At 67.5% G+C, this 56,001-nt stretch carries 48 protein-coding genes and 2 pseudogenes (1 of these 50 only partly in view); 29 read left to right on the forward strand and 21 right to left on the reverse strand.

Annotated features, from left to right (window positions below; genetic code table 11):
• Both Q9R31_RS16470 and Q9R31_RS16475 read left to right on the forward strand, forming a co-directional pair.
• Positions 1-182 (forward strand): annotated as a pseudogene (locus Q9R31_RS16470) (L-asparagine permease); the annotation flags it as partial.
• 39 nt (positions 183-221) lie between these two features.
• On the forward strand, positions 222-1,937 hold the full coding sequence (locus tag Q9R31_RS16475; RefSeq protein ID WP_311263790.1) for a thiamine pyrophosphate-dependent enzyme: 1,716 nt from the start codon (positions 222-224) through the stop codon (positions 1,935-1,937).
• 67 nt (positions 1,938-2,004) lie between these two features.
• Here Q9R31_RS16475 and Q9R31_RS16480 read toward each other — a convergent pair whose 3' ends face one another.
• Positions 2,005-2,355 (reverse strand): hypothetical protein, encoded by a 351-nt coding sequence (locus tag Q9R31_RS16480; RefSeq protein ID WP_311263791.1) that lies wholly within the window; start codon positions 2,353-2,355, stop codon positions 2,005-2,007.
• Between the two features lie 213 nt (positions 2,356-2,568).
• On the opposite strand from Q9R31_RS16480, the gene Q9R31_RS16485 reads away from it, so the two are divergent.
• A complete protein-coding gene (locus tag Q9R31_RS16485) occupies positions 2,569-2,778 on the forward strand; it encodes a hypothetical protein (protein ID WP_311263957.1) in 210 nt (69 codons plus the stop codon).
• 231 nt (positions 2,779-3,009) lie between these two features.
• Here the strand turns inward: Q9R31_RS16485 and Q9R31_RS16490 are convergent, their stop codons facing one another.
• Positions 3,010-3,267, reverse strand: a complete 258-nt coding sequence (locus tag Q9R31_RS16490; protein ID WP_311263958.1) for a hypothetical protein — start codon at positions 3,265-3,267, stop codon at positions 3,010-3,012.
• A 40-nt stretch (positions 3,268-3,307) separates the two neighbouring features.
• Here Q9R31_RS16490 and Q9R31_RS16495 point away from each other — a divergent pair.
• A pseudogene (locus Q9R31_RS16495) lies at positions 3,308-3,658 on the forward strand (DUF4232 domain-containing protein); the annotation flags it as partial.
• Positions 3,659-3,806: 148 nt separating this feature from the next.
• On the opposite strand, the gene Q9R31_RS16500 reads toward Q9R31_RS16495, so the two are convergent.
• Positions 3,807-4,280: a DUF4383 domain-containing protein gene (locus Q9R31_RS16500; protein ID WP_311263792.1), complete on the reverse strand. Its 474-nt coding sequence runs from the start codon at positions 4,278-4,280 to the stop codon at positions 3,807-3,809.
• Between the two features lie 189 nt (positions 4,281-4,469).
• Here Q9R31_RS16500 and Q9R31_RS16505 point away from each other — a divergent pair, with 189 nt between their 5' ends.
• Genes Q9R31_RS16505 through Q9R31_RS16515 form a run of 3 tightly spaced genes read left to right on the forward strand, consistent with a single transcriptional unit; the run spans position 4,470 to position 12,043 of the window.
• Positions 4,470-6,068 (forward strand): FAD-dependent oxidoreductase, encoded by a 1,599-nt coding sequence (locus Q9R31_RS16505; RefSeq protein ID WP_311263793.1) that lies wholly within the window; start codon positions 4,470-4,472, stop codon positions 6,066-6,068.
• Positions 6,069-6,117: 49 nt separating this feature from the next.
• Positions 6,118-11,220, forward strand: a complete 5,103-nt coding sequence (locus Q9R31_RS16510; RefSeq protein ID WP_311263794.1) for a DEAD/DEAH box helicase — start codon at positions 6,118-6,120, stop codon at positions 11,218-11,220.
• Positions 11,213-12,043, forward strand: a complete 831-nt coding sequence (locus Q9R31_RS16515) for a DNA-formamidopyrimidine glycosylase family protein (protein WP_311263795.1) — start codon at positions 11,213-11,215, stop codon at positions 12,041-12,043. Before Q9R31_RS16510 ends, Q9R31_RS16515 begins: the two co-directional genes overlap by 8 nt.
• 20 nt (positions 12,044-12,063) lie before the next feature.
• On the opposite strand, the gene Q9R31_RS16520 is transcribed toward Q9R31_RS16515, so the two are convergent.
• Positions 12,064-12,699, reverse strand: coding sequence for a hypothetical protein (locus Q9R31_RS16520; RefSeq protein ID WP_311263796.1), 636 nt, complete (start codon positions 12,697-12,699; stop codon positions 12,064-12,066).
• Between the two features lie 61 nt (positions 12,700-12,760).
• Between Q9R31_RS16520 and Q9R31_RS16525 the strand changes: the two genes are divergently transcribed.
• The gene (locus tag Q9R31_RS16525) at positions 12,761-14,362 is read left to right on the forward strand and encodes a PLP-dependent aminotransferase family protein (protein WP_311263797.1); all 1,602 of its coding nucleotides are present in this window, start codon (positions 12,761-12,763) and stop codon (positions 14,360-14,362) included.
• Here Q9R31_RS16525 and Q9R31_RS16530 read toward each other — a convergent pair.
• On the reverse strand, positions 14,352-14,858 hold the full coding sequence (locus tag Q9R31_RS16530; RefSeq protein WP_311263798.1) for a DUF4188 domain-containing protein: 507 nt from the start codon (positions 14,856-14,858) through the stop codon (positions 14,352-14,354). The two genes, Q9R31_RS16525 and Q9R31_RS16530, sit on opposite strands and share 11 nt — an antisense overlap.
• A gap of 74 nt (positions 14,859-14,932) precedes the next feature.
• Between Q9R31_RS16530 and Q9R31_RS16535 the strand changes: the two genes are divergently transcribed.
• Complete coding sequence (locus Q9R31_RS16535; protein WP_311263799.1) at positions 14,933-15,508, forward strand: TetR/AcrR family transcriptional regulator; 576 nt, start codon at positions 14,933-14,935, stop codon at positions 15,506-15,508.
• Positions 15,509-15,636: 128 nt separating this feature from the next.
• On the opposite strand, the gene Q9R31_RS16540 is transcribed toward Q9R31_RS16535, so the two are convergent.
• The gene (locus tag Q9R31_RS16540; protein WP_311263800.1) at positions 15,637-16,329 is read right to left on the reverse strand and encodes an SRPBCC domain-containing protein; all 693 of its coding nucleotides are present in this window, start codon (positions 16,327-16,329) and stop codon (positions 15,637-15,639) included.
• On the reverse strand, positions 16,326-16,982 hold the full coding sequence (locus tag Q9R31_RS16545; RefSeq protein ID WP_311263801.1) for a helix-turn-helix domain-containing protein: 657 nt from the start codon (positions 16,980-16,982) through the stop codon (positions 16,326-16,328). The genes Q9R31_RS16540 and Q9R31_RS16545 overlap by 4 nt, the downstream gene beginning before the upstream one ends.
• Before the next feature lie 110 nt (positions 16,983-17,092).
• Here Q9R31_RS16545 and Q9R31_RS16550 point away from each other — a divergent pair, with 110 nt between their 5' ends.
• The gene (locus tag Q9R31_RS16550) at positions 17,093-18,085 is read left to right on the forward strand and encodes an RluA family pseudouridine synthase (protein ID WP_311263959.1); all 993 of its coding nucleotides are present in this window, start codon (positions 17,093-17,095) and stop codon (positions 18,083-18,085) included.
• Here Q9R31_RS16550 and Q9R31_RS16555 read toward each other — a convergent pair.
• A complete protein-coding gene (locus tag Q9R31_RS16555; RefSeq protein ID WP_311263802.1) occupies positions 18,057-18,587 on the reverse strand; it encodes an O-acetyl-ADP-ribose deacetylase in 531 nt (176 codons plus the stop codon). The two genes, Q9R31_RS16550 and Q9R31_RS16555, sit on opposite strands and share 29 nt — an antisense overlap.
• A gap of 34 nt (positions 18,588-18,621) precedes the next feature.
• On the opposite strand from Q9R31_RS16555, the gene Q9R31_RS16560 reads away from it, so the two are divergent.
• Positions 18,622-19,251: a DedA family protein gene (locus Q9R31_RS16560; protein WP_311263803.1), complete on the forward strand. Its 630-nt coding sequence runs from the start codon at positions 18,622-18,624 to the stop codon at positions 19,249-19,251.
• Here Q9R31_RS16560 and Q9R31_RS16565 read toward each other — a convergent pair.
• From Q9R31_RS16565 to Q9R31_RS16580, 4 genes are all read right to left on the reverse strand, one after another.
• Positions 19,248-19,553 carry a hypothetical protein gene (locus tag Q9R31_RS16565; protein WP_311263804.1) on the reverse strand — a complete coding sequence of 102 codons (306 nt, stop codon included), beginning with the start codon at positions 19,551-19,553 and terminating at the stop codon, positions 19,248-19,250. The genes Q9R31_RS16560 and Q9R31_RS16565 overlap by 4 nt on opposite strands.
• Before the next feature lie 152 nt (positions 19,554-19,705).
• Entirely contained in the window at positions 19,706-22,513 is a 2,808-nt protein-coding gene (gene ppc / locus Q9R31_RS16570) for a phosphoenolpyruvate carboxylase (protein ID WP_311263805.1), read from the reverse strand.
• A 113-nt stretch (positions 22,514-22,626) separates the two neighbouring features.
• Positions 22,627-23,166, reverse strand: a complete 540-nt coding sequence (locus tag Q9R31_RS16575) for a hypothetical protein (RefSeq protein ID WP_311263806.1) — start codon at positions 23,164-23,166, stop codon at positions 22,627-22,629.
• Positions 23,167-23,174: 8 nt separating this feature from the next.
• Positions 23,175-23,861 carry an NAD(P)-binding domain-containing protein gene (locus Q9R31_RS16580; RefSeq protein ID WP_311263807.1) on the reverse strand — a complete coding sequence of 229 codons (687 nt, stop codon included), beginning with the start codon at positions 23,859-23,861 and terminating at the stop codon, positions 23,175-23,177.
• Positions 23,862-23,944: 83 nt separating this feature from the next.
• On the opposite strand from Q9R31_RS16580, the gene Q9R31_RS16585 reads away from it, so the two are divergent.
• Positions 23,945-24,817: a DUF1684 domain-containing protein gene (locus tag Q9R31_RS16585; protein WP_311263808.1), complete on the forward strand. Its 873-nt coding sequence runs from the start codon at positions 23,945-23,947 to the stop codon at positions 24,815-24,817.
• Here the strand turns inward: Q9R31_RS16585 and Q9R31_RS16590 are convergent.
• Both Q9R31_RS16590 and Q9R31_RS16595 read right to left on the reverse strand, forming a co-directional pair.
• Positions 24,814-26,019: an acyl-CoA dehydrogenase family protein gene (locus Q9R31_RS16590; RefSeq protein WP_311263809.1), complete on the reverse strand. Its 1,206-nt coding sequence runs from the start codon at positions 26,017-26,019 to the stop codon at positions 24,814-24,816. The genes Q9R31_RS16585 and Q9R31_RS16590 overlap by 4 nt on opposite strands.
• Entirely contained in the window at positions 26,016-26,810 is a 795-nt protein-coding gene (locus tag Q9R31_RS16595; RefSeq protein ID WP_311263810.1) for a 3-hydroxyacyl-CoA dehydrogenase, read from the reverse strand. Before Q9R31_RS16595 ends, Q9R31_RS16590 begins: the two co-directional genes overlap by 4 nt.
• Before the next feature lie 167 nt (positions 26,811-26,977).
• Between Q9R31_RS16595 and Q9R31_RS16600 the strand changes: the two genes are divergently transcribed.
• Positions 26,978-28,300 (forward strand): glycoside hydrolase family 76 protein, encoded by a 1,323-nt coding sequence (locus tag Q9R31_RS16600; RefSeq protein ID WP_311263811.1) that lies wholly within the window; start codon positions 26,978-26,980, stop codon positions 28,298-28,300.
• Here the strand turns inward: Q9R31_RS16600 and Q9R31_RS16605 are convergent.
• Together Q9R31_RS16605 and Q9R31_RS16610 are read right to left on the reverse strand one after the other, a co-directional pair.
• A complete protein-coding gene (locus tag Q9R31_RS16605; RefSeq protein ID WP_311263812.1) occupies positions 28,297-29,943 on the reverse strand; it encodes a glycoside hydrolase family 32 protein in 1,647 nt (548 codons plus the stop codon). The genes Q9R31_RS16600 and Q9R31_RS16605 overlap by 4 nt on opposite strands.
• Positions 29,944-30,073: 130 nt before the next feature.
• On the reverse strand, positions 30,074-30,676 hold the full coding sequence (locus Q9R31_RS16610) for a YdeI/OmpD-associated family protein (protein ID WP_311263813.1): 603 nt from the start codon (positions 30,674-30,676) through the stop codon (positions 30,074-30,076).
• 108 nt (positions 30,677-30,784) lie between these two features.
• On the opposite strand from Q9R31_RS16610, the gene Q9R31_RS16615 reads away from it, so the two are divergent.
• The 8 genes from Q9R31_RS16615 to Q9R31_RS16650 all read left to right on the forward strand — a co-directional run bounded on the left by Q9R31_RS16615 (position 30,785) and on the right by Q9R31_RS16650 (position 38,426).
• Positions 30,785-31,558 carry a VOC family protein gene (locus Q9R31_RS16615; protein WP_311263814.1) on the forward strand — a complete coding sequence of 258 codons (774 nt, stop codon included), beginning with the start codon at positions 30,785-30,787 and terminating at the stop codon, positions 31,556-31,558.
• A gap of 9 nt (positions 31,559-31,567) precedes the next feature.
• Complete coding sequence (locus Q9R31_RS16620; protein WP_255174360.1) at positions 31,568-32,107, forward strand: NUDIX hydrolase family protein; 540 nt, start codon at positions 31,568-31,570, stop codon at positions 32,105-32,107.
• A gap of 88 nt (positions 32,108-32,195) precedes the next feature.
• The gene (locus tag Q9R31_RS16625; protein ID WP_311263815.1) at positions 32,196-33,245 is read left to right on the forward strand and encodes a DUF6707 family protein; all 1,050 of its coding nucleotides are present in this window, start codon (positions 32,196-32,198) and stop codon (positions 33,243-33,245) included.
• Between the two features lie 71 nt (positions 33,246-33,316).
• Complete coding sequence (locus Q9R31_RS16630) at positions 33,317-34,045, forward strand: SRPBCC domain-containing protein (protein WP_311263816.1); 729 nt, start codon at positions 33,317-33,319, stop codon at positions 34,043-34,045.
• A 112-nt stretch (positions 34,046-34,157) separates the two neighbouring features.
• Positions 34,158-35,453 (forward strand): tRNA guanosine(34) transglycosylase Tgt, encoded by a 1,296-nt coding sequence (gene tgt, locus Q9R31_RS16635; protein ID WP_311263817.1) that lies wholly within the window; start codon positions 34,158-34,160, stop codon positions 35,451-35,453.
• 19 nt (positions 35,454-35,472) lie between these two features.
• Positions 35,473-36,222 (forward strand): dienelactone hydrolase family protein, encoded by a 750-nt coding sequence (locus Q9R31_RS16640; RefSeq protein WP_311263818.1) that lies wholly within the window; start codon positions 35,473-35,475, stop codon positions 36,220-36,222.
• A gap of 179 nt (positions 36,223-36,401) precedes the next feature.
• A complete protein-coding gene (locus Q9R31_RS16645; protein ID WP_311263819.1) occupies positions 36,402-37,340 on the forward strand; it encodes a type IV toxin-antitoxin system AbiEi family antitoxin domain-containing protein in 939 nt (312 codons plus the stop codon).
• Positions 37,341-37,568: 228 nt separating this feature from the next.
• A complete protein-coding gene (locus Q9R31_RS16650) occupies positions 37,569-38,426 on the forward strand; it encodes a hydroxymethylpyrimidine/phosphomethylpyrimidine kinase (RefSeq protein WP_311263820.1) in 858 nt (285 codons plus the stop codon).
• Between the two features lie 25 nt (positions 38,427-38,451).
• On the opposite strand, the gene Q9R31_RS16655 is transcribed toward Q9R31_RS16650, so the two are convergent.
• Both Q9R31_RS16655 and Q9R31_RS16660 read right to left on the reverse strand, forming a co-directional pair.
• Positions 38,452-40,200 (reverse strand): pyruvate dehydrogenase, encoded by a 1,749-nt coding sequence (locus Q9R31_RS16655; protein ID WP_311263821.1) that lies wholly within the window; start codon positions 40,198-40,200, stop codon positions 38,452-38,454.
• A gap of 191 nt (positions 40,201-40,391) precedes the next feature.
• A complete protein-coding gene (locus Q9R31_RS16660; protein ID WP_311263822.1) occupies positions 40,392-41,786 on the reverse strand; it encodes an MFS transporter in 1,395 nt (464 codons plus the stop codon).
• Positions 41,787-42,017: 231 nt separating this feature from the next.
• On the opposite strand from Q9R31_RS16660, the gene Q9R31_RS16665 reads away from it, so the two are divergent.
• The 4 genes from Q9R31_RS16665 to Q9R31_RS16680 all read left to right on the forward strand — a co-directional run bounded on the left by Q9R31_RS16665 (position 42,018) and on the right by Q9R31_RS16680 (position 45,949).
• On the forward strand, positions 42,018-42,689 hold the full coding sequence (locus Q9R31_RS16665) for a response regulator transcription factor (RefSeq protein WP_311263823.1): 672 nt from the start codon (positions 42,018-42,020) through the stop codon (positions 42,687-42,689).
• The gene (locus Q9R31_RS16670) at positions 42,686-44,137 is read left to right on the forward strand and encodes a HAMP domain-containing sensor histidine kinase (protein ID WP_311263824.1); all 1,452 of its coding nucleotides are present in this window, start codon (positions 42,686-42,688) and stop codon (positions 44,135-44,137) included. The genes Q9R31_RS16665 and Q9R31_RS16670 overlap by 4 nt, the downstream gene beginning before the upstream one ends.
• The gene (locus Q9R31_RS16675; protein ID WP_311263825.1) at positions 44,130-45,161 is read left to right on the forward strand and encodes a TAXI family TRAP transporter solute-binding subunit; all 1,032 of its coding nucleotides are present in this window, start codon (positions 44,130-44,132) and stop codon (positions 45,159-45,161) included. The genes Q9R31_RS16670 and Q9R31_RS16675 overlap by 8 nt, the downstream gene beginning before the upstream one ends.
• 368 nt (positions 45,162-45,529) lie before the next feature.
• Positions 45,530-45,949: a hypothetical protein gene (locus Q9R31_RS16680; protein ID WP_311263826.1), complete on the forward strand. Its 420-nt coding sequence runs from the start codon at positions 45,530-45,532 to the stop codon at positions 45,947-45,949.
• On the opposite strand, the gene Q9R31_RS16685 is transcribed toward Q9R31_RS16680, so the two are convergent.
• Positions 45,946-47,457 carry a helix-turn-helix domain-containing protein gene (locus tag Q9R31_RS16685; RefSeq protein WP_311263827.1) on the reverse strand — a complete coding sequence of 504 codons (1,512 nt, stop codon included), beginning with the start codon at positions 47,455-47,457 and terminating at the stop codon, positions 45,946-45,948. The genes Q9R31_RS16680 and Q9R31_RS16685 overlap by 4 nt on opposite strands.
• A gap of 148 nt (positions 47,458-47,605) precedes the next feature.
• Between Q9R31_RS16685 and aceA the strand changes: the two genes are divergently transcribed.
• Together aceA and aceB are read left to right on the forward strand one after the other, a co-directional pair.
• On the forward strand, positions 47,606-48,919 hold the full coding sequence (gene aceA / locus Q9R31_RS16690; protein WP_311263828.1) for an isocitrate lyase: 1,314 nt from the start codon (positions 47,606-47,608) through the stop codon (positions 48,917-48,919).
• 250 nt (positions 48,920-49,169) lie between these two features.
• Positions 49,170-50,822 carry a malate synthase A gene (gene aceB, locus Q9R31_RS16695; protein WP_311263829.1) on the forward strand — a complete coding sequence of 551 codons (1,653 nt, stop codon included), beginning with the start codon at positions 49,170-49,172 and terminating at the stop codon, positions 50,820-50,822.
• A 336-nt stretch (positions 50,823-51,158) separates the two neighbouring features.
• Here aceB and Q9R31_RS16700 read toward each other — a convergent pair whose 3' ends face one another.
• A complete protein-coding gene (locus Q9R31_RS16700; protein ID WP_311263830.1) occupies positions 51,159-52,355 on the reverse strand; it encodes an MFS transporter in 1,197 nt (398 codons plus the stop codon).
• Between the two features lie 130 nt (positions 52,356-52,485).
• Here Q9R31_RS16700 and Q9R31_RS16705 point away from each other — a divergent pair, with 130 nt between their 5' ends.
• Both Q9R31_RS16705 and Q9R31_RS16710 read left to right on the forward strand, forming a co-directional pair.
• A complete protein-coding gene (locus tag Q9R31_RS16705; protein WP_311263831.1) occupies positions 52,486-53,445 on the forward strand; it encodes a D-2-hydroxyacid dehydrogenase family protein in 960 nt (319 codons plus the stop codon).
• A gap of 15 nt (positions 53,446-53,460) precedes the next feature.
• Positions 53,461-53,994 carry a GNAT family N-acetyltransferase gene (locus Q9R31_RS16710; protein ID WP_311263832.1) on the forward strand — a complete coding sequence of 178 codons (534 nt, stop codon included), beginning with the start codon at positions 53,461-53,463 and terminating at the stop codon, positions 53,992-53,994.
• 54 nt (positions 53,995-54,048) lie between these two features.
• Here the strand turns inward: Q9R31_RS16710 and Q9R31_RS16715 are convergent, their stop codons facing one another.
• Positions 54,049-56,001: the 3' portion of a glycogen debranching N-terminal domain-containing protein gene (locus Q9R31_RS16715; RefSeq protein WP_311263833.1), read on the reverse strand. The gene runs 216 nt beyond the window's last position; 1,953 of the gene's 2,169 nt are visible here — the last part of the coding sequence; its start codon lies beyond the right edge, outside the window; the stop codon is at positions 54,049-54,051.

Raw genomic sequence — 56,001 nt, forward strand, 5'->3', positions numbered from 1 at the left:
CCGGCGTGCTCATCATGGTCTTCATCGACTCACCCCTGACCATGCTCGTCACCGCCATCGCCTCCATCCTCATGGTCATCGGCTGGTACGCCTGCCGCCAACGCATCCGCCAAATCGCCGAAACCCGCGACGGCTACACCGGCACATCCCCCGTCATCGCCAACCGCACGCCCATTTCCTGACCCCGGCATTTCCGCCGACCTTCGAGCTAAAGAAAGAACATGACACCAGAGCCGCAGCCCACCCTGACCTCCTCCCCTACCCGGCCCGCCGCCGTCGTCCATCACCAGGACCGCGTGGGGCCCGCACTGAAATCCGCCGGGCACGTGATCGTTGATTCATTGGTCGCCCACGGCGTGGAACGCAGCTACGTGGTTCCCGGCGAGAGTTTCCTGGATGTGCTGGACGGCCTGCACAACTCGACGATCGAAACCATCGTCTGCCGCCACGAAGGCGGTGCCGCCTACATGGCCGAAGCCGACGGGAAGCTGAACCAGCGCCCGGGGGTGGCCATGGTGACCCGGGGGCCCGGTGCCGCCAACGCGCATGTGGGACTGCACACCGCCTGGCAGGACTCCACCCCGATGCTGCTCTTCGTTGGCCTGATTCCGTTTGCCCACCGGGACCGCGAGGCCTTCCAGGAATTCGACATCAAGTCCTGGTTCGACACGGGGGCCAAGCGGGTGATGGTCCTTGACCACCCGGAACGGGCGTCCGAGATCGTGGCGGAAGCCATGTTCGCAGCCATGAGCGGCCGGCCGGGGCCGGTGGTGGTGGGCCTGCCCGAGGACGTCATCCGGCAGCAGGTGAGCCCGGCTCTGCACCCTGCGATCCCCGTGGCGGCAGGCGGGATGGCCAGCACGGATGCGGCAGCCCTGGAAGCGGCGCTGGCCGAATCCAGCAAGCCCCTCTTCGTCACCGGCGGCAACGACTGGACGCAGGAGGCCGCGGACCAGCTCACCGCATGGCTGGAACAGCACCACATCCCGGCCGCGGCGGAATGGCGGACGCAGGGAACGGTGCCCTTCCATTCGCCGTCCTACGTCGGCCCCATCGGCTATGGCCGTCCGCGCCCCACCTACGACCTGCTGGAGGAGACCGACCTGCTGGTCTTCGTGGGGACGGTGCCGGGGGACGTCATCACGGACGGTTTTGTCTGCCGGCAGGACTGGAACAAGGAGAACTTCCTGGTCACGGTGGACCCGTCGCTGCGCGGAAGGTCCGGTCCGGTGTCGCGGCAGATCCTGGCCAAGCCGGAGGCGTTCGTGCGCGGACTGGCGGACATCAGCCTGCCCGTGAAGGACGAGTGGAAGGCCTGGACGGGCCGGATGCGCGCTGAACAGGAGCGCTTTGCCGCGCTGCCTCCTGCTGCCCCGGGGGCAGGGCAGGCGCGGATGGACACACTGATGGCCAACCTCGTTCCCCGGCTGCCCGAGGATGCGCTGGTGACCTTCGGTGCAGGTGAACACACCAACTGGGCGCACCGGTATTTCCCCACCCGCCGTTACGCGTCCATGATCAGCGCGCGGAACGGTTCCATGGGCTACTCCGTCCCCTCCGCCGTCGCCGCATCCCTGGCCGAACCGCGACGGCGGGTGGTCACCATCGCCGGGGACGGGGAGTTCCTCATGAACGGGCAGGAGCTGGCAACGGCTGCCCAGTATGGCGCCACTCCGCTGGTGATCGTCATGGACAACCAGGAGTACGGCACCATCCGTACGCACCAGGAACGGCACTACCCCCAGCGCGTGTCCGGCACCCAGCTGAAGAACCCCGATTTTGCGCTGATGGCCAAGGCTTTCGGCGGGTTCGGGGTCACGGTGACCGAGGACCGGGATGTCCCGGCGGCATTGGATGCCGCCCTGGCAGCGATCGACCAGGACGGGGTGTTCGCCCTGATCCACCTCGTGGTGGAGCAGCGGGTCAAGGCGTACTAGCTCCCTGGCAGGCAAAGGGGAAGGCCGGCACTTTCGTACCGGCCTTCCCCTTTTGCTGTGATTCCGGTTAGAGCCGGTCCGTCCGCTCCTCGCCGCCGCCCTTGTGGCCCGCGCCGCGGAGGTTCTCCTGGACCTTTCCGAACAGGTCCTTGATGGTGGATTCGGCGTTGGAAATGACGTCCACGGGCACGTAGACCTCGTGGGATACCGGCAGGTCGTATTCGTCCTTCAGGTGCGTGCCGTTTCCCACCCCGGTCAGGGACAGGTAGACCATGGCCTCCGTCCGCGCGATGCCGGCGAGCTTGCCGAAGACGACGGTGAACTCGTTGGGCTGGAAGCTGATTGTCTGCCCGATGTGGCTGCGGCCCAGTTCACCGGCGGCAACCGCCTTTTCCGACTGGCTTCCGGTGTAGTCCATGAACTTCTCCTTCGATCGCCAACACGTACGCAGGCAGTCTAACCCTGCCCCTTCACGCGGGCACAGCGCCCATGCTGGAGGGCTGCACAATCCCCCACCCGGACTCGTAGCCATTCCTCCATTGAGCCGTACCCCGGCACCCCTGTTTGATGGCATCACCGGGCGGCAAAGGCTGCCCGGGCCCCACACCTCGAAGGAATAGCCGTGACTTCAATGACGAGCCGCGTAAAAAGCCCCGTCCGCTGGGACGACGTCGACATCGGCGACGCAGTGGAACTCCGAAGGAATGGACGCACCGCCTTCAGCGGTCTGGTGGACGACCGGACTGACGACGGCGACGTGGTGTGGGTGACAGCTCCCGCCGGAGGCCGGCGCTTGTTCCACATCGCCGACGGCTTCGACCTGGCAGGGGTGCCGGCATGACCGACTGCCCGGACGATTGCCCCTACTGCACTGGTCCGGAAACGGACTGAGGCTTCGCGCTGCCGCCAGGCGGAGCTTGCCAGACCGTCGCCACGGGCTCCGCACCCGGCGGGAACCGGCATGACATTGATTTGATGCCCGATCATCACGATCCGGGCATCAAATTGCCGCTACTGCCGGTGGCATCGTTGACGCGGGCAACGGGTACCGCGAAGGTGGTGCCATGAGGTCTCAGAAAATTTCCCAGGGGTTTGCCATGACGACGGCGGCCGCAGCGGCAGCGCTGCTGCTCACCGCGTGCGGTCCAAGCCAGCCGCAGTCCCAGACGACGACGTCGCCAGCCACCGGGCAGGCCAGCCAGTCCCCCTCGCCGACGGCGTCAACACCGCCTCCGGCGTCTTCGGCGCCGGCCACGTCGACGCCTGCTTCCCCCGCCCCCGGAACCACCCCCGCCGGCAGCCCCGGCTTATGCAAGACGGCGGGGCTCACGGCTGCCACCGATGCCTCCGGCGGCGGCGCAGCCGGAAGTGTCTACATGAAACTGAACCTCACCAACAAGGGCTCCGAGCCCTGCATCCTCAGGGGTTTCCCCGGCGTCTCCCTGGTGGCAGACGCCGTCGGCGCCCCCATTGGCGCCCCCGCCACGCGGGATACTTCGGCAGCTGTGGTTGATGTCCTGCTGGCCCCCGGCCAGACCGGCACTGCGGTGCTGCGCTACACGCAGGCAGGCAACTATATGGACTGCTCGCCCGTGGATGCGGCCGGATACCGGATCTACCCGCCCGAAGAGACCGAATCACTGTTCATCCCGCAGCCCACCCGTGCGTGCGGCAACGAAAACATCACGCTGCTCAGCATCGGAGCGTTCCAGCCCGCCTGACCGCAGGACCCGCCTGACCCCAGGAATGGGACCCCGGACAGGCTGAAGGCGGCCCGGCAATCACGCCGGGCCGCCTTCAGTACTGCCGGACCGCCGTCGAACGTTCCTGTTTCGCCGGCAGCCCTTTACGTTGTTACCGCTCTTGTTTTTAGCGCGTTGCGGTCGTGGTGCGGCCGGCGCCTGCCGTGCCGCGGGACAGGGCCAGGCCGAGGCCGATCATGCCGACACCGAGGATGAAGTGCAGCCAGTTGTCCGCAGTGTTGACCGGGACGAAGTTGGCAGCGCTGTCCTGGCCGATGAGCAGGCCGTAGAGCCAAAGCACCAGGTAGATGGCACCGCCAACCACCAGGTAGTTCTTTGAGCCGGGCACGCTGCGGGCCATGGCAATGCCTGCGGCGCCGAACAGCAGGTGGACGATGTTGTGCAGGATCGATACCTGGAAAAGACCCAGCAGCATTGCCCCGGATCCGTGCCCGGCGAACCCCAGGGAGTCGTAGTTGGAAGTGATGCCGGGGATGAACCCCAGGATCCCCACCAGGAGGAAGACCACGCCTACGGCAAGGGCGGCTTTTTGGATGTTGGTCCGGCCTACGGTGCGACCGCCGGAATTCATGGTTGTCATGATTTCTCCTGCTTGTGTCGTTAAACGATTCTGGCTGCCGGGCGATGCGTGACCGATAGTGCCTGACCATATACTTAATCGCCGACATCGTAAGTATACTTAGCAAATCCGCAGCGGATAGCAGGGTTCCATAACAGACCCATCACAAACTGGCCTGCGAGGGCCCGACCGGAGGCAGGTTGAACTGGCATGACGTCGATTTGGCTGGACCGCAGGGATCCCTTCACTTCTGATCCGTTCGAACCGGACACCAGGTACGACACCGTGGTGGCCGGCGCCGGCCTCACCGGCCTGGTCACCGCACTGCTGCTGGCCCGCTCCGGGCAAAGCGTGCTGGTGCTGGAAGCCCGCTTCCCCGGAGCCGTAACCACCGGCAACACCACCGCGAAAGTAACCCTGCTGCAGGGAACGTTCCTGTCCCGGCTCGCCCGCCAATATTCGCAAAAGCAGGTGCAGGCGTACGTGGACGGAAATCGGGAGGGCCAGGCGTGGCTGCTGCGCTACCTGGAGGAACACAGCGTGCCCTTCCAGCGCCGCGACGCCTATACCTACGCCGCTTCGGCACAGGGCACGGAGACGCTGCGGGAAGAGGTCAGCGCCGCCACCACCGCGGGACTGGACGTGGACTACGTGCGCGACGCCGGTTTGCCGTTCCCCGTCCACGGCGCCGTCCGACTGCCGGACCAGGCCCAGATCAACCCGATGGAGGTCCTCGACGCACTGGTGGCGGACATCCGCAGCCGCGGCGGCCGTATCGTCAGCGGCGTGCGCCTCCGGGACGTGACCGGCGATGCGCCCTCCGCCGTCAAGACCGACCGTGGCAGTGTCAGGGCCGACAAGGTAGTCCTTGCCACCGGGACTCCCGTCCTGGACCGGGGCCTGTATTTCGCCAAGCTGAAGCCAAGCCGTTCCTACGCCGCGGCCCTTGACCTGCAGGAGGACCAGGCGCCGCCGCCGGGCATGTACATCTCCGTTGAGCAGCCCACCCACTCCCTTCGCGACTACGAGGTGGACGGCAGGAACCTGCTGCTCGTGGGCGGGCACGGCCATCAGGTGGGCCGGACGGATTCGGAAAAGGCCCACCTCGCCGGCCTGCTCGACTGGGCGGGCGGACATTACCCCGGCGCTGTCACCACCCACACGTGGTCCGCGCAGGACTACATGCCCACCAACCTCATGCCGTTCTTCGGCAAACTCCCGCGCGGCAAGGGCCAGATCTATTTCGGCACCGGCTACAACAAGTGGGGCATGACCAACGCCGTCGCCGCCGCGCTGGGTATATCGGCGGACATCCTGGGCGGGCAGGTGCCCTGGGCGGACACCATCCACCATCGCATCACCTCACCGGCAGGTGCGTTGTCCGCCGTGGCGCTCAACGCCGGCGTGGCGGCCAGGCTCGCCTCCGACTGGGGCAAGGTGAGCACCGAAGGCCGGAAGATCAACGGCCTGAAACGGGGCACCGGCCAATCCACTGTTCCCGCCGCGCCTGCCACCGCGGCGCCAGATGCCGCGGGTGCTGCTGCTGCCGCCGTCCCGGATACGTCCGCCGTCCCGGCCGAAGGCCAGGGCAAGGTCTACCGCGAGGGCAACCGGCCGGTGGCTGTATCCACCGTCGATGGGACCACCTGCCGGCTCTCGGCGGTCTGTACCCACATGGGCGGCATCCTGCACTGGAACGACAACGAGCAGACCTGGGACTGCCCCCTGCACGGCTCGCGCTTCACGAACCAGGGCACGTTGCTCGAAGGTCCGGCCACCAGGGACCTGCCAGAGGCCGGGACTGCTTGAAAGAGCTCCCCGGGAGTTGGGTGTCAGTGCCTTGGGGCATGATGGAGGCATGAACCAGGAACAGCGTCCTGCCGGCAGCGGTGTTTCCGGCGTGGCCGCCCCCATGGGCCAATTCAGCCGGCCCACCAGGGACTGGTTCCTGGGCGCGTTTTCCGAACCCACCCCGGCGCAGGCCGGGGCCTGGAAGGCCATCTCCTCCGGATCCCATGCGCTGGTGGTGGCCCCTACCGGTTCCGGAAAAACCCTCGCGGCCTTCCTCTGGGCCCTGGACCGGCTCCTGGCCTCGGCATCCCAGGCCCCTGCTCCCGCCGCTGCTGAAGTGCCGCCAAAAGGCAAGCGGACCCGGGCGCCAAAGCGCAAGACCCGTGTCCTCTACATCTCACCCCTCAAGGCCTTGGGCGTTGACGTTGAACGGAACCTGCGCTCCCCGCTGATCGGCATTACCCAGACGGCCAAGCGGCTGGGACTTCCCGCACCGCTGATCACGGTGGGGGTCCGGTCCGGGGACACTCCCGCCGCGGAGCGCCGTGTGCTGTTGACCAACCCGCCGGACATCCTTATCACCACCCCGGAATCGTTGTTCCTCATGCTCACCTCGAAGGCACGCGAAACCCTTGCCGAAGTGGACACCATCATCATCGACGAGGTCCACGCCGTGGCCGGGACCAAGCGCGGGGCCCACCTTGCCGTGTCCCTGGAGCGCCTTGACGCGCTGCTGCCCAAACCTGCACAGCGCATCGGGCTTTCCGCCACCGTGGAGCCCCGGGAACTCGTGGCCCAGTTCCTGGCCGGCTCGGCCCCCGTGGATATCGTCGCTCCGCCGGCAAGAAAGAACTGGGACCTCACGGTTTCAGTGCCGGTAGAGGACATGTCGGACCTGCAGGGCGCGGCGGGAGCCTTCGATTCCGGCCCCGCTTCCGGATTGCAGCCGCAGGCTTCCATCTGGCCGCATGTGGAGGAGAAAATCGTGGACCTGGTGCTGGCCAACCAGTCCACCATCGTCTTCGCCAACTCCCGGCGGCTTGCCGAACGCCTCACTGCACGGCTCAACGAGATCTACGCCGAACGCCAACTGATTGCCGTGGGCGGCGGCTGGGACGAGCCCGGCCCGGAAGGGCACGCGGGCGCAGCCGGCACGCCGGGGAGACCGCCGTCGGGCATTCCCGCCTCAACCGCCACCCCTGCACACCTGACGGCCCAGGCCGGGAGCTCTGCCGGCGCCGATCCCGTACTGGCCCGCGCCCACCACGGCTCCGTTTCCAAGGACCAGCGCGCGCTCATCGAGGACGACCTCAAGTCCGGGCGGCTGCGGTGCGTGGTGGCCACGTCGTCCCTGGAACTGGGCATCGACATGGGCGCCGTGGACCTGGTGGTGCAGGTGGAGTCGCCGCCGTCCGTGGCCAGCGGTTTGCAGCGGGTGGGCCGCGCCGGGCACCAGGTGGGCGAGATTTCCCAGGGCGTCCTTTTCCCCAAGCACCGGGCAGACCTGGTCCACACGGCCATCACCGTGGAACGGATGCTGGGCGGCAAGATCGAGCGGCTCAGCATCCCGGCCAACCCGCTGGACATCCTGGCCCAGCAGACCGTTGCCGCAACCGCGCTGGGCAGCATCGACGTGGAGGAATGGTTCAGCACCGTCCGGCGCTCGGCACCTTTTGCCTCCCTCCCCCGGTCTGCGTTCGAGGCCACCCTGGACCTGCTGGCGGGACGTTACCCGTCCGACGAATTCGCCGAACTCCGGCCACGGATCATCTGGGACCGCAATGCCGGCACCATCGAGGGGCGGCCGGGGGCCCAACGCCTGGCCGTCACGTCCGGCGGTACCATCCCTGACCGCGGCCTGTTCGGCGTCTACATCATCGGCACCGAACAGGAGGGTTCAGCCTCCCCCGCTGAGGACGGCAAACCGGCGCGCACGCCAAAGGGCGGCCGGCGGGTGGGTGAGCTGGACGAAGAGATGGTCTACGAGTCCCGCGTGGGGGACGTCTTCGCCCTGGGTGCCACCAGCTGGAAGATCGAGGACATCACCCACGACCGCGTTCTGGTCTCCCCCGCCTTCGGGCAGCCCGGCAAGCTCCCGTTCTGGAAGGGCGATTCGTTGGGGCGGCCCGTGGACCTGGGCCGTGCCCTTGGCGCATTTGTCCGGGAGCTGTCAGCGTCCGACGTCGGCCCTGCCACCGAGCGCTGCAAGGCCAGCGGCCTGGACGAGTTCGCCGCCAACAACCTCATCCAGTACCTCAGCGAGCAAAGGCAGGCCACGGAAGTGGTGCCCAGCGACACCACGCTGGTAGTGGAGCGGTTCCATGACGAATTGGGCGACTGGCGGGTCATCCTGCACAGTCCATTCGGGATGCCGGTGCACGCGCCGTGGGCGCTCGCCGTCGGGCAACGGCTCCACCAGCGCTACGGGCTGGACGGTTCCGCCATGGCGGCCGACGACGGCATCGTGCTGCGGGTGCCCATGATGGAGGACGAGCCGCCCGGCGCTGAGCTGTTCCTCTTCGATCCGGAGGAACTCGAGCAGATCGTCACTGCCGAGGTGGGCGGCAGCGCCCTGTTCGCGTCACGGTTCCGGGAGTGCGCTGCCCGCGCGCTTCTGCTGCCCCGGCAGACCCCCGGCAAGCGCCAGCCGCTGTGGCAGCAGCGCCAGCGGTCGGCCCAGTTGCTGGACGTGGCCAGGAAGTACCCCACATTCCCCATCGTGCTGGAAACGGTGCGCGAATGCCTGCAGGACGTTTATGATCTGCCCGCGTTGAAGGAGATCGCCGCTTCCGTGGAGCGGCGCGAGCTGCGGATCCTGCAGACCACCACCCAGCAGCCCTCGCCGTTCGCCAAGTCCCTGCTCTTCGGCTACGTGGCCCAGTTCCTCTACGAGGGCGACTCCCCGCTCGCGGAACGCCGCGCGGCCGCCCTGGCCCTGGATTCCACCCTCTTGAACGAGCTGCTGGGCCGGGTGGAGCTGCGCGAACTCCTCGATGCCAAGGTCATCGAGGCCACCGAACGCGAGCTGCAGAGACTGGCCCCGGACCGGCGTGCACGGGGAATGGAAGGGGTTGCGGACCTCCTGCGGTTGCTGGGCCCGCTCGCACCCGAGGAAACGGCGGCCCGGCTCCAGGGTTCCGCCGTGGAGGGGCAGGAAGCAGCGGCGGGTGGGCAGGACGTCGGGGCGGGTGGGCAGGTGGCGGCCGGTCTCGCCGAAACCCCTCCGGCCGAGGCTGCCGCCACCGTGGAAGAAACGCTGGCCCACCTGGCCGCACTCCAGCGCGCCAACCGCGCCATCAAGGTCAACATCGGCGGAGTAGAACGCTTCGCCGCGGTGGAGGATGCAGCCCGTCTCCGCGACGCCATTGGTGTTCCGCTGCCCATGGGAGTTCCGCTTGCATTCATCGAGCCGGTGGCCGATCCTTTGGGCGATCTCGTCTCCCGGTATGCCCGGACACATGGCCCCTTCACCGCAGCCGAGGCCGCTTCCCGCCTCGGCCTCGGCGTGGCGGTGGTGGGTACGGCCCTGAAACGCTTGGCAGCGGATGGGCGCGTGGTGGAGGGCGAGTTCCGCCCCCATGCCACCACGCCCGAAGGCCCACCAGCCGAGGCCACCCTGCCGGATTCCGGCCGCCAGGAAACCTCCAGTGATGCCGGACAACCCGCCGGACCGGCTCCAACCGATGAACCGGCGGCCAGCGCTCCCACCCCCGACATTCAGCACTCTGTCTCCAGCGAATGGTGCGACGCCGAGGTGTTGCGCAAGCTCCGCCGTCGTTCCCTGGCCGCGCTGCGCGCCGAAGTGGAACCTGTGGACGCTGCCGCCTACGGACGCTTCCTGCCCGCGTGGCAGCATGTCAGGACTCCCGGCGGTGGCCGCGGCCAGCCCTCGCTGCGGGGCCTGGACGGCATCATCACCGCCATCGACCAGCTCTCGGGGGTGCCCGTCCCCGCTTCGGCCTGGGAACCCCTGGTGCTCGCCACGCGGGTATCCAATTACCAGCCGGCCATGCTGGATGAACTGATGGCTGCAGGTGAGGTCCTGTGGTCCGGGGCCGGAGCGCTTCCGGGAAACGACGGCTGGATCAGCCTTCACCTCGCGGATTCAGTGGAACTGACGCTGAACCCCGCGCCCGACTTTGACCCGGGCGACGCCGGCCGGCGGCTCCTGGACCATCTGCGGAACAACGGCGGCGGGTATTTCTTCCGCCAACTGACCGAGGTGGCGGGCGGCATGGACGCCGTCCTGAGCGACCAGGAGGTGGTGGCTGCCCTGTGGGACCTTGCGTGGGCCGGCAGGATCACCGGTGACACGTTCGCCCCGGTTCGGGCGTTGATCGCCGGCGGCCACACGGCCCACCGCCAGGTGGCCAGGGCACCACGTGCCAGGGCGCCACGGCTGAGCCGGCTGGGCCGGTCCCACGGCACCGGCCTGATGGGGTCCCCGGGGCTGGCCGGCGGCCGCTACGGATCCCAGGGTGCCGCCACCCCTCCGACTGCTGCCGGCCGCTGGTCCGCGCTTCCCGAGCCTGAGCTCGATCCCACCATCCACGCCCGTGCCACCGCTGAACTCCTACTGGACCGCTACGGCGTCGTCACCAGGGGCTCGGTCATGGCCGAACAGATCCTGGGCGGTTTCGGCCTCATGTACAAGGTTCTGGCCCGGCTGGAGGAGGCGGGCCGTTGCCGGCGCGGTTACTTCATCGAACACCTTGGTGCCGCGCAGTTCGCTGTTCCCGCCACCGTGGACCGGCTCCGCTCCTACTCGGAAGATACGCAGCTGGCCAAGGCGGAGCCGGTGGCCCTGGCACTCGCCGCCACCGATCCCGCCAACCCCTATGGCGCAGCCCTGCCCTGGCCCGCACTGCAGGATGACGCCGGCACCGGCCACCGGCCTGGCCGGAAGGCCGGTGCGCTGGTGGTCCTGGTGGACGGCGCATTGGTCCTTTACGTGGAGCGTGGCGGAAAGACCCTTCTGGCGTTCAGCGATGACCAGGCCGTCCTGGCGGTGGCGGGTGCCGCGCTGGTGGGGGTGGTGACCCGCGGTGCGGTGGACAAGCTGATCATGGAGAAAGTCAATGGGCACGGCATCCTGGATACCCCGGTCGCGGCTGCCCTGAGCTCCGCCGGCGCCTACTCCACTCCGAAGGGACTGCGGATCCGTGCCTGAAGGCGATTCCGTCTGGCGGGCCGCCCACCAGCTGCACGAGGCCCTGGCCGGACAGACGCTGCTGGCCTCGGACTTCCGCGTGCCCCGGTTCGCCACACTGAACCTCGCCGGGTGGACCGTTGCCGAAGTAATCCCCCGGGGCAAGCACCTGCTGATGCGGGTAGTCAGCCCGGAGGACAAAAGGCTGACCATCCACTCACATCTGAAGATGGAAGGCGCCTGGCAGGTCTATCCACCTGGCGGAAGATGGCGGAAGCCGGGTTTCACCGCCCGGTGCGTGCTGCGCACGGCCGTGGCTGACGCCGTCGGCTTCTCGCTGGGCGTTGTGGAAGTGGTGGCCACCGCCAACGAGGATTCCATCGTGGGGTTCCTCGGGCCGGACCTCCTGGGCCCGGACTGGGACCTGGACGAGGCGGAAGGCCGCATCCGCTCGCGCCCCGGGGTTCCGGTGGGAGTGGCCCTCCTGGACCAGCGGAACCTGGCGGGCATCGGAAACATTTACCGGTGCGAGGCGTGCTTCCTGTCCGGTGTGCATCCCGCGACGCCTGTTTCCGAGGTTCCGGACGTGCGGACCCTGATGACCGACGCCAAACAGCTCCTGGAGGTCAACCTGGGGCCAGGACGCCGCGTAACCGTCCTCAATGCCCGGGGCATGCCGGTGGGCAGGATGGCGGGCAGGCCCGGCTACTGGGTGTACGGCCGGGAACGCCAGCCGTGCCTCAAATGCGGCACGCCCATCCAACGCGGACTCCTGGGCAAGCCGAACGGCGAGGAGGAACGGGACATCTACTTCTGCCCGAAGTGCCAGCCGCCGCCGGCCTGACCCATGCCGGGTTGATCTGTTCAGGCGCAGCGCTCCGAAGCCTTGGCAGCCTGTGCGTCGCCGGCGGCCTTCGGCATGGGGGCAGGAACCATGAAAATTGGCAGCAGCACATGGACCAGAGGACCGATGGCCAACGCATACACCACGGTACCCAGGCCCACCGAACCGCCCAGCAGCCAGCCGATGGCCAGCACGGACACCTCGATGAGCGTGCGCGACAACCTGACCGACCACCCGGTGCGGCGTGCCAGTCCGGTCATCAGCCCGTCCCGCGCCCCGGGCCCAAAGCGTGCCCCGATGTAACAGGCGGACGCGATCCCGTTAAGCACTATGGCCCCGCCCAGGAGACCAAACTGACCTGCGGCCTGGGACATGGCCGGGATGAGTGCCAGTCCAACGTCCGCGAACACTCCCACGAGCACCGCGTTGCACAGCGTTCCGAAGCCCGGCCACTGCCGCAGCGGGATCCAGAGGAGCAAGACCAGGAAACTCACAACGATGACCACCACGCCGATGCTCAGGCCCGTCCGGTTCGCCAGGCCCTGGTGGAACACGTCCCAAGGGTCCAGGCCAAGCCCCGCACGGATGAACATGGCGAGGGATATGCCGTACATGGCAAGGCCTGTGAAGAGTTGGAGGAGTCTGCGGGTCATCATGCAAACAACGATTCCATGAAACTGGCCTTGGAATACATAGCCAGTTTGAGATACTGGCCTTATGTCTTCCCTTACCGCGTCCGCACTTGCGCGCCTCCTTGGCAGCTGGAATCCCGGCGCTTCGCCCGCCTACCGTGAGCTGGCCGACGTCGTCCGCCTCCTGGTGCTGGACGGCCGGGTAGCCCTGGACACGGCGCTGCCCAGCGAGCGCGCCCTTTCCGCAGCCCTGGGCGTCAGCCGGACCACGGTGACGGCAGCCTACGGCCACCTCCGCGAACAGGGCTTCCTGAGCAGCGGACAGGGCAGCAGGAGCCGCACCAGGATTCCCCGCACGACGACGGCAGGCACCACCATGCTTCGTGGCCCGCTGAGTGGTGGCCCGGTGACGTCCGGGCCGGGACATGCGGCAGCAGGAGCCGCCGCGGGGCCGGGCGCGCTGGGACTGGCAGCACCCGGGCTGGCAGCGCCCGGACTGGCAGCACCGGAGGGTTTGATCGACCTGGCTTATTCGTCCCTGCCCGCCAGCGGCGAATTGGTGCATCGGGCCTTCGCGGCGGCCCTGACCGAGCTTCCGGCGCTGCTGCCAGGGTTCGGTTATGACGCCATGGGCCTGCTCCCGCTGCGCGAAGCAGTCGCAGCACGCTACACGGCTGCGGGCGTACCCACCACGGCAAACCAGGTGCTGGTGACCTCCGGCGCCCAGCATGCCCTGAACATCATCCTTCGCGCCCTGACCGGCCGGCAGGACAAGGTACTGGTGGAACATCCGAGCTATCCGAACGCACTGGACGCCATCCGTGCCGCGGGGTGCCGTGCGGTGCCCGTGGCGTTCCAACCCCAGCAAGCCCACCGATCCGCAGGTTCCAGCAGGCCAGCCAACCTTGCCACCGTGGCCTGGGACATGGAGGGGCTTAAGGCGGCACTCGTGCAGCAGCGGCCCAGGATGGCCTACGTCGTGCCGGATTTCCACAACCCCACCGGCCAGCTCATGCCGGACTCCCAGCGCCGCCAGCTGGTGAAGGCGGCTGCGGCGGCTGGCACAACCGTTGTGGTGGACGAGACCCTCCGGGAATTGAACCTCGACGGCGCCCACGCAACTCCGGTGGCAGCGTTCAGTCCTGCGGTGGTGACCATCGGTACGCTCAGCAAGTCCCATTGGGGCGGCCTGCGGACTGGATGGATCCGCGCATCGGAGGACATGATCCAGCGGTTTGCGGCGGCCCGGACCTCCCTGGACCTGGGTGGGCCCGTGATGGAACAACTGGCCGCCGCCCACCTGGTCCGTGCCCTGGATGAACCGCTCCCGGCCCGGCTCGCCGGACTCCGGGAGAACCGTGCGGTGCTGTTGGAACTCCTCGCCGGCCACCTCCCGGAGTGGGGAACCCTTTACCCGTCCGGCGGCCTGTCCATGTGGTGCAGGCTGCCGGGCCCCATCAGCACCGCCTTGACGGTCATTGCCCCGGACTTCGGCATCCGGCTGGCGGCGGGGCCACGGTTTGGAATCGGTGGTGCATTCGAACGCTATCTCCGCGTGCCGTTCACCCTGCCACCGGAAAAGCTGGAAACCGCAGTCCTGGCACTGCGGTCAGCCCAGGACCGGCTCGACGCCGCCCCGCAGCTGCGTCGGAGCCTCAAGAAAGCCCCCGACCTGGCTATTGCCTGACCGGTCCCGGATGCCTGCCAAACCGGCCCATGCGTTGCTTGGCAGTATTAGTCCCGGCTCCCACCGGAACATGGGCCGTCGCTTTGGCCAGGCCAAAGAGCGGCATCCCGTTGTAAATGACTTCAATTCCGGCAACAGGCACCTGGTAGGTCTCGTGCCACACGCCGACATCTCCGCTTCCGGCAGTCTCCTTCATGAACCGGCGCCAGGGTTCAAGGTGCGGCGATTCCCGGTCGGCGGCGAATTTCCGCAGGTGTTCCGGGCTCTCCCAGTAGCTGAGCAGCATGGTGGTCCTGCCGAACCACTGCTGGTACCCCAGCATTCCCGACGCCGGGTCCCCGGCCAGGTGCTGGAGCATCCGGGGCATGGCGCTTGCCACCTTGCCGACCGTTCCCAGCTTCCACCACCTGTTGGCCCGCATTCCTATCAGGAAGACCGTCACTGAGTCGCGGCCGGGATCGGCGGTGTAGCGGCCCGGAAAGACACTTTGCGCCATGGGAAGCTCCTCGGGTTGCGGCAAAGAAGTTTTGTAACGCTGTTACGAAACAAGGTTATGAAACAATGGAGCGCATGGCAAGACCTGTGATCCATGACGATTCCCTGCGGCAGGAACTGCTCACGGTGACCGCAGAACTGGTGGACCGGGACGGACCGGCCAAGGTGACTTTGCGGGATGTGGCGTCGGCAGCGGGAACCTCCACCACCGCCGTCTACTCCCTCTTCGGCGGCAAGTCCCAGCTCCTCACCGCCGTGGTGGAGGATGGGTTCCGCTCCTTCCGGGACTCACAGGTGGCCGCGGCCCCGGATGGGCTGCAGGGACTTGGGGCTGCCTACCGGACCTGGGCATTGGAGCACAGGGCGCTCTACCGGCTGATGTTCGGCGGAGCCCTTGCCGCCTACGTGGATTGCGAGCCGAGCCCTGAAGTCACTGCGGGCGCGATGGATCCGCTGATGGAGGCCGTGGCTGCGGCCCAAGGCGCCGGCACACTGAGGAGTGAACCGGTGGAAAAGGTGGCCATCGCCATCTGGGGCCAGGTGCACGGCCTGGTGAGCCTCGAACTGGCGCAGGTAGGTCCGCCGGACGCCGACTGGTCCGGCGCCTACAACTCCGCCCTGGACGCAATAGCCCGCGGCTGGGCCGCCTGACGCCGGCGCTTTTCGAGGCGCCTGTTCATATGCGACGCGCAAGATACCTGGCGCGGCGGACATATCCACCGCGCCAGGTATTTCCCGAGTCGATCAGTATTTTGCGCGTCGCTGCGACCCAGGGCGCTCTACGCGTACACGCGCTCCAGGAAGCCGCCCCAGGCCTTGGCCGTGGTCCCGGAATCGCCGGCGCCGCTGAAGTCGTGCACGGTCATGCCCACGGGCGCACCAAAGGCGTTGCGGCCGAAGAACCGGTACAGCGCATCGGAAGTGCGGATCCCCAGGAAGTGTTCATTCGAGAAGTCCACCTCGCCCGCAAGCCGGCCCACGCCGTCGAGCTCCACATCCACCTGGGACCCCTGTCCGGTTGACTCCACGCCCAGCGCTTCGCGGAGCCGGAGGAAGCCGTCAGCAGCCTGGGACGCCGCCGGCGCCTGGATGTCGGTAAACACCACGGGCCGGCCGTCGAAGTACTGCAGGTATTGGCCCAGCGTGTGCAGGTAGAACGCTGTATGGCGGCTGGCGCCGTCGTACTGCTGGTCCCAGTTGTCCGCGAAGATGCCGCTGTGGACGTAGTGCAGCCGGGCTTTGCCCCCGTCGAGCGGTTCCAGCACATGTTCCAGCTGGTTGAACCAGCCGTCCGGCCCGTCCATCCGGGAGACCAGGTGGTGCGGGTACTCCTCCACGGTTTTGACGTCCGGCCACTGGTCCGTCGGGAACATCCACGCGGGCGTTCCGTTGGTTACCGCTTCCCACACCCGCTCGGGAGTGCCGGGGAGTTCCGTGTCGTAGACGATTTCGAAGTTGCACTTGTCGCTCATTTGTCCTGCTCCTTGCTTGGATGGGAATCGCTGCCTGGATGGGCTTCGTTGGCCGCCTTGGGGCCACCGTATTCTTTAAGTGCGGGGTGCAGCGCCACGACGAGCCGGTGCCGCCGCCCCCGTGGTGACGCCCCGCCGTCGTGATACTTGTCCACCAGCCGCATGACCTCGGTGCCGAGCTCCTCGGCAAAGGCCGCACGGTCGGCGGCGGTGTGGAAGGTGATCTCGCCGTCGATGGCGAACGTGGCCAACGTCTGCCGGGCGGCGGCGGCGCCGGCAATCAGCTTCCCCACCTCCTGGACCATCCGGCCCGCGAGCGCCAGCAGCCAGAAGGCGGAGAACCGGTCAGCGAACCGGCGCGGATCCGGGGACACCTCGTTCAGCGCCGAGGGTGAGATGAGATAGGAGGCTGCCGTAGCCTGCAGGACCCGCTCGGTCACGTTGCCCTTGCGGCGTTCCTCCACCAGCTCTACCAGGCCGTGGCGCTCCAGCGCCTTGAGGTGGTAGTTCACCTTCTGCCGGGGCAGTCCCACCCGGACCGCCAACTGCGTGGCGGAGGCCGGCTGGACCAGCTCGCGAAGGATCCTCGTGCGGATGGGGTCCAGGGAAACCTCGGCCGCGGCCGGGTCCTCGATGACTGCGATGTCCTGCATGCATCCAGTCTCGCAACCGACAACTTTTATTGTCAAGAACTTTTTTATCGTCGGCGGCGAGCCAATGCTCCGGAAGCCGGGCATATCAGCGCCGGTAGAATGGACCCGTGATGCAATCCCCCCTCCCCGTGCGCGACGGCGTCAACGCCACCCGCCTGCGCCTGCCGGAGGAGGGTCCGTGGGACACCGCGATGGACTACATGATGCACCGCTGGGGGCACATCGATCCGCAGGGCATCGAGGACAGGTTCGACGCCGGCGAAATCGTTGGCGAGGGCGGCATCCCCCTGGACCGCACCACGCCGCTGCAGGACCATACCTTCATCTGGTACTACCGGACGCTTCCGCCGGAGAAGCGGCTGCCGGTGGACATCAGCATCCTGCACCAGGACGGGCACCTGCTGGTGGTGGACAAGCCGCATTTCCTGCCCACCACGCCGGGTGGCACGTACATCCAGGAATCGGCCCTGGTGCGCCTGCGGAACCAGCTGGACCTGCCGGACCTGATCCCCATGCACCGGCTGGACCGGATGACCGCAGGCGTGCTGCTCTTCTCCACCAACCCGCAGACCCGCGGCAGGTACCAGGTGCTGTTCGAGAAGCGGCAGGTGCAGAAGGAATACGAGTGCGTCTCGGCCGCCGAGCCCGCCCCGGGGTATCCCGCCGTCGAATTTCCCATGGTGGTCCGGAACCGGATGACCAAGTCCCGCAGCTACCTGCTCGCAGAGGTCATCGACGGCGAGCCGAACGCGGAAACCAGGATTGAGCGGCTGGAAACGTTCGACGCCGGCCCTGCGGCGGGTGCCGACGGCAGCGGTGCGCCGGGCAGCGATGCCCGGAACAGGCAGGTGCGCCTCGCGCGCTACCGGCTGGAACCGCACACCGGAAAGACCCACCAGCTGCGGGTCCACATGGCTTCATTGGGGCTGGGGATCGTGAACGATGCCTTTTATCCGGACCTGTTGGACAAGGCCCCGGACGACTACGCCAAACCGCTGCAACTGCTGGCCCGCGGCATCCGATTCGTGGATCCGATCTCCGGCAGGCCGGTGGAGTACCGCAGCAGCCTGGATCTCAGTGAAGCGGTCCGAGCACGTCCCTGAACACCGCCTCCACCTCCGCGGTGTGCAGCACGAACTCCACCAGTTCCAGGCCGCTTGCCGGATGCGAGGCCCGGAAGCCCTCAACGGCGTCCCGCGCCGCTTGCGCCACGGCCGCAGCCGGCCAGCCGTAGGCTCCGGCGCCCACCGCCGGGAAGGCAAGCGTTCCGGCTTCCAGGGCGTCGGCCAGCCGCAGGCTTTCGGTGAAGCAGGACACCAGGAGCGCGCGGTTGGTCTGTCCGGCGTGGCGGTTGGGTCCCACCGTGTGGATCACCCAGCGGGCCGGCAGCCGGAAGGCCGGTGTTGCCACGGCGGCCCCGGTCTGGAGCCCGTGCGGCAGCCGCGTTGCCCGCAGTTCCCGGCAGGCAGCCAGCAGCTCCGGTCCTGCGGCGCGGTGCAGGGCCCCGTCCACTCCCCCGCCGCCAAGCAGCGAAGCATTCGCGGCGTTCACCACCGCGTCCACCCGCCGCTGCGTAATGTCACCCTGCAAAACCGAGACGCGCATGCCGCCAGTTTCCCAAGTGCGGTACCTTGTGGCAATGGACTTCGGCAGCGTTGACAGCTGGGGGGCGGCCCTTTATTTCTGGGTCATCCCGGTGGTGATCGGCGACGCCATTTTCCCGCCCATCCCGTCGGAAATGGTAGTGATTACCGGCGGCGCACTGTCAGCTGACGGACGCGCCAACGTATTCCTGGTGCTCGTCCTTGCCGCCCTGGCGTCATGGATCGGCGACATGGTGGTCTTCCACCTCTTCCGGCGGCGGCTGAGCCATGTGCTGGACCGCTGGAAATGGGGCCGCCGCGTCCATTCCGGCATCCATGCAGCGCTGGCCAAGGCAGGCCGTTCGTCCACCTACGGCACCATCATCGGGGCCCGGTTCATTCCCGGCGGCAGGCTGGCGACATCGGCGGCCGCCGGCATCGCCAATGTCTCGGTCCGGGGTTTCAGCCTGTGCGCCGGGCTGGGGGCGGTCCTGTGGGCGTGCTGGCTGGTGGGCCTGGGCTACTTCACCGGTTCGGCCACCAAGCTGCCGTTCTGGGCCAGCTCGCTGATCGGCGTGGCAGTGGGCCTGGTGATCGGCGCCGTCGTGGGCATCATCGTCACCCGCCGGCGCGGCGACCGGTCACCGGTCGTCGAAGAACCCGGATCGCTCCCCGACGCAGGCTAGACGGGCAGCCACTTGCCGCGGCTGCGCCGCAGGACACTGAGCGAGCCCGTCAGCGCAACGCGTTCGACGGCGTCGCGCATCATGGCTGCCGACTCCACCGCCTGGCGGTTCTCGCCGCTGTACTCGCTGGCTTCGACAAGGAAGCGAAGGTTCAGCTGGGGCACCCCGCCGGCGATCTGGAGCTGGTGGGCCTCCACATGGTGGCGGGTGCCCAGCGCCTCGACGGCCGCGTCCATGACCGCCTCCGGCGGATTGCCCGGCCGCAGCCCGGTGATCTTGAGGCGGGTCTGGAAGGAAGGCATGCCTCCAACCCTATCCAAACCCCCGCTCATTTCCTGCGCTTAAATCCGAAACGCCCGCTCACCCTGGAAGTCGGAGGTGAGCGGGCGTTTCATCAAAAGCCGCGAAAGGTGAGCGGGCGTTTCATCAAAAGCCGCGAGAGGTGAGCGGGCGCCTAGCCGGTGTTGCGGAGGCCGGCCGCCACGCCGTTGACGGTGATCAGCATCGCCCGCTGGAGGCGTTCGTCGATTTCCGCTCCGCTGATTTCGGCTTCGGTGCGGATGCGGCGCAGGAGTTCCACCTGCAGGTAGCTGATGGGGTCCAGGTACTGGTCGCGGATTTCCAGGGATCGCTTCAGCGTGGGCTGGGCGTCCAGGAGCAGGTTCTCGCCGGTCAGCTTCCGGACCTCGGCAACCGTGAGCTCGTACTCCTCCCGGATGGTCCGGAACAGGTGGTGCAGCTCCTCCGGGACCAGGGTGGACACGTAGTAGCCGGCTATGTCCATGTCTGTTTTGGCGAGCGTCATCTCCACGTTGGACAGCACGGAGCGGAAGAAGTGCCAGTGGTCCATCATCTCCACCAGCTGGGCGGAATGCCCGGCTTCACGGGCGGCCTTGAGCCCGGAGCCCACGCCGAACCAGCCGGGCACGATCTGCCGTGACTGGGTCCAGCCAAAGACCCACGGGATGGCGCGCAGGCCGCCCAGTCCGGCGCCGGAGTCGGGGCGCTTGGACGGTCGGGAGCCGATGTTGAGGGAGCCCAGCTGTTCCACGGGGGTGGAGGCCATGAAGTAGGCGGGCAGGTCCGGGTGGTCGATCAGGTTGCGGTACCGGTCGAAGGCTGCGTCCGAGATGGCTTCCATGACGTGCCCGTACCGCTCCCGCTGGTCCTCCGAGGTCCGGGGATCGCGGTGCAGGGCCGAACCCTGCAGCACCGCGGCCAGGGAGAGCTCCAGGTTTTCGCGGGCAAGCTCCGGCAGGGAGTACTTGTCCGAGATGACTTCGCCCTGCTCGGTGAACTTGATTTCGCCTTCCAGGACGCCGTTCGGCTGGGCGAGGATGGCGTCATAGGTGGGTCCGCCGCCCCGGCCCACGGAGCCACCGCGGCCGTGGAAGAGGCGGACGCGCACCCCGTGCTTGGCGGCCACGTCGCGCAGCTTGCGCTGGGTCTTGTGGATCTCCCACTGGCTGGTCATCACGCCGGATTCCTTGTTGGAGTCCGAGTAACCCAGCATTACTTCCTGGATGTCGCCGCGCAGGCGCACCAGTTCACGGTAGGAGGGGTCGGACAGCAGCTGGTCGACGATCTCGGCCGATGCCCGCAGCTCCTCCACCGTCTCCAGCAGCGGCGCGAAGCCGAGCTTGGCGTAGGGCTTGTCGCCGAACAGGTTCACCAGGCCGGCCTCGCGGGCCAGCACGGCGGCGGCCAGCACGTCGTCGGCGCCGCGGGTCATGGAGATGATGTAGGTCTCGATGACGTCCGGGCCGTACATGCGCAGGGCGCGGCGGATCTCGCGGAAGACGTCGTAGGTCCCGTCGGCGGTGCCCTCAAGTTTGATCGGGTGACCGGAGAGCGGGCGGCGGGAGGCCAGCTCGGAGCCCAGCACCTCGAAGCGCTCCTTCCGGCTCAGCTCGGCGTAGCGCAGTCCGGGTCCGCCGATGCGGTCCATCAGCTGCCCCACGGCGTCGTGGTGGTGGTCTGCGTGTTCGCGGATGTCCAGGGTGGCCAGGTGCAGGCCGAAGGAGGCGATGGCGCGGCGGACGCGGGCGAGGGAACCATCCGCGGCCAGGGCTGCGGAATGGTTGCGCAGCGACAGTTCCAGCAGCTGCAGGTCCGCCATGAGTTCATCGGTCCCGCTGTAGTCGCGGCCGTGCTCATGGTTGGAGTTCGCGGCCACCCGTTTGCCGGTGTTGATGAGCTTGGCCTTGATGCAGGTGAGCTTCAGCCGGTAGGGCTCCTGGGCGTTCAGCTCCAGGACCCGCTTGTCCAGGCCGGGCAGCTTCTTCAGGTCCTCGTCGATGGACTTGAGCAGAGCCTCGTCCGCGCCTGCCAGTGCCGTGGAGTTGGACAGGATGGAAATCAGCTCATCGATCATGCCGATGCTGATGCGGATGGCGCTTTGGTTCTGGATTTGCAGGATTTCGCGGGTCACGGCCGCCGTGACGTTCGGGTTGCCGTCGCGGTCGCCGCCGATCCAGGAGCCGAACCGGATGGGGGCATCCTTGGAGGCCAGGGTGACGCCGTGTTCGCCCAGGAGTTCGGAGAGTTCGGAGAGCATCTCCGGCATCGCGTCGGTGAGGATGCCGCCCAGGTAGTAGATGGCGTTCCTGGCTTCATCGACCGGGGTGGGCCGGACCTGGCGCAGTTCGTCGGTCTGCCACATCTGGTCAATGATCTCGGCCAGCTGCCGGTCCTGCCGGCGCCGGGCGGTGGATCCTTCGGTGGTGGGCTGGGACAGGACGTCGGAGAGCTTGCGGATCTTGTCCAGGACCGAGCGGCGGGAGGCTTCGGTGGGGTGGGCGGTGAAGATGGGGCGCACGTCCAGCCCGTTGACCACTTCCTGCAGCACCTCAGGCCCGGCCTGGGCGGCGATGTCCGCCACAGTCTTGGCCAGCCAGCCGTCCTTTTCGGCCCGGGTCCGCAGGCCGCGGACACGGTGGACCTGCTCGGCGGCGTTGGCCAGATGGAAGTAGAACGCGAAGGCCCGCACCAGGTCGGTTGCCTGCTCGATGGGCAGGGACCCCAGCAGTTCACGGACCTGGGCAACGACGTCGTGCGCGCTCCAGGGGCCGGTGGCATGCGCACCGCCGCGGGCCGCTTCCTTGGATTCCTTGGTCAGGAGCCGGACCTGCTCCACGAGGTCCAGGAGTTCGGGTCCGTGCTGGCGGACCAGCGACTCGCCCAGCAGGGTGGAAACGCGCCGGACGTCCGCGCGCAGTTCGGAGGCGAGATCTGTTTCGGGCGCTGTTGCAGTGTGTGCCATTGACGCAATCTTTCGAGGGTTTTGGACTTGGCTCGTACACTGCGCTGGATACTGTGAGCCACGTTACTAGCTAAAGATGCTACCCCCGCTCCTGTGCAGCAGTGGAATCCGTCTCAAAAGATGTCGCGGTATCCCACGTGGCGTTTCACGGCGTCGAGTTCGGCGCGGAGTTGCTCCACTTCGGTGCGCCATGCAGCTAATTCAGCACTCCGCCGGCGGGCCCTGCCCGCCTGGACGGCGGCAACTGCCAGCGCTACAGGCACCGAAAAGGCCAGGGCCCAGCCGGCGGCTGCGAAGAAGTCCAGCGCCACGGGCAGCGCGGCGCGGAAGTCGATGAAGTCGTTGACCCCGCCGGCCATGCCCGCCATGGCCCCGTCGAGCGGTTGCAGGAACTGGCCAACCACCGGGGCCCCGGAAAGCGACGGCGGGACGAGCTTGGCCTGCGGGTCCCCGCCCCAGCGCCCGTCCGCCAGGTGGTTCAGGACATAGATGCCGGCGCCGGCGTTCGCTGCCATGAACACGACGACGGCGGTCAGCGCCGCGAGGTCTGCCCGCCGTCGGCGCCATACCAGCACCAAGGCACCGGCGGCCAACGCCGCCAGCCAGGTAAGCCCAGCCAGCCACTCCCGATTAACTCCGGCAAGGATGTCCACCCATCCATTCAACCCCGGCGGACCACCTTGAAGTTGAAATCCGGAGTTCCCAGCGCGCCGAACAGCCGCAGCCACAGCGGCAACACCATTTCGGCGCCGCGGGCGGAGGTGATGTCGCCGAGGTCGATGATGTCCCGGTGGCCCAGCTCGGCCAACAGTCCGGTGACCACGTTCTTGGCTTCGGTGTCATCCCCGGAGACGAACACGGAGTGCTCGCCATCGGCGAGACCGCGAGGATCCACCATCAACCCGGCGTTCATGGTGTTGAGCGTCTTCACCACCCGTGCCGCGGGAAACGACCGCTGGATCCGCTCGCCCAGGCTTTCCGTATTCACCGGATTCAGTACCGGCGGCATGCCCTGCGAAAAGTCCAGCGGGTTTGACACGTCCACCAGGACCTTCCCCGCCAGCCGAGCCTCGCCGGCCGCTGCCAGGGCGCCCAGGGACGCCGCTCCGTTCGTTGCGTTGACCACCACTTCGCTGTCGCCCGCCGCTTCCGGGAACGTCGCCAACCGAATGCCGCGGTGCCCTGCCAGCCACTCATTGAAGGGCGGGCCACCCATGGCATCCGGCGTGGTGCGGGCGGCGGTTTCCCCGGGGTCGCGCGTACCGAGGACAACCTCGTGTCCCAGCCTGGTAAACGCTGCCGCCAGCGCCCGCCCTACGGTTCCTGTGCCAAAAACTGCGATCTTCATGGCAGAACGCTACTCCCCCGGCCGGCGGGAACAAGCAGCCAACGCCGGCGGTTGTAGCGTGGGCAACGCAACCGGAAGGAACCATGACCACCACCCCAGCCTCCACGACTCCAGCCGCCAGGGCGGAGCGCTGGCAGCGCTTCCGCACCAACCGTGACAGAGCCCTGGCAACGCCGCACGGCTGGCTCACCCTCACCTCCTTCCAGTGGCTCGAAGACTCCCCCGCCGCCGTCGACCTGGCGCCGGGCCTGTGGTCCACGGACGGCCCGGATTCATCAAAGACCTCCCCTTCAACAAAGGCCAGGACGGCGTTCCTCACCGCCGTTCCGTCGGACGGGCTCACGCTGGTGGAGACGGGGGAAAAGGTGGACGGCACCATATCCGCCGTCCTGGCCGACGAGGAGTCGCTGATGTGGGTGCAGTTCGGCGGCGCCAAGGGGGACCAGGTGGTGGTGGAACTGGCCATGCGCGGCGGGCGGTACGCCATCCGCACCCGCGACTCGGAATCATCGGCGTTCACCGGATTCGACGGCGTCCCCACCTATCGCTACAACCCGGAGTGGGAGGTGACCGGCCGGTTTGAGCCCTACCCGGCGCCGGTTGAGGTACCGATCGGCACCGCGAACCCGTTGGTGGACGGCGTGCACCGCACTGTGGGCGACGTGGTGTTTCGCCTCCCAGGCAGCATCCATGAATTCCGGCTCCAGGCTGAGGAAGAAAAGCTCGGGGCCCTGACCGTCACATTCCATGACGAGACCAACGGCGACACCACCGACGACTGGCGCAAGCTCTCGCTCCCCAGACCACGCCCGGACGGCTCCGTAGTGCTGGACTTCAACCGGGCCATCAACTACCCCAGCGCTTTCACCCCCTACGGCACGTGCCCCATGCCGGTGCGGAACAACAGCCTGGACATCCGGGTGGAGGCGGGCGAGAAGCAGCCGTACCCCGCCTAGGAGATGGCAGAGATCCCGGTAATGGCCCGTCCCACGATGAGGGTGTTCACCTCGAACGATCCCTCATAGGTGTAGATGGCCTCGGCGTCGGCGAAGATCTTGGCCATCCGGTAATCGGTGACGATGCCGTTCCCGCCCAGGATGGAACGGCCCAGCGCCACGGTTTCACGCATGCGGGCGCTGAGGTAGGACTTGGCCAGTGCCACCTGCGGCATGTCGGCGGCGCCCTGGTCCTGGAGCCTGGCGATCCCGGCCATCATGGCCATGCTGGCCACGGCGTTGCCCAGCATGGTCACCAGCTGCTGCTGGATCAGCTGGAAATGTGCCAGCGGCCGGCCGAACTGGTGGCGTTCGACGGCGTACTGCCGGGCGACGTCGAATGCCGCCAGCTGCTGGCCGACCGTCTGCCAGGCCACCATGATCCGCGAGCTGCGCAGCAGTTCCTTGGTGTCCTCGAAGCTGCTGATCCCGCCGAAACGGTCCGCCTCCGGTACCTGGACGTCCTGGAACACGATGTCCGCGTTCTGGACAGTCCGCAGGGCGATCTTGTTCTCGATCCTGCTCCTGCTGATGCCCGGCAGGGTGGCGTCCACGATGAAGCCCCGCACGGAGCCGTCCGCCTCATCCCGGGCCCAGACCAGCATGTAGTCGCAGAACGTCCCGTTGCCGATCCACCGCTTGGCGCCGTTGAGCACCCAGGTATCGCCGTCGTCGTCCGCTTCCCCGGTGCCGGACGATATCCGCCGGGCCCGCGTCTCCATCCCGCCCGCCACGTCCGAGCCGTGCAGGGGTTCGGTCAGGGCGAAGGCACCCGTGGTGCGCAGCTCCGAGGCGTCGGCCAGCAGCCGCCGCTTCTGGTCCTCGCTGCCGAAGGTGTGCAGGGACTCAACGAAGAGATCGTGGTGGACCAGGAAGAAGGTGGCGAGGGAGGTGTCCACGCGGGTGATCTCCGCGATGACCAGCCCCGCGAACAGGTGGCTGTAGCCGCGGTGGGCGGGCGTGCTGAGTTCCAGCGCGGCCAGCTTGGGCAGGATGTGGGCGGGGAATTCGGCCTTGTTCCACCAGTCTGCGGCGTACGGCGCCACCTCGGCGGCCAGGAAATCCCGCAGTTCGGCCAGCTTGTTCCGCTCGGCCTGGCCCAGGAGTGATTCGACGGCGAAGAAGTCGGCCTGCGGCAGCTGTGACACGTCCGGCGCGCTCATTTCGGCCCCATCCGGATGGCGCCGTCAAGGCGGATGGTTTCGCCGTTCAGCATGGCGTTGTCCACGATGTGCGCGACCAGGTTGGCGTACTCCGCGGGCCTGCCCAGCCGGGACGGGTGCGGAACCTGGGCGCCCAGCGAGTCCTGCGCCTCCTTGGGCAGGCCGGCCATCATGGGCGTCTCGAAGATTCCGGGCGCAATGGTGACCACGCGGACCAGTGAGCGCGCCAGCTCCCGGGCGATCGGCAGCGTCATGGCTGCTACCGCCCCCTTTGACGCCGAGTAGGCGGGCTGCCCGATCTGCCCTTCAAAGGCGGCCACGGAGGCGGTGTTGATAATGACGCCGCGCTCCGGGCCACCCAACCCGGTAACAGCGGGCTCGGTGGCCACCATCGCTTCGGCGGCCAGCCGCAGGACGTTGAAGGTGCCGATCAGGTTCACCTGGATGACGCGGTTGAAGGTTTCCAGGGGCAGCACGCCGTCGCGTCCCAGCACCTTACCGGGGGTGGCGATCCCCGCGCAGTTCACCACGATCCGGAGGGGCCCCAGCCCTGCGGCGGTCCCGACGGCGGCCCGCACGTCAGCCTCGCTGGTCACGTCGGCGGGGGCAAAGACGGCGGACTGGCCAGCTTGCGCGCGGCGGTTGAGTTCGTCCGCCGCTGCCTGCCCGTTGGAGGAAGGGAGGTCAACGAGCACTACGGAGGCCCCGCCGTCGAACAACCTCTGCGCCGTGGCTGCTCCCAACCCGGAGGCACCGCCTGTCACCAGTGCGACGCTGCCTTTGATCTCCATACATCCTCCTTGATGCGTGTCCCCGTGCCGCGGCGCGGCCTCGAGCAACAGTTAATGCATGTTAACTGAAATCGGGCGGTACCGCACTCTCCCGAAATACTGCCCACCCCGCGCTTCCGGTTTTCCGGCGGCACCCGGGCCGCGGGTGCACGGTTAGGGTGGACGGCATGACATCCAGCAGCACCTCCTTGACCGCCTGGCAGGACAGGGCGGACCATGCGGCCCAGTCCGTGACCGCGCTGTTCGGCCGGAAACTGCTGTTCCTGCCCGGAACCCACCTGGGCGCGGTGCTGTGGCAGGGCAGGCACGCGGCAGGACAGAATCAGCCTCCGGCGGGCCGGGGCCAGGCAGCACAGGGGCAGGAGCCGGGAGGCCAGCGGTGGGGACGGTGGCTCACGGCGCTCCGTCGGGCCCGGCCGGCCGCCGGCCTGGTCCTCCCGTGGCACTACTGGTGGCAGGCCCATTACGTGGACTGCCTGGTGGACACCGGCCGGCGGGAGCTGGGCGGCGGCGCCACCCCCGCAGCGCGCTTCAACGGCCCGGACCGGCCCAGCGCCGGACGCCTGGCCTCGCGGCTTGTCACCGGAATCCGGCTCCGCAACGCCCTGACCTTCGTCAACAGCTACTACGACGACATGGCCTGGCTGGCGCTGGCAACCCTGAGACTGGACAGGTTGGCAGAGGAGACGCGCCGCCCCGGCCGCCGCCGCAACGCCGCCGTCCGGGCGTCGCTGGCGCTGCAGTTCGACGCCGCATGCACCGACGACCTGGGCGGCGGTACCTTCTGGAGCAAGAAACGGGACTTCAAGAACACCCCGGCCACAGCCCCCGTGGCGTTGTTCTACGCCCGAACCGGCGAGCGCGGCAAGGCGCAGGCACTGCTGGACTGGCTAAATGCCACCCTCTTCGACCCGGACCAGGGCCTGTACCTGGACGGCGCCCGCCTGAACGCCGCCGGAGGGGTGGTGCTGGAACGGGCGGTGTACACCTACAACCAGGGCCCTGTGCTGGGCGCCCTCCTGGAGCTGGGCGGGGACGCCAACATCGCCCGGGCAGTTGCCCTGGTGGAAGCGGTCAACCGGAAGCTCACGGTTGCTGGCAACTCGGTGCTCCGGGGTGATGGAACAGTGCTTCGATGCGAGGGGCCTGGCGACGGCGGCCTGTTCACCGGGATCCTCTGCCGTTACCTGGCGCTCGCGGCAACGGACCCCCGGCTGCCCCAGGCAACCCGCGGCACGGCTGCCCGGCTGGTGACTGACACCGCGGAGGCGTTCTGGTCCGGCCGCCGCTCCGTGGAACCGAAAGAAGGCCAGTCAAAGCTGGCGGGCAAAAGCGTCTTCTCGCTGCACGCCGCCCAACCCGCCGCTTCGACGTACCCGCCGGGCGCCGCCGTCGAACTGTCCACGCAGCTGCAGGCGTGGATGACACTGGAGGCCGCCGCGGCGGTCACCGCGGCCCCAACGGGCGGCACTCCCCCTGCCGCTGCTTAGCTGATGCCGGCCACCGGGGTGACGGTTCCGGCCCTGAGCGAGACCGGGCCCTCGGACGCCAGACGGGCCTCCTTGTGGCCTGCCGGCGGAAATACCAGGGCGGTCAGGGTCTGTCCGTCCACGAAGACCTCGACGGATGACCGGTCGACGTATGCGGTGAGGCGCACGGTGTCCCCGGCGGGCCGGGCCTCGACGGAACGCATTTGGCGGTACTCGGCGGCCCCTTCCGAACCGCCGCCGGCCTTGCCCTGGCCATTGGCCACCGCGTCGTCGTCGCGCTCCACGGAGGCCCGGCCGTCCCGGAAGTCGTAGCCGACGGTGGCGTAGGTGGTCCCGCCGCTTTGCAGGAGCAGCCGGGCTTTACCGGCCCCGTCCCCGGGTTTCTCCAACTCGACGTCCACCTTGAAAGCGCCGGTGTCAGGCACCTGCAGCGGTTGCCCATCCCTAAGGCTGCCGGCCGGCACCGGCCTCGGTTCCCCCTCCAGGGACCTGAGCCCGCTGGTGGGCGATGATGCCAGAGCCGGGCGGCCGCCGTCGGATGTGAGCCGGATGTCGCGGACCACGGAGGCGGAACCAAACCAGCCTCCGGTGGGGAGCTGCCGGGCGTAGGCCCAGTTGTTCATCCAGCCGATGGCATGCCGGGAGGCCTTCCGCTGGCTGTCGCCCAGGCGCGGATCATCCCACGTGACGGCCGCGTAGAAGTCCGGGCCGCCGTCGAGCCATTGATGGCCGCCGTCCGCGGTGAAGGCCTTGCCGTCAAAGCCGCCGGTCCAATAGGCCAGTCCGGTGCTGCGGCCCTCCGCCGAACCGTTGGCGCTCGCCGCCAGCACCCAGGTTCGCTTGGCGGGGTTGCCGTCGACGTCCATCTGGAAAAAGTCAGGGCACTCCAGGATGCCCAGCCCGTCCTGTTGGAAACCCGAGGCATAGGTCCACTGCAACAGGTCCTTTGACGTGTAGAAGCCGATCTTGGACCCCTCAGCAAGCAGCATCAGCCACTGGTTGTTGGCGTCGTCCCGGACGATGCGCGGATCCCGCCAGTGCTCGGCACCGGGATTCTCCATCACAGGGTTCTGCCCATAGCTTTGGAAGCTGTGGCCCCTGTCGGTGGAGTAGAACAATGACTGGCGCTGGACGCCGTCGTCCTGCTGGGTGAGGACTGCGACCACCGCCCCCTTGCCGAAGCCGGCCGTCCCTTCCGTGTCCACCACCGCGGACCCGGTCTCGATATCGCCCAGGCCATTGCGGAACTTCTGGATGGCCACCCCCTCGTTCTTCCAGTGCACCAGGTCCGTGCTGGTGGCATGGAACCACTCGGTGCCGTTCCCCTCCGGGTAATCGGCGTTGTAGAGGTAGTAGTAGTGCCAAACGCCGTCCAGGAGGAAGGGCCGCTGGGGATCGTTCATCCAGCGCTGGTCCGGGGTGAGGTGGTAGGCAGGGCGATAGCCGGGATCTTCAGCCGGGGCAGCCTCCGTGGGCGCAGCCGTGGCCTGCCCGGTTCCCGCCTGGCTGCCGTCGCGCCGGGCATTTCCGGCGAGCACCAGCGACCCGGCCACCGCCAGCACGGCCACCGCGGCCACCACTGACCACAGGATTGGCCGGCGGCGAAGCGCAGCAAGAACGGTCCCGAAAAAGGTGGGGGGCATGGTTATGTCGATCCGTCGCTGAACGCACAAGTGCCGTCCCCCAGTTTCGGGGAACGGCACCAGCGCAAGTGAACCGTTGATGTTACCGGCCCGGCCGCCAGGAACCGAATCCCGAAAGGTCATCCAACCGTTAGTCCTGGCCGGCCGGGCGCTTCTTTTGCGGGTACGGCGTTTCCCCGCGTGCCAGCATGTCCACGAACCCGGCGATCCTGCGTTCGCGGGTGGCTGCCTGCTTTGCCGAGTTGGTCCGGTACACCAGGGCGAACAAATTGGTCTTCGTGAGCACCTCGAACATCGCCTGCGCCGCCGGGTTCGCGGCAATGGCGGCGGCCAGGTCGGCAGGAATTTCCAGGTCTGCCTGCCCGCCGTACGCCGCGTCCCAGCGGCCGTCCGCCTTTGCCGCCTCGACGGCTGCCCGGCCGGCGTCGGTCATTTTCCCCGCCTCCTCCAGGCGGGCGATGTGCCCCACGTTGCGGGCAGACCAGACGCTCCGCGGGCGGCGCGGCGTCATCCGCTGGAAGGAGCTTTCACCGTCCCGGCGCCGCAGCTGCCCATCGATCCAGCCAAAGCAAAGGGCTTCGTCCAGTGCGGCCGGGTAGTCAAGCTTCGTGACCGTGCCGCCCTTCTTGTGCAGGACCAGCCACACGCCCGGGCTGGTTTTGTGGTGTTCTTCCAGCCAGGCACGCCACGCAGCAGCGTCAGGTACCAGCAGTTCCTCAAGGTCATCGGCCATGGCCTAATTCTGCCCGTGGAATCACCTGCCACAAGCCCCGTGTGCGCCGGCGCTTCCGGTGGCATCATGGCCATACAGCAGCCGTCAACCAGCACCAAGGACAATGCCATGCTCCGAGCCCGTCCCGTCCACTTCACGTCCCGCATCGAGTCCTGGAAGAGGTTCGTCACCGCCCTGGGAATGGTCCAGACGGAGGACGACGGCGGGTGGCAGGTCTTCGACTCGGCGTCAGGCCGCCTGGCGCTGCACGGCGCTGAGGCAGGGTCCGCCCAGGACGGCCGCACCGTGTTTGCGGTGGAGGTGGGCGACCTGGCGGAGTTCGCCCGCCGCACCAACCTGTCGGCCCAGGAGGGCGGGCAGCAGGAGCAAGGAACCCAGGAGGGCGGGCAGCAGGGGGAAGGAACGCAGCTCGCAGAGCCCGTCACGGCGGACCACGGCGAGGCCTGCCGGATCAACGCGCCGGACGGGTTCAGCTTCCTGGCGGACAAGGCCGTCCATGGCGCCCAGTGCGCCGATGCCGACCCCGCCCTGGCCGTCGCCGGCGTCTGGTACACCGCCGAACCCGAGGCGGCCATCCGCACCCTGCTGCATGTCGGCGCACGCCCGCGCCCCGTGCCGGACAATGACGAAACCGCCGACTTCACGGCAAAGAACGGCGGCGTCCTCCTGGTGCGCCCGGCGTCCGGGCCCCCGCGCTCAGGCCTGGGCTTCGAGTACGACCGCGGCCTGGAACCGTTGCAGGACCGGCTCACCGGCGCCGGTTTTGCCGCCACCCTGACCGAAGAGGCCTTTGGGAGCACCCTTCACGTGGCCAACCCGGATGCGGGCAGCCCCAACGCGCCCGCCACGGTATGGATCTCCCAGCGGCGCCCCATGGGGTAGAACTTAAGCATGAACGTGCGCACACCTGACCCGAATCCCGGCTGGCTCTCCGAAGAAGACCTCTTTGAGGCGCGGGGGCGGCTGCCCATGGTGTACGTGGAGGCAGTGCCGGTCAGGCTGGATCCGCTGGGATACGTCAACGAGGTGGGCACCTTGCTGCAGGCCGACGCCGACGGGACCATGGTGCGCTCCCTGGTCTCCGGCCGGGTCATCTACCGCGAAACCATCCGCGCCGCACTGCTGCGGCACATGGAGAAGGACCTGGGCCCCCTGGCGTTTCCGCAGCTGCCGCTCAGCCCCGTGCCGTTCACCGTGGCCGAATACTTCCCGGCACCGTCCCAGACGGGGTTCACCGACGAGCGGCAACACGCCGTGTCCCTGGCGTACGTCATCCCGGTCACGGGTGAGTGCGAGCCCCGCCAGGACGCCCTGGAGCTGACGTGGATGACCCCGGAGGAAGTCCTCAGCCCGGGCGTCCAGATGGAGTTCGCGGGCGGCCGCGGCGGCCTCATCCGGCAGGCCCTGGCGTTCGCAGGCGTGGGCTTCTGACCACCCCGCCGGGACGTGGGGGTCCCCGGTTTTAGGTGCCCGCCTTTGTAGACTGTAGGGCGGACCGCAAGAGAACTTAAGGACTCCCATGACCGAATCACCAGCCGCCAGGCACCACCGTGAACAGCAGGCTGGATCTCTGACCACCGGCGCCCACATCCTCCTCCCGGACGGCCACCGCACCGCCGAAATCGACCAGGTGGAGCTTGAGCGGGACGATTTCGGCTCCCCGGCCCTGGTGCTGGCGAGCCTCTCCGGCGGCGGGACGCTGCGGGTCGCCGTAGGAACCACGGTCACCGTGGTGGACGGAACGCACGACGACGTCACCCAGCTTCCGCTGCCGGCCAACCTTCCGGAGGCCACACCGCCGGGGGAAACCACCGCGCCCAGCGACGGCCGGCCCCAAACCGGCACCGGACAGCAGCAGCCCGGCGGCGGGACCGGACCTCTTGCCGTGGCGGGCGCCGTCGTCGTACCTCCACTGCCGCCTGTACCGCCCGGGGCGACCGGGCCCAGCGAAGAGGAACTGGCGCTCATCCCGGGGCCCGCCGGTACCCCCGAATCCGTGGTGGAAGCTGCCGCTGAAGCACATCCGGATGCCGTGGGCGTCCTGCTCCTGGCCGACCGGCTTTCCAAGGGCGTCAATTTCAAGTCCGGCAGCTGCCTGAAGGACCTCAGCGACCTGGCCCACGAACTGTTCATCACGCTCAAGGACGCGGACGGCGCATTGGCCGTGGCCGACCTCCTCACCGTGCTCCCCTATGACGGGAACCCCGGCCGGTGGACCTCGGTGGAGGCGTCCCTTGCCCTGGCCAGCTACATTTGCCGCCAGGACGGCCAGGATGAACGCGCAGGGGTCTACGAGAAGTTGATCCGCACCCCGGAGAACCAGGAAACGGACCCGTTCAAGGCACGCATGGCGGCCAAGGTGCGGCAGCGCTCACTGAACGAGCCCAACCTGTACGACAAGGAAATTTTCCGCTCCATCGACAACTCCAACCACGATGCCGAACGCGAATGGCGGCTGCTGCGGCTGGAGTCCCTGCTGTTCCTGCGGGCGCATGGCGGTTCGGAAACCATCGGGACGTCCGAGCTGGAACGCCGGATCAGCAATGAGCTGGAGGCTGTGCGCTCCTGAGCCTGGAGCGGGGCCGGCGCGGGGAAAATTACCCCTACCCGGGGAGTAGCCGGAGTTGTACATTCGGGGCTATGACCAACAATCTCAGCGTAGTGATCAACGCGGATGCGCCGCAGGTCTGGACCATGCTCCGGGAACCGTCCAAGGTGGCCCAGTGGCACGGCTGGCAGGCCGAGGACCTGGAATCCGAGATCAAGGAGATCTACTTCTCCAGCGACGTGGAGGAATCCGCGGACCATACCCGGCTCACCGTCCACGGCGGGGACACGTTTGAGCTGCACCCCGAGGCGGGCGGAACCCGGGTCGGCGTCACCCGCGGGGCCATGGACCACGACTCCGAATGGGCTGCCTGGGACGAGGACATCACCCAGGGCTGGCTGACCTTCCTGCAGCAGCTCCGCTTTGCCTTGGAACGCCACCCGCACGGCAAGCGGCACACCCTGTTCCTGCACTTGACAGAGGGAAAGGGCTCCGCGATCGAAAAGCTCGGGCTGGCCGATCTCCCTGCCGCGGGCGAGCCGTACCAGGTGACCCTGGACACCGGCGAGGAGATCAGCGGCAAGGTCTGGTACCGGACCAGCCACCAGGTGGGACTCACCGTGCACAGCTACGCCGAGCACGGCGAAGGGCTCCTCGTGGTGGCAGATCACCCGGCCATCAAGGACATCCGGGCAGAGGGTGAAGGCTCGCTGGTCATCGCCTCCACCTACGACCTGGGTGCCGGCAAGCTCGAGGCCATCCGGTCCGCCTGGGATTCCTGGCGGTCCAGCAACTACCCGGACTCGGAACCGGCCAGCTGACGCCGCGTTATCGGACAGCCGGGTTTGACGGCCTGCCTGGTTTGCCGGCCTGCCTGGTTTAACGGCCTGCCTGGTTTGTTGAGGCAGCGCGATTTGCTGGCACACTGGTACGGTGCCAGCCAAACCCGCCTTTGCCCTGCCTGATACCCGGTCACAGTTCTCCTTTACGGTGGGCACGCGCCTGGCGGAGACCTGCCCGCCCACCGGAGCGCAGGCGGCCGAAAACAGCGGGGAATTCCTGGGCCGCACAGGCACCATCGCCACCCCGCACGGCGAGATCCAGACGCCGGCGTTCATCGCCGTCGGAACCAAGGCCACGGTGAAGGCCGTCCTCCCGGAATCCATGGCGGACCTTGGCGCCCAGGCACTGCTGGCCAACGCCTACCACCTGTACCTGCAGCCCGGCCCGGACGTCCTGGACCAGGCCGGAGGCCTGGGAGTCTTCATGAACTGGCCCGGCCCCACCTTCACGGACTCCGGCGGATTCCAGGTGATGAGCCTGGGCTCGGGCTTCAAGAAGGTCATCGACATGAAGACTGTTGCCGCCGCAGGCGCACCCGGACCCGACGACGCCGTGGCCCCCGGCAAGGAACGCCTGGCGCACATCGACGACGACGGGGTCTGGTTCAAGAGCCACCTGAACGGGGACCGCCACCGGTTCTCCCCCGAGATCTCCATGCAGGTCCAGCACCAGATCGGCGCGGACATCATGTTCGCGTTCGACGAGCTCACCACGCTGCAGAACTCCCGCGGTTACCAGGAGGAATCACTGGAGCGCACGCGGCTGTGGGCGGAGCGGTGCATCGGGGAACACTTCCGCCTCACGGAGGAACGGGCCGGCAAGCCGTACCAGGCACTGTTCGGCGTCATCCAGGGGGCCCAGTACGAGGACCTGCGCCGGAAGGCCTGCAGGGACCTGGGGGCCGTGCCGTTTGACGGCTTCGGCATCGGCGGGGCCCTGGAGAAGGAGAACCTGGGCACCATCGTCCGGTGGTGCAACGAGGAACTGCCGGAGGACAAGCCGCGGCACCTGCTGGGCATTTCCGAGCCTGACGACATTTTCACGGCCATCGAAAACGGCGCTGACACCTTTGACTGTGTCTCCCCCACCCGGGTGGCCCGGAACTCGGCGTTCTACACTCCCTACGGCCGGTTCAACCTCTCCGGCGCCAAGTACAAACGCGATTTCGGGCCGTTGCAGGACGGCTGCGACTGCTACGCGTGCGCCAACTACTCGAGGGCGTACATCCACCACCTGTTCAAGGCCAAGGAGATGCTGTCCGCCACCCTGATCTCCATCCACAACGAGCGGTTCGTGGTGAAGATGGTGGACGACGCCCGGCTGGCCATCGGGTCCGGCACCTTCTTCGATTTCAAGGCAGAAACGCTGGGCCGGTACTACTCGTAGGCTCCGGTAGGGTGGGCGCATGCCCATTGACATCACCGCCGCAGAAGGCACCGCAGAGGCCCTGGTGGCCCGCCCGTCCACCGGAACCGGCCCTTTTCCCGGCGTCATCCTTTACATGGACGCCTTCGGCCTGCGCCCCCGCATCCAGGAGATGGCCCAGCGCATCGCCGACTGGGGCTACGTGGTGCTGGCACCCAACGTTTTCTACCGCGACGGAACGGCCGCAGAGCTCGCCCCCACCACGGACATGTCCACCCAGGAAGGCCGGGAAGCGGCCGGCAAGGCCGCCTTCCCGCGGGTTGGCCGGCTGACGTCGGACAAGGCGCTGCCGGACATCGATGCCTGGGTTTCGGCGCTGGCCGCGCTCGACGGCGTCGCCCCCGGCCCCATCGGCACCGTGGGCTACTGCATGGGCGCCCGGCTCGCGGTCCGGACTGCCACCTCCCACCCCGATGAGGTGGCAGCCTGCGGCGGCTTCCACGGCGGCGGCCTGGCCACCGACGAGCCGGACAGCCCCCATCTGGGGCTCAGGAATGCACGGGCACGGTTCGTGTTTGGCCACGCGGACCATGACCGGAGCATGGGTCCCGACGCCGTCGCCCGGCTGGGCGAAGCGCTCAAGGCTGCAGGACTCGAGGCGTCCAACGACATCTACGAAGGGGCGCCGCACGGGTACACCATGGCGGACACCTCAGCCTTCCACCCCGATGCCACCGAGCGGCATTTCAAGGAACTGCGGGCCCTGCTGGACGGGACCCTGAAGGGCTGATCACGCAGGCCGCGGACGCGGTCCTTCGTCGAACTCGCCGGAAAGCGGCCGGATCGCCGTAACGTTGCGGCGGTCCGGAGGGGTTCCGGCGGTCCCGGGAGGCCGGCGCGCTTGGTGGGTTCTCCACATGACGACGGCGGCGCCTTTCGGAGCTGCCGCAGCGGCAGGATCCTGTCGGGATGACAACACAGCAGCCAGTCCGTCTTCCTCTTCTTCCGAGCACCGGCAACCTTTGGCGAACGGGGCAATTGCACGAGAGGGGACTCAATTCCCGGGCCATCAAGGCCTTGGTCCTCCACGGGAAGCTGGTCCGCCTTCGCCACGGCTGCTACATCCGCGCCGCGCTGTGGGAGAAGCAGACAGGTCCCGTCCGTAGCAGGCAGCTGATTCACGCCCATGCCCACGCGACGCTGACCACTTCAGCGGGCGGCTATGTGTACAGCCACACGTCGGCGGCCCGGCTGCACGGCTTGTATCTGTGGGATGTTGATGACCTGATCCACCTTCTGCTGCCTGGTAACCCTTCCAGTGAGAGGCTCGGCAAGGACGTCCGGGGCCATACCCGGCCTTGGACCGCGCCGGAGGTGGTGACTCTCGGCGGCCTGCGGGCGACCTCGCTGGAGCGGACGGTCGTGGATTGCGCCATGATGCTGGGTTACCGGCAGGCACTGGTCCTGACGGACCACGCCCTCCGGCTGGGTGCTGACAAAGCCCTCGTGGCAAGTATGGCTGAGGGTCTGCAGGGACGCCGCGGCATCCGGACCCTCCGGCTGGCGCTCGCCCACGCAGATCCACGTTCGGAGTCAGCCGGTGAGACACTCACCCGCGAACTCCTGACACGGCTGAAGCTCCCCCTGCCGGAGCCCCAGGTCGGGGTAGCTACACGTGCTGGCCGGTACCGGCTGGATTTCGCCTGGAAGGAGGAGAAGGTGGCACTGGAATTCGACGGGAAAACGAAGTACTTCGACTACAAGCCAACAGCCGAGGTGCTGTTTCAGGAGCGGCAGCGCGAGAAGGCCCTCACCGAGAATGGCTGGACCTTCGTGCGCGTGTCATGGGCCGACCTATTCCGCGAACATGAGTTCAAAGCCCGTGTCCTCGCCGCGCTTCGGCGGTAGCCACGCTCCCGGAACGCCAAACCGCCGGAACGGGACCAGATCGCCGGTTCCTTCCGGCGATCCAGCACCATTCCGGCGTGCAGAAGCAGGCGGCCACGCGGTCAACAGTCGGAACGTGCAACGCCGGGTGGCAGTTACGCGCCCCTTGTGGCCCTGAACACTTGCCCGCGGCCTGCGCTGTACTTCACCACATGGAAAGCGTCCGACGCCGGATGGCAGGATGGGTGCATGACTTCCGCTTCTCCTGACGCAACGCTGTCCGCCACTGGTCCCGCCGTCGTCCTCACCATCGCAGGCTCCGAAGCCACCGGTGGGGCCGGCGCCCAGGCCGACCTGAAGACCTTCCAGGAACTGGGCGTCTTCGGCATCGCGAACCTCACCTGCATCGTCTCCTTCGATCCGAAGGACAGCTGGAACCACCGCTTCGTGCCGGTGGACCAGCAGGTGATTGCCGACCAGCTGGAGGCGACGACGGCGGCGTACGGTCCGGCGTCGGGCGCCCCTTCCGCCCTGGACACGGTGAAGATCGGCATGCTGGGCAGTCCGGCCACCATCAGCACCGTGGCCGGTGCCTTGCAGGAGAACAGCTTCGCCAACGTGGTCCTGGACCCGGTGCTGATCTGCAAGGGCCAGGAGCCCGGCCATGCGCTGGACACGGACCAGGCCCTGAAGGCGCAGATCCTGCCGCTGGCCACGTTCGTCACGCCCAACCACTTTGAGGCGGAGTCCCTGTCCGGCCTGGAGATCACGGACGTCGAGTCCCTCAAAGCCGCTGCCGTCCGCATCCATGAGCTCAGCGGCGCTGTAGTGCTGGCCAAGGGCGGGGTGCGGCTGGAAGGCCCGGACGCCGTCGACGTTTTCTACGACGGTGAGACCCTTGAAGTCCTGAGCGCCCCGAAGGTGGGCGAGGTGGCGGTGTCCGGAGCAGGGTGCTCCCTGGCCGCCGCGGTCACCGCCGAACTGGCCAAGGGTGCTGCGCCGCTGGAGGCTGCACGGACCGCCAAGGAATTCGTCACCGCCGGCATCCGTAACCGCGTTGCCTCGGGCGCCCCGTTCGACGCCCTCTGGCAGGGCGGCGCCCGCTAGGCAACCGCCCTGCCGGAAGACGCGGTCAGCGCCGGGGGATGTTGCGCAGGTTGCTGCGGGCCATGCTCACGGCCTCGCCCGCGCCACGGTTGAGGACCACCTTGGACATGGCCGTGGCGAACCCGATCACCTGCGAGCCGGAAATCTTTGGCGGAATGGACAGTGCCTTGGGATCGGTGATCAGTTCCACCAGTGACGGGCCGGGGTGCGCGAACGCTTCCCGGTAGGCGGCCTCGATCTGCGTTGGATCGGTGACCCGTACGGCGTGGAAGCCCAAGGCTTGGGCCACCGCGGCGTAATTGGCGTCCGGAACGTCCACGCCGAAGTCGGGCAGCCCGTCCACCAGCATCTCGAGCTTGACCATGCCCAAGGTGGAGTTGTTGAACACCACCACGTTGACCGGCAGCTTGTATGCGGCCGCGGTCAGGAGCTCACCGAGCAGCATGGACAGCCCGCCGTCCCCGGAAACCGAGATGACCTGCCGGCCGGGGTATGCGAGCTGCGCGCCGATGGCATGCGGAAGGGCGTTGGCCATGGAGCCGTGCAGGAAGGACCCGATCAGCCGGCGGGTGCCCAGCGGGTTGATGTAGCGCGCGGTCCAGACGTTGCACATGCCCGTGTCAGCGGTGAAGATGGCGTCCTCCGCCGCCACCTGGTCCAGCAGCGAGGCGGCGTACTCCGGGTGAATGGGCTGCTTCTTTTCCACCTTGCGCGTGTAGGCGCCCACGGCCTTGTTCATGAGCCGGTCGTGCTTTTTCAGCATCTGGTCCAGGAACCGGCGGCTCTTCTTGGCCTTCACAAGCGGCAGCAGCGCTCGCAGCGTGGGGAGGACGTCGCCGTGGACGGCGATGTCGACGTCAGTCCGCCGGCCCAGCCGATGCGCCGCCCGGTCCACCTGCGCGGTCCTGCTGTCCGGCAGGAACTGGTCGTACGGGAAGTCCGTGCCCAGCAGGATCAGCAGGTCGGCGTCCTCGATGCCTTCGGCCGCTGCCCCGTAGCCCAGCAGCCCGGTCATGCCGATGTCGAAGGGGTTGTTGTACTGGACAAAGTCCTTGCCCCGCAGCGAGTGTCCCACGGGCGCCTTGGCCAGCTCGGCGAGCGCCATCAGCTCAGCGTGGGCGCCTTTTACGCCGGCGCCCGCGAAGATGGCCACCTTCCCGGCGTCGTTGATGGCGTCCGCGAGCGCCCGGACGCTTACGGGGTCCGGGACCAGGGCGGCCGGGCGGAATGTTGCGGGAAGCGGCGTGGGTGCCGTGGCTTCCAGCCCGGCGATGTCACCGGGAAGGGTCACCACCGCCACTCCCCCGAGTCCCAGCGCGTGCTGGATGGCGCTGTGCATCACGCGCGGCGCCTGCTCGGCGGTGCTGACCAGCTCGGAGTACACCGAGCATTCGTTGAACAGCCGGTCCGGGTGGGTCTCCTGGAAGAACGTGCTGCCGATCTGCTTGCTGGGGATGTGCGAGGCGATGGCCAGCACGGGCGCGCCGCTGCGGTTGGCGTCGTAGAGGCCGTTGATCAGGTGCAGGTTGCCGGGGCCGCAGGAGCCGGCGCAGACCGCGAGCTTGCCGGTGAGCTGGGCTTCGGCGGCCGCGGCGAAGGCGGCGGCTTCCTCATGGCGGACGTGGATCCAGTCGATGCCGCCCTTCGCGGAGCCTCCCGTCTGGCGGACGGCGTCCACGATCGGGTTGAGGCTGTCCCCCACAATCCCGTAGATCCGCTGCACGCCGGCAGCCTGGAGTTGTTCGATGAGCTGGGTGGCAAGTTCCTTGGCCATGGGTGCAGACTCCCGCGATTGTGGTGGTGGCTGACATGGCCCAATATAGTCCGCGAGTCTGGGCAGGCACCCAGGGCGCTTTTCCGAACCAGGGCTCTGCCGGCCGCAAACACAGGAGGCGTACGACGGCGGCCGTGCAGCCGCCGTCGTACGCCTCCTAGGGGAGCAATTACTTTGGTGCCGCCCGGGCGCTAGACGCCGAGGGCATCCTTGTCCTTGCCGCCTCCCGTGGACGCCTGGTCCCAGGCGTGGCCCTGTTCGTCATCCAGGTGCGTGGCCTTCTTGTTCTTCAGCGCGAAGATGTAGACCAGCAGCGAGATGGCGATCGCAACGGTGACGTAGGTGAAGAACAGATCCTCCCGCTCCGCCTTCTGGAAGGCGGCGCCGATCAGCGGCACGGTGCCGCCGAAGAGCGAGTTGGCGATCGCGTAGCCCAGGCCCACGCCCAGGGCGCGGATGGAGGCTGGGAACAGCTCGGCTTTCACCAGTGCGTTGATGGAGGTGTAGCCGCCCACGATCAGCAGGCCGCCCATCATGAGCAGGAACGCGGTGAAGGGATCCTTGGTGCCCGCCAGCGTGGACAGCAGGGGCCAGGTAAAGAGCACACCGGTGATGCCGAACCAGAGCAGCAGGGGCTTGCGGCCCACCTTGTCCGAGATGATGCCGTAGACGGGCTGCAGCAGCATGAAGATGAACAGGGCCCAGAAGTTGATGACGGAGGTGTCGGTCTTGGCGATGCCGGAGGTATCGTTCATGAACTTCAGGATGAAGTTGGTGTAGGTGTAGAACGCCACGGTGCCGCCAAGCGTGATGCCGATGCAGACCAGCAGCGGCTTCCAGTAGCTGGTGAACAGCAGCTTCATGGTGCCCGGCTGGGCCTGCCCGGCCACTGCGGGGGTCTTGGCTGCCTCGATCTGTTCGGCCGAGACGGTCTCCTCCATGGAGCGGCGCAGCCACAGCACTACGAGGGCGGCGACGCCGCCGATCGCAAACGGGATCCGCCAGCCCCACTCGTTCAGGTCGCCCTTGGGCATGGCGTTCTGCAGGACCACCAGGACCAGCAGGGCCATCATTTGGCCGCCGATCAGGGTGACGTACTGGAAGCTGGAGAAGAAGCCGCGGCGCTTGGAGGTGGCGGCCTCGGACATGTAGGTGGCGCTGGTGCCGTACTCGCCGCCGACGGAGAAGCCCTGGATCACGCGGACCAGCACCAGCAGGATCATGGCCCACAGCCCGATCACGTCCTGCGTGGGCAGCACCGCAATGGCGAAGGAGCCCGCGGACATCATGGTCACGCTCAGCGTCAGCGCGGCTTTGCGGCCCTTCCGGTCCGCGTACCGGCCGAAGAACCAGGCGCCGATGGGGCGCATGAGGAACGACGTCGAGAAGACTGCCATCGCTTCCAGGCCGGCCTGCAGCTCGTCCTTGGAATTGAAGAAATGGGCCTGGAAATAGGCGGCGAAGACCGTGTAGACGTAGAGGTCGTACCACTCCACAAGGTTGCCGGCGGAGCCCTTCAGGATATTGCCCACGGCCCGCCGGGTCTGGGCTGCCTCCGATGGGGGCGCGGCTTTTTGGGTGCTCATCGGCGAGTTCCTCCTTGTAGTGACTGCGGCCTCCGGCAGCGGAGGGCCCTATCCACGGTATGGGTGATCCACCGCACAGCCAACGCGGCGGGGCATTTCCTAACACTTCCTTAGGATTGGGCGCCGACGGCGCTGGTTTTGCCTGCTGCGGCCGGGCACATTGGGCCCGCAGGGGGTAATCTCACCAAGCGGGGATGAACCGGACACCGCACAAGAGCAAGGAAGGTGGCCATGGACGTGCTGATCGTCGAGGACGACGACGCCATGGCCGGTGCCCTGGCCGCCGCCGTCGAAAGCGCCGGGCACCACCCGCAGCGGCTGTCCCGGGGCGCGGACGCGCTGCTCTCGCACCGGAACTTCCAGGTGATCCTCCTGGACCTGGGGCTTCCGGACATGGATGGACTGGAGGTGCTGCGCAAGCTGCGCCAGGTCACCGATGTTCCCATCCTGATCCTGACCGCCCGCGACGACGAACGCAGCGTGGTGCTCGGGCTGCGCTCCGGCGCCGACGACTACCTGGTCAAACCTGTAAAGCTGGTGGAACTGCTGGCCCGGATCGAAGCGGTGACGCGGCGGGCGGGACGGGGCCGCGGTGTCCCGCAGGAGGATGTCATCGTGCTGGACGACCTGGTTGTCGACCTGAACCGGCGCACCGCTTCCAAGGCGGCCCTGCCCCTTCCCCTGACCGCCACGGAATTCGAACTCCTTGCACTGCTGGCACGGCATGCGGGCTCTGTCGTGACGCGTGAGCAGATCCTGGATGCCCTGTGGGGTGACGCGTTCCTGGCCTCCTCCCGGTCCCTTGACGTGCACCTCACCGGGCTGCGGGCAAAACTGCAGAAGCCCGGTTTCATCATCAATGTGCGCGGGGTGGGTTACCGGGTGGAGGCTGCTTCCCCATGAGGCTTCGGGTCTTGGGCGTCCTCAGCGTGCTCTGCCTGGTGGTGGTCTTCCTGATTTCGGGGACCATCCTGGGTTCCGCCTCGCGGGAGCTGACCCAGGAGCTGCAGATCAACCGGGCAGCGTCCCTGAACCGGCTGGCGCAGGTTGCCTTTGACGCCGCGGGCGACGGCGACACCGTGCGGCTGCAGCGGGAGATGGATACCTATTCCGGACTTTACGGGGAAGGAATCGTGGTCCGGGTCCAGCAGGTCACCCTGGCTTCCGGCGGCCTGGATACAGGGCGGTCCGACGTGCAGGACGCCCTGTCCCTTGCCCGGCTGAACGTGAGCAACACATCCCTGGAACCGCTGGAGCCCTTTGGCTCAAATACCCGCATCATCTTCCGGCCCTTCGGCAGCGCCAGCCAGGTCCTGGGCGCCGTGGTCCTTGACGTCCACGCCGGCACCGCGCAGCAAAAGCTGCGGGAGCGGTGGCTTGTAGTGGGTATCGCCGCCCTTGCACTGGCCGCCGTGCTCCTGGTAGGGGCCGCCCGGGTCACGGGATGGGTTTTACGGCCCGTCCTGCGCCTCGATTCGGCGGTACACGAGCTGGAGGCGACCGGGCGCGCGGGGCGCCTCCCGGAGGATGGACCGCCCGAGCTGCGGGAGCTGAGCCGGTCCTTCACGGCGATGGCACGGACCGTCAGCGCAAGCATGGCCGCGCAGCGGCAGCTGATCGCGGACGCGTCCCACCAGCTCCGGAACCCTGTGGCGGCGCTCCGGCTGCGGCTGGACCTGCTCCAACTTGAGCTGAAGAGCGCCCGCGAGCACGATGCCGCCGAGCGGGCCCTGGCGGAGCTCGAGCGGGTGGAGGAGATCCTGGATGGAGTACTGAAGCTCGCGGCCGCGGAGCACCGCGCATCCGAAGGGTACCTGCGGGCTTCCGGCAGTCCCGCAGAGCATGAGCCTGTGCAGCCGGTGGACCCGTTTCCCATCCTCCAGGGGGAGCTGGAGCGGGCAGCGCCGCTGGCCGAACAGGCCGGTTGCCGGCTGGTCCTTGCCCCGCCCCCGCAGCCGGCGGCACTGGTTGCGTGCCACCCGGCAGAGCTGGCCCAGATGGCAGGGGAACTCCTCAATAACGCCATCAAATACGCGCCCGGTGCCACCGTTGCCGCTGCCGTGCGGACGGAACGGAACGCGGTAGTGGTGGAAATTTCCGACGACGGTCCGGGGCTTTCCGAGTCCGAGCGCGCCTCGGCTGCCACCCGGTTTTGGCGGTCCCCACGGCACTCTTCCGTTCCGGGGACCGGGCTGGGCATGACCATCGTCGGTGAGCTTGCCGCCGCGAACGGGGCCCGCCTGGTGCTGGCCGACGCGGCCCCGCACGGCCTGGCGGCCAGGATCGAGTTTCCCGTCCCACCCGCCGCCCAGCCGGCACCCGGGTCCAGCAGGGACGGTGCGCATGCGTGAACCTGGCACTCCTAACAGCTCTGGCGTCCAGGGCAGTCCCTGCACCCTCCCACCGCGACGGACCGTGCTCAAATCAGCCCTCGCCGTCGGACTCTCCGCATTCCTGCCGCCTGCCCTGGGTGCGTGCACCGGCGGGGAACGGCCGGAGAACCTCATTGTTGCCGGCGGCGAACCCGGCGGCTTCTACCTTGAGTTCTCAACGCTCCTGGCCGCAGCGCTGGAACGCCACGGACTGGCTCACCATGCCAGGGCCGTGTCCACCGGCGGAAGCCTGGACAACATCGCCCAGCTGCGCGCGGGGCGGGCAGCCTTTGCCGTAGCCCTGGCCGACGCCGCCAGCGGTCAGCCGGGCGGCGACGCAGCGGAGATCACCGCCATCGGCAAGGTGTATGAAAACTACGTCCACTGCGTGGTGCGGAAGGACAGCGGCATCCAGGATATCTCCGGGCTGGCCGGGCGCCGGGTCGCCGTGGGCCAGCCCGGTTCCGGCACATCGCTGACCACACCGCGGCTGTTCGAAGCGGCAGGACTGGCCACCTCGGCAGGTGTCGCTGCGCCGCCGGCCGGAACCGCCGCCGTCGAAAACCTAGGCCTGAACGATGGCATCGCCGCCCTCAAGGCCGGAACAGTGGATGCCCTTTTCTGGTCCGGCGGCGTCCCCACCGCAGCCATCGCCGCCGCCCAACAGAACGTCGCACTGGCCCTCCTGGACCTGTCCGGCCTGCTGCCGGAACTGCGCCGGCGGTACGGCGGCATCTACGACCGCGTGCTCATCCCGGAGGGAAGCTATCCCGGGGTGCCGGCGGTGTGGACGGTGGGCGCCCCCAACCTGCTCCTGTGCCGCAGGGACCTGGACAACGGCACGGTGGAGCGGACGGTGCAGCTGCTGGTGCATTCGGCCGCCGAGCTGATCCCGCAGTCCAGCCTGGGCGTGCAGTTCCTCAGTGCGGAAAGCCTCATCAACACCGCCGGCGTCCCCCTGCACCCGGCCGCTGCGGACGCGTATCGGGCGCTCCACGGCTGACCAAACGCCCGCTCACCTTTGGCACCAAACACCCAAACGCCCGCTCACCTTTGGCACCAAACACCCAAACGCCCCATCACTTCCCGCCGCGTATCCGCCAACGCCCCATCACTTTCGTCAGGAAAGTGAGCGCGCGTTGCGGGCAAGCCCACCACAAGCGGGCAGGCATTGGGTCAGGTTTCGGCTTCTTATCCACATACGCGCTTCCGGCTGTCGCAGGGCTGAGAGTTTCCTCCCTACTGTTTGGATGACCAGGAGAGCAGGAAGGAAGAGAGGGTCACTGTGGGCAGGAACCAGCGCCGACGGGCGGGACGAACGAACCATGTGCGGAACCAACCAGGAGACCCTTCAAAGCCTCCGCCCCGCGGGTGGCAGTCCCTTCATCGGGCAACGTCCGCTCGTTGGAAACCCTGGTCCCGGCATTCATCTGCTGGTACGTCCAGCGCCCCTTCAGCACAAACGTGGAAGAGGTGCTGGCGAGCGTGAAGCTCTTCTTCCGCTTCTACCCTGAGATTGGTGAAAACCGTTCCATCGCTGCCCTCGACCCGGCCGAGGTCGCAGCAAGATTGGCGTCCCTCATCATCCATACCGTCTATGAACGCATCGTGGCCACCTATTTGCTGACGACGTTCCTGCGCTTTCTCCATGATTCCGGCCGGTGGTCCGGCAACCCGGAAGCGTACCGGGCACTAAACGGCATCCTGACAGACATCATCTGCCTGGACATGCGCTCGACACCCGGCGGCGCGGAGACGACTACCATCGTCACGGCTGCCCCCGCCGGCTAACTCCCCGAGTGTGCCTGCAGGAAGCTGTACACCTCGGTCTCGTCCACACCCGGGAAGGCGCCCGGCGGCATGGCGGCCAGCAGGTGCGAATGCGCCCGCGCCGAGGGCCAGGCGTTGCCGGCCCACTCGCTGGCAAGGGTGGCAGGCGGCCGCTTGCAGCAGGTGGGATCCGGGCAGTTGGACGTGGCCCGGGCGGTGGTCTCCCGCCCGCGGAACCACTTCACGTGCTGGTACGGCACCCCGATGCTCAGCGAAAACTCCCCGCTGGCCGACCGTTCCGTGCGCGCGGTGCACCAGTACGTGCCGGATGGTGTGTCCGTGTACTGGCTGTAGGCACTGAACTTGTCCGGAACATCAAACACCGCCCGGGACGTCCAGGCCTTGCACGACGGTTGTCCCTCGATGGCACCGGTGTGGTCCTGCGGAAAGTTCACGCCGTCGTTTTCGTAGGCCTTGTAGATGATGCCGCTCTGGTGCGTCTTCTGGAAATGCGTGGTGATGCCCAGGTGTTTGGTGGCAAGGTTGGTGAAGCGGTGGGCCGCGGTTTCGTAGGAAACGGCGAACGCGTCCCGGATGTCCTCGACCGCGATTTCCTTGGCGGCTTTGGCCTTTTGCAGAAATTCAACGGTGGCCTGCTCCGGAAGAAGCAGGGCGGCGGCGAAATAGTTGGTGGCCACCCGCTGGGCGAGGAAATCACCGTAGTTCCGGGGCGTCTCATGGCCCAGGACGTAGTGGCCCAGAGCCTGGAGCAGCACCGAGCGGGGATCGTGGTCCTGCCGCTGACTCTGCGTCAGGTAAATTCTGCGGTTCTTCAAATCCGTCACCGAGCGGGTGGAATGCGGCAAATCACCCACATGGTGCAGGGTGAAACCGAGGTGCGCGGCAATGTCCGCAATGACATGCTGGCTCAGCGGACCGGTGGTGTATCCCACCTCCTTGAGGACCTTCTGCGCTTCGGCCTCGTACTCCGGAAAGTAATTTCCCCGCTCCCGCATCATGGCCCGCAGTTCACCGTTGGCGCGGCGGGCTTCCTCGGGGGTGGCCACCTGCTCGTTCATCTTCCGTTCGAGCTCATGCAGCAACCCCACCTGGGCCTCCAGCACATCCAGCGGCAGCCGTGAACTGATGCGGATTTTGGGCAGGTCCAGGGATTCGTACAGCGGGCCGCGCTGGTAACGCTCCAACTCGATTTCCAGGGCCGCCCGGCGGCTTGGCGGCTCGGCCCCAAGCAACTGGTCGATGCTGACGTTAAGCGCCCCGGCGAGGTGCTGGAGCAGGGTGAGCTTGGGCTCGCGCTTGCCGTTCTCGATCAGGCTGAGCTGGCTTGGAGCGGTGCCGACGGCGGCGCTCAGGTCATCGAGCGTAAGCCCGGCTTGTTTGCGCAAATGGCGGACGCGGCGGCCCAGGGCAATCACGTCCAGTTCCGCTGCGGCGGTGGACGGCGGCTGGGAAACGTCCCTGTTCCAGCTTGAAGGTGACATTTCTGAAGAATACGGGAAGAAGTGCATTTCTTTCCACACTTTTTATCTAGAAAGGGGGTTGAAAGTGCTGAAAAGTAATGGCTACGGAAAGAAACACCGCACCGGAAAGCCGGTGGGAACCTCAACGACGCGGTTCCCACCTACTCCATCCGGAGCTCAATCAAGGAGATCAACGATGACTGCAGCATTTGAGCCCAACCAGACGCCCGAACAGCAGACCGCCGCCCTGGAGCTCGAGTGGGCCGCCAACCCCCGCTGGGAAGGTGTGACCCGGGACTACTCAGCCTCCGACGTCGTCCGCCTCCGCGGTCGCGTCTCCGAAGAACACACCCTGGCCCGCCGCGGTGCCGAGAAGCTGTGGAAGCAGCTCACGGAAGAGCACCAGGAAGGCAAGTACACCAACGCCCTGGGCGCCCTGACCGGCAACCAGGCAGTCCAGCAGGTCAAGGCCGGTCTGCGGGCGATCTACCTTTCCGGCTGGCAAGTCGCCGCGGACGCCAACAACTCCGGCCACACCTACCCGGACCAGTCCCTCTACCCGGCGAACTCGGTCCCCACCGTGGTGCGCCGGATCAACAACGCCCTGCTCCGGGCGGACCAGATCGAGTTCTCCGAGGGCGTCCAGACGGTTGCGGACTGGCTGGTGCCGATCGTCGCCGACGCCGAGGCCGGCTTCGGCGGGCCGCTGAACGCCTACGAACTCATGAAATCCATGATCCAGGCCGGCGCCTCAGGTGTTCACTGGGAAGACCAGCTCGCCTCGGAAAAGAAGTGCGGCCACCTGGGCGGCAAGGTCCTCATCCCCACCCAGCAGCACGTCCGCACCTTGAACGCCGCCCGCCTCGCAGCCGACGTCGCCGGGACCCCCACCGTGGTCATCGCCCGCACCGACGCCGAGGCAGCCACGCTGATTACCTCGGACGTGGACGAGCGCGACCAGGAATTCATCACCGGCGAGCGCACGGCCGAGGGCTTCTACAAGGTCCGCAACGGCATCGAACCCTGCATCGCCCGCGCCAAGGCCTACGCCCCCTACTCGGACCTGATCTGGATGGAGACCGGCACCCCGGACCTGGAACTGGCCCGCAAGTTCGCCGAGGCGGTCAAGTCCGAGTTCCCGGACCAGATGCTCTCCTACAACTGCTCGCCGTCGTTCAATTGGCGCAAGCACCTGGACGACGCCACCATCGCCAAGTTCCAGCGTGAACTCGGCGCCATGGGCTTCACCTTCCAGTTCATCACGCTCGCCGGCTTCCATGCCCTGAACTACTCGATGTTCGACCTCGCCCACGGCTACGCCCGCGAAGGCATGAGCGCCTACGTCGAACTCCAGGAAAAGGAATTCGCCTCAGAATCCCGCGGCTACACCGCGACCAAGCACCAGCGCGAAGTCGGCACCGGCTACTTCGACACCATCTCCACCGCGCTCAACCCGAACGCATCCACCCTCGCCCTGGTCGGATCGACCGAAGAGGGCCAGTTCCACTAATTCCCGCCCGAGGTGAGCCGTTCGCTTCGCTCACCGAAGAGGCACGACGGCGGCACCCAGCTGGGCCTGCCGCCTGGCCGGGAGGGGGAATCCGGAAGCGTGCGTAAAAGGGGCCCTGTCCCCGTCGTCGACCGAGCTCAGCGAGGTCCTACGGCGGGGATGGGGAATAGCACGCGGAGGATTTCCCTTCCCGGCCCCACCCAGGCAAGTCCCGCCGTCGAACTTCCCTTTCGTCTTTAAGGAGACTGAAATGAACAGCTTTACTGACAGCTTCACCATCAATGGCATTACCCTTACCGCCCAGCCCATTTGCCGGCAGGACGAGGTTCTTACCCCGGACGCTCTCGAGTTCGTTGCCAGGCTGCACCGGGCTACCGCTGAGCGCCGGCAGGAGCTGTTGCAGGCACGCCGGACCCGCCGTGCTGACATTGCCGCCGGGGCCGACCCCCGTTTCCTGCGGGAGACCGAGCACATCCGGAACGACCCGTCCTGGCGGGTTGCTCCGCCGGCGCCCGGCCTGGAGGACCGCCGCGTTGAAATCACCGGGCCAGTGGACAAGAAAATGACCATCAACGCGCTGAATTCGGGCGCCAAAGTGTGGCTCGCCGACATGGAGGACTCCTCCACCCCCACGTGGCGGAACGTGATAAAGGGCCAGTTGAACCTCACCGACGCGCTGGAGCGCCGGATCGATTTCACCAGCGAGGAGGGCAAGGAATACAAGCTCCGCCCCGCCGCCGAACTGCCTACCATCGTGGTCCGGCCCCGAGGCTGGCACCTGCCGGAAAAGCACATGCTCATCGACGGCACCCCCATCGCCGGCGGCATCGTCGACTTCGGCCTGTTCTTCTTCCACAACGCCCGCCGCCTGCTGGCGCAGGGCAAGGGCCCGTACTTCTACCTGCCCAAGATTGAGAACCACCTCGAAGCCCGGCTCTGGAACGACATCTTTATCCTGGCCCAGGACCTGCTCGGCATCCCGCAGGGCACCATCAGGGCCACGGTGCTGATCGAAACCATCACCGCAGCGTTCGAAATGGAGGAGATCCTCTACGAACTGCGCGACCACGCCTCGGGCCTGAACGCCGGACGCTGGGACTACATCTTCTCCCTGATCAAGAACTTCCGCACCCGCGGGCCCCGCTTCGTCCTGCCGGACCGCGGCCAGGTGACCATGACCCAGCCATTCATGCGTGCCTATACCGAACAGCTGGTCCGTGCCTGCCACAAGCGCGGTGCCATGGCCATCGGCGGCATGGCCGCAGCAGTTCCCAACCGTAAGGATCCTGAGGCCAACGCCAATGCGCTCGAGAAGGTACGCGCGGACAAGACCCGCGAGGCCAACGACGGCTTCGACGGTTCCTGGGTGGCCCACCCCGACCTCGTTCCGGTCTGCCGCGAGGTGTTCGACGGCGTCCTGGGCAGCAAGCCAAACCAGCTGGACCGGTTCCGCGAGGACGTTACTCCCGATGACCGTGCCCTGATCGACGTGGCCGCCACCACCGGCACCATCACCGAACAGGGCATCCGGAACAACATCGAAGTGGGCATCCGCTACATCGAGTCCTGGCTGCGCGGTAACGGCGCGGTGGCCATCCACAACCTGATGGAGGACGCCGCCACCGCCGAGATCTCCCGCTCACAGCTGTGGCAGTGGATCTACGCCCGGGCCATCACGGACCACGGCGAGATCATCAGCCACGAGTGGGTCGAGGAACTCCTGGATGAGGAATTCGCCCGGCTGGAGCGCTTCGACGGCGACAGGTTCGAGGACGCGAGGGACATCTTCGAAGAGGTCACGCTCAGCCGCGAGTTCCCGTCCTTCCTCACCCTCCCCGCGTACGCCCGCTACCTGACCGAGGCCCGCGAAAAGGCCAGTGTCGAGGAGCTGGCCGCCGCCTGAGCGGCTAGCAAGGAAACAAAACTTCCGTCTGCCGGGCCGGCACGCCCTCCGCAACAGGCCCCCCGAAATCCGGGGAGCCGGCCCGGCGACGGAGCACCCACCACACGCCCGCTCACTTGTTGCGGGAAAACCCGGGACGCCCGCTCACTTTCCCCAGGATAGTGAGCGGGCGTCTTCGTAATTATTGCGTTAAGTGAGCGAGCGTCCTCGTATTTATTGCGTTAAGTGAGCGGGCGTCGTCGTATTTATTGCGTTAAGTGAGCGGGCGTTGTCGTATCTATTGCGTTAAGTGAGCGGGCGTCGGGGTGACGGAGCGTCCGACGGCGGGAGCCCGCCTTAGCGCCCCTTCGGCACCTTCCGCACGGACAGGGTAGTGGCGGCGAAGAAGGTGAGCACCGACACCAGGACCAGCAGCAAGGGCACCGTCCACGACCCTGAAGCGTCGTGCACGAAGCCCACCAACGGCGGGGCCACGGCAGCGAAGCAGTAGCCCACCCCCTGAACGGTGGCGGACATGCGCCCTGCTGACGCCTGGTCACGGGCAAGCTTGATGATCGCGATGAAGATCAGGGTGATCCCGCCCCCTTGGGCAACACCACCCAAGGCCGACCACAGCCACCACAATCCAGGGGCGAAGAGCAGGCCTGCCGGAACGGTTGTCCACAGCACGCCCAAGGTGACCGCAACCGCCGTCGTACTCATGGAGCGGGCAACCAGCGGCACGCCAAGTCCGCCCACAATGGCGAGGATCTGGAAGAGGGAGGAACCGGCGCCGGCCGCGGACGCTGACATGGCCAGCTCATCGTTGAGGTAGCTCGGCAGCCACGCTGTCACCGCGTAATAGGAAAACGCCTGCCCGGCGAATCCGGCGGTTAGCCCGGCGGTGATCCCCGCCGAACCATGCACCGCGGCCAGTCGGACTTCGCCGCCGTCTCCGTCAGGCTCCGGCAGGAAAGCGGTCCGCGGCCCAACCGCCAGGATCCAGAAGAGAATGGCGGCCCCCGCGAGCACTCCCGCCGACGCCAGCGCGGTACGCCAGCCAACAGCTTCGGCCAGCGGTGCGGTGACCACAGAAGTCACAAAGGAGCCTATGTTCAGGGCAGCTGTGTAGATGCCCATGGCCGCGCCCTGCCGCCGGGGTGAAAAGTCACGCCGGATGATGAGGGGAACGGCGATGTTCCCCACGGTGATGGCTAGCCCAATCACCACCGTGCCAATCACTACCAGCCCGGGACCACCCGCGGAACGAAGCAGCACCCCGGCCAGCACGCCCAGGATGGTCAGGCTCACGGCGAACTCAGCCCCGAATTTCCTGGCAGCCAATGATGCCAGCGGAGCCGCGAGCGAAAAGCAGAGCACGGGGATACTGGTGAGCAGTCCAAGCACCACGGGCGAAAAACCCAGGTCGCCCTGCATCAGGCCGACCACGGGGGCCACCGCCACGAACGGCCCGCGCAGGTTTAGAGCCAACAGTCCTATGCAGGCAAGAAGGATCCAACTGCTGGGAAGGCGGGTCAGTTGGCGGCCGCTCACGAAGGCCGGCCGGGAAGGATTGGTGGATTCATCACTCCCATTGCTATCACGCCCCACGTCACTCGAGTTTCAGGCGCCCTGCCATACGATGAACGTGACCCAAGGACACAGGACACCGCGAAGGACAGCCATGACGCACCGCCTTGCCATCCTCGACGACTACCAGGACGTGGCCCACGGCTTCGCCGACTTCGCGGCATTGGAGGCGAAGGGTGTCACCGTGACGTCATACCGGGAGCCTTTTGCGTCCCAGGATGCCTTGGTGTCGGCGCTGGCGGACACCACCATGATCATCGCGATGCGGGAGCGGACGGCGTTCCCGCGGGAGGTTTTCGAGAAACTTCCGGCGCTTGAGCTGCTGGTCACCACCGGAATGGCCAACGCCTCCATCGACGTGGCCGCAGCGGCTGAACACGGGGTGACGGTGTGCGGCACGCCGGGTTCACCGACGGCCGCGCCGGAACTGACGTGGGCCCTGCTCCTGGCCATCGCCCGGCACCTGCCGGCGGAGGAAAACTCGCTCCGGGCGGGTACGTGGCAGTCAACGGTAGGTGTGGAGCTGGCCGGAAAAACCCTGGGAGTCGTGGGTCTGGGGAAGATCGGCCGGCGGGTGGCCGGGTACGGGCAGGCGTTCGGCATGGATGTGGTGGCGTGGAGCCAAAATCTCACGGCTAAGGCTGCCGCGGAAGCCGGTGCCCGGCTGGTGTCCAAGGAGGAGCTCTTCCGGGTCGCGGACGTCGCCACCCTCCATCTGCGGCTCTCCCAACGGTCGGAGAACACCGTGGGCGAGGCCGAGCTGCGGCTGCTGGGTCCGGAAGGCCTCCTGGTGAACACCGCCCGGGGGCCGTTGATTGACCAGGATGCGCTGGTCAAGGCACTGCACCAGGGGTGGATCCGTGGAGCGGCGCTGGACGTCTACGACCAGGAGCCCCTTCAGGCCGGGCATCCGCTCCTGGCCGCGCCGAACACCGTGCTCTCCCCGCACCTGGGCTATGTCACCCAGGAAAGCTACCGGCAGTTCTACGGCGGCGCGCTTGAGGACGCCACTGCCTGGCTGGCCGGTTCCCCCATCCGCACCATCAGCGCCTGACCTGGAAGCACCCGCATGACCCACAGCATCCGCAAGGCAACAACGGACGACGCCGGCCCGCTCGCCGCCCTGGCGGCCGTCACCTTTCCGCTGGCCTGCCCGCCGTCGTCGTCACCTGCCGACATTGCCGCCCACCTCGCCAACACCCTCAGCGAGGAACATTTCAGGGGATATCTCGCGGACCCGGACACCACCATCCTGGTTATCGACGCGGGCGGGCAGCTCAACGGCTACAGCCTGCTGGTGGACCGGCCTGCGGCGGATCCGGACGTGGCTTCCGTCCTGACCCTGCTGCCGTCCGTGGAGATCAGCAAATGCTACGTCCACCCGGACTACCACGGACTGGGCGCCGCCGCCGAACTCATGCACGCCAGCCTGGCGGCGGCCGCGGCCTCCGGCGGCGCCGGGGCGTGGCTGGGGGTCAACAGCCAGAACGCCCGCGCCATCCGCTTTTACGAAAAGTCGGGCTTCCGCAAGGTGGGCACCAAGTCCTTCCGGCTGGGCAGCACCGTTGAGCACGACTTCGTGCTGGAGCGGCCCTTGCCGTAGGCGTTCCATTGCCCTTGGCACCCCGGGTGGCTATGCGTGCCAGCAGCGCCGGCGTCAGTGCAGCCTGCGGACGCTGCCGCCGGCGGCCACCCCCTCCACCGGGTAGGCCAGCGGCGGCCGGGGTTCGGCCAGGAGCTTCAGCCCCGGCGGGAGGCCGTCGATAGTGCCGGTTGATCCGGCGGCTGTGATGGTCACCCGGCTGGTATCCAGCAGGACGTTTTCTGCCCGGAACGAACCCACGGATTCGGGCAGGATCGGTGCCAGGTGCACCACCCCGCGGGTGAAGACGGGATCGAATCGCAGCAGGATCCGCGCGAGTTGCACCGGCGCCGCCGCAGCCCAGGCCTGCGGCGAGCATGCGGTGGGGTACGGAACAGGGCCGGGAAACTCGCCGCGGTCGAATCCGCAGAACAGCTCCGGCAGCCGGCCGTCAAAGTGCTCGGCAGCATCGAGGATGCCCAAGGCCACCCGCTTGGCTTCGTCCACGAACCCGTACCGCATCAGCCCGGTAGCCACCAGCGCCGTATCGTGTGGCCAGACCGAGCCGTTGTGGTAGCTGACCGGGTTGTAGGCGCCCATATCGGACGCCAGCGTGCGGATGCCCCAGCCCGTGAACATCTGCGGGGACATCAGGTTCTCCATGACGGACGCGGCTTTGTCTTCGTCCACGATGCCGGTCCACAGGCAGTGGCCAATGTTGGACGTCAACGCGTCAACGTGGCGCTTGTCCTTGTCCAGCGCCACCGCGAAATAGCCCTTGTCCGGAAGCCAGAACTTCTTGTTGAACTCCTCCTTGAAGGCTGCCGCCTTCCCGGCCCAGTGCTGTTCCAGGCCCGAATCCCCGCTCCAGTGGGCCAGCAATGACCTGCCCAGGTAGGCGGAGTAGACATAGGCCTGGACCTCGCAAAGTGCGATCGGGGCTTCCGCCATGGTCCCGTCCGCGAAGTTGATCCCGTCCCAGGAGTCTTTCCAGCCCTGGTTCACCAGGCCATGGTCGTTGGGCCGAAGGTATTCCACAAAGCCGTCGCCGTCGCGGTCGCCGTACTTCTCGATCCATTCCAGTGCCCGGTCCGCGTGCGCCAGCAGCGGCTGGATCGCATCCCGGGACAGCCCCCACCGGCTTAACTCACCCAGGGTTGATACGAAAAGAGGGGTCGCGTCGGCTGTACCGTAGTACGCCGTACCGCCCAGGGACAGTCCGGCTGTAACACCGAGCCTGACCTCATGCGGAATGCGGCCCGGTTCCTCCTCTGACTCCGGGTCAACCTTTTTTCCCTGGATCCCTGCCAGGGTCTGCAGGGTGCCCAGGGCGAGGTTGGGGTTGACCATCAGGCTCATGTAGGACGTCAGCAGCGAATCCCGCCCGAACAATGCCATGAACCAGGGCGCGCCAGCGGCAACCGCAGCCCGGTCGGGATGGTGGGCATCGAAGATCCGCAGGGCACCAAGATCGCTTTGGCTCCGGTTCAGCACATTCTGGAAACTGGAGTCTTCAATGCTGATCCGCGGTACGTTCTCTTCCCAGGCCAGGTGCCGCCGCACGCCTTCGCGGTGGTGCGGCAGTTGGCCTTCTTTGAAGGGCCTTTCCGGCGCTTGGCCGTTTACCAGCGGCACGACGATCACGCTGGTGGCCCATTTACCCCTGGCCGGAACGGTAATCCGGAAACGCAAGCCGTCCGTGCCCACCTCTGCACCCCGTGCCCCGATGGCAGAGCCCCGCTGCTGGCCGTGCCGTGACGCCTCGATGATGAGCTTTTCATCCACCACGGTGCGGGTGGTGTCGTCCGGGCCTGTGGTGCGCCCGCCCTTCACGTCGAACAGGTCCGCTTGGTCGGCATCCACCAGGAGCTCGATGTCGCACTCGACGGGTTCCGCTGCGTAGTTCTCCAGCGTGATGTCGTCCTGCAGGCCCGGTCCAATGTGCCGGACCTGGCGGACCACCAGGGGGCTGTCGAACCGGCCCCCAGGCCAGGTGGCACGGCCAACAAAAGTTGCCTCGAACGGCTG

Source organism: Pseudarthrobacter sp. BRE9 (assembly GCF_031844305.1).
Taxonomy (GTDB): domain Bacteria; phylum Actinomycetota; class Actinomycetes; order Actinomycetales; family Micrococcaceae; genus Arthrobacter.

What these genes read in the sequence shown, in the direction of transcription:
- Q9R31_RS16550 (WP_311263959.1), top strand. Translation starts at nt 17,093, where the DNA reads ATGCAATCCCCCCTCCCCGTGCGCGACGGCGTCAACGCCACCCGCCTG.
- Q9R31_RS16565 (WP_311263804.1), bottom strand. Translation starts at nt 19,553, where the DNA reads ATGCCTTCCTTCCAGACCCGCCTCAAGATCACCGGGCTGCGGCCGGGC.
- Q9R31_RS16485 (WP_311263957.1), top strand. Translation starts at nt 2,569, where the DNA reads ATGACGAGCCGCGTAAAAAGCCCCGTCCGCTGGGACGACGTCGACATC.
- Q9R31_RS16480 (WP_311263791.1), bottom strand. Translation starts at nt 2,355, where the DNA reads ATGGACTACACCGGAAGCCAGTCGGAAAAGGCGGTTGCCGCCGGTGAA.
- Q9R31_RS16650 (WP_311263820.1), top strand. Translation starts at nt 37,569, where the DNA reads ATGACTTCCGCTTCTCCTGACGCAACGCTGTCCGCCACTGGTCCCGCC.
- Q9R31_RS16615 (WP_311263814.1), top strand. Translation starts at nt 30,785, where the DNA reads ATGCTCCGAGCCCGTCCCGTCCACTTCACGTCCCGCATCGAGTCCTGG.
- Q9R31_RS16605 (WP_311263812.1), bottom strand. Translation starts at nt 29,943, where the DNA reads ATGCCCCCCACCTTTTTCGGGACCGTTCTTGCTGCGCTTCGCCGCCGG.
- Q9R31_RS16610 (WP_311263813.1), bottom strand. Translation starts at nt 30,676, where the DNA reads ATGGCCGATGACCTTGAGGAACTGCTGGTACCTGACGCTGCTGCGTGG.
- Q9R31_RS16705 (WP_311263831.1), top strand. Translation starts at nt 52,486, where the DNA reads ATGACGCACCGCCTTGCCATCCTCGACGACTACCAGGACGTGGCCCAC.
- Q9R31_RS16645 (WP_311263819.1), top strand. Translation starts at nt 36,402, where the DNA reads ATGACAACACAGCAGCCAGTCCGTCTTCCTCTTCTTCCGAGCACCGGC.
- Q9R31_RS16505 (WP_311263793.1), top strand. Translation starts at nt 4,470, where the DNA reads ATGACGTCGATTTGGCTGGACCGCAGGGATCCCTTCACTTCTGATCCG.
- Q9R31_RS16670 (WP_311263824.1), top strand. Translation starts at nt 42,686, where the DNA reads ATGAGGCTTCGGGTCTTGGGCGTCCTCAGCGTGCTCTGCCTGGTGGTG.
- Q9R31_RS16525 (WP_311263797.1), top strand. Translation starts at nt 12,761, where the DNA reads ATGTCTTCCCTTACCGCGTCCGCACTTGCGCGCCTCCTTGGCAGCTGG.
- Q9R31_RS16630 (WP_311263816.1), top strand. Translation starts at nt 33,317, where the DNA reads ATGACCAACAATCTCAGCGTAGTGATCAACGCGGATGCGCCGCAGGTC.
- Q9R31_RS16620 (WP_255174360.1), top strand. Translation starts at nt 31,568, where the DNA reads ATGAACGTGCGCACACCTGACCCGAATCCCGGCTGGCTCTCCGAAGAA.
- aceB (WP_311263829.1), top strand. Translation starts at nt 49,170, where the DNA reads ATGAACAGCTTTACTGACAGCTTCACCATCAATGGCATTACCCTTACC.
- Q9R31_RS16595 (WP_311263810.1), bottom strand. Translation starts at nt 26,810, where the DNA reads ATGGAGATCAAAGGCAGCGTCGCACTGGTGACAGGCGGTGCCTCCGGG.
- Q9R31_RS16530 (WP_311263798.1), bottom strand. Translation starts at nt 14,858, where the DNA reads ATGGCGCAAAGTGTCTTTCCGGGCCGCTACACCGCCGATCCCGGCCGC.
- Q9R31_RS16625 (WP_311263815.1), top strand. Translation starts at nt 32,196, where the DNA reads ATGACCGAATCACCAGCCGCCAGGCACCACCGTGAACAGCAGGCTGGA.
- Q9R31_RS16520 (WP_311263796.1), bottom strand. Translation starts at nt 12,699, where the DNA reads ATGATGACCCGCAGACTCCTCCAACTCTTCACAGGCCTTGCCATGTAC.
- Q9R31_RS16590 (WP_311263809.1), bottom strand. Translation starts at nt 26,019, where the DNA reads ATGAGCGCGCCGGACGTGTCACAGCTGCCGCAGGCCGACTTCTTCGCC.
- Q9R31_RS16685 (WP_311263827.1), bottom strand. Translation starts at nt 47,457, where the DNA reads ATGCACTTCTTCCCGTATTCTTCAGAAATGTCACCTTCAAGCTGGAAC.
- Q9R31_RS16475 (WP_311263790.1), top strand. Translation starts at nt 222, where the DNA reads ATGACACCAGAGCCGCAGCCCACCCTGACCTCCTCCCCTACCCGGCCC.
- Q9R31_RS16600 (WP_311263811.1), top strand. Translation starts at nt 26,978, where the DNA reads ATGACATCCAGCAGCACCTCCTTGACCGCCTGGCAGGACAGGGCGGAC.
- Q9R31_RS16555 (WP_311263802.1), bottom strand. Translation starts at nt 18,587, where the DNA reads ATGCGCGTCTCGGTTTTGCAGGGTGACATTACGCAGCGGCGGGTGGAC.
- Q9R31_RS16545 (WP_311263801.1), bottom strand. Translation starts at nt 16,982, where the DNA reads ATGCAGGACATCGCAGTCATCGAGGACCCGGCCGCGGCCGAGGTTTCC.
- aceA (WP_311263828.1), top strand. Translation starts at nt 47,606, where the DNA reads ATGACTGCAGCATTTGAGCCCAACCAGACGCCCGAACAGCAGACCGCC.
- Q9R31_RS16540 (WP_311263800.1), bottom strand. Translation starts at nt 16,329, where the DNA reads ATGAGCGACAAGTGCAACTTCGAAATCGTCTACGACACGGAACTCCCC.
- Q9R31_RS16655 (WP_311263821.1), bottom strand. Translation starts at nt 40,200, where the DNA reads ATGGCCAAGGAACTTGCCACCCAGCTCATCGAACAACTCCAGGCTGCC.
- Q9R31_RS16560 (WP_311263803.1), top strand. Translation starts at nt 18,622, where the DNA reads ATGGACTTCGGCAGCGTTGACAGCTGGGGGGCGGCCCTTTATTTCTGG.
- Q9R31_RS16585 (WP_311263808.1), top strand. Translation starts at nt 23,945, where the DNA reads ATGACCACCACCCCAGCCTCCACGACTCCAGCCGCCAGGGCGGAGCGC.
- Q9R31_RS16665 (WP_311263823.1), top strand. Translation starts at nt 42,018, where the DNA reads ATGGACGTGCTGATCGTCGAGGACGACGACGCCATGGCCGGTGCCCTG.
- Q9R31_RS16535 (WP_311263799.1), top strand. Translation starts at nt 14,933, where the DNA reads ATGGCAAGACCTGTGATCCATGACGATTCCCTGCGGCAGGAACTGCTC.
- Q9R31_RS16500 (WP_311263792.1), bottom strand. Translation starts at nt 4,280, where the DNA reads ATGACAACCATGAATTCCGGCGGTCGCACCGTAGGCCGGACCAACATC.
- Q9R31_RS16675 (WP_311263825.1), top strand. Translation starts at nt 44,130, where the DNA reads ATGCGTGAACCTGGCACTCCTAACAGCTCTGGCGTCCAGGGCAGTCCC.
- Q9R31_RS16640 (WP_311263818.1), top strand. Translation starts at nt 35,473, where the DNA reads ATGCCCATTGACATCACCGCCGCAGAAGGCACCGCAGAGGCCCTGGTG.
- Q9R31_RS16660 (WP_311263822.1), bottom strand. Translation starts at nt 41,786, where the DNA reads ATGAGCACCCAAAAAGCCGCGCCCCCATCGGAGGCAGCCCAGACCCGG.
- Q9R31_RS16510 (WP_311263794.1), top strand. Translation starts at nt 6,118, where the DNA reads ATGAACCAGGAACAGCGTCCTGCCGGCAGCGGTGTTTCCGGCGTGGCC.
- Q9R31_RS16580 (WP_311263807.1), bottom strand. Translation starts at nt 23,861, where the DNA reads ATGAAGATCGCAGTTTTTGGCACAGGAACCGTAGGGCGGGCGCTGGCG.
- Q9R31_RS16710 (WP_311263832.1), top strand. Translation starts at nt 53,461, where the DNA reads ATGACCCACAGCATCCGCAAGGCAACAACGGACGACGCCGGCCCGCTC.
- ppc (WP_311263805.1), bottom strand. Translation starts at nt 22,513, where the DNA reads ATGGCACACACTGCAACAGCGCCCGAAACAGATCTCGCCTCCGAACTG.